Origin of the sequence: Chryseobacterium taiwanense (assembly GCF_000813825.1) — a bacterium.
Lineage (GTDB): Bacteria > Bacteroidota > Bacteroidia > Flavobacteriales > Weeksellaceae > Chryseobacterium > Chryseobacterium taiwanense.
This window is the reverse complement of the sequence record NZ_JWTA01000004.1, coordinates 346,030-403,700: the sequence shown is the minus strand read 5'-3', so window position 1 is coordinate 403,700 and position 57,671 is coordinate 346,030. Positions and strand designations below refer to the sequence as shown.

53 protein-coding genes (2 of these 53 only partly in view) are annotated in these 57,671 nt (G+C 34.0%); 32 read left to right on the top strand and 21 right to left on the bottom strand.

What is annotated here, in order from left to right; genetic code table 11:
• The 14 genes from RM51_RS05315 to guaA form a co-directional block, all read left to right on the top strand.
• Window positions 1-1,722, top strand: partial view of a glycoside hydrolase family 97 protein gene (locus tag RM51_RS05315; protein ID WP_039365877.1) — the 3' portion only. The gene continues 435 nt to the left of window position 1, outside the view; only the last 1,722 of its 2,157 coding nucleotides appear in the window; the start codon falls outside the window, past its left edge; it ends in the stop codon at window positions 1,720-1,722.
• Between the two features lie 72 nt (window positions 1,723-1,794).
• Window positions 1,795-2,790: a bile acid:sodium symporter family protein gene (locus tag RM51_RS05310; RefSeq protein ID WP_039365876.1), complete on the top strand. Its 996-nt coding sequence runs from the start codon at window positions 1,795-1,797 to the stop codon at window positions 2,788-2,790.
• A gap of 13 nt (window positions 2,791-2,803) precedes the next feature.
• On the top strand, window positions 2,804-3,853 hold the full coding sequence (locus tag RM51_RS05305) for a M14 family metallopeptidase (RefSeq protein WP_039365874.1): 1,050 nt from the start codon (window positions 2,804-2,806) through the stop codon (window positions 3,851-3,853).
• An 8-nt stretch (window positions 3,854-3,861) separates the two neighbouring features.
• Entirely contained in the window at window positions 3,862-5,718 is a 1,857-nt protein-coding gene (locus tag RM51_RS05300; protein WP_039365872.1) for a glycoside hydrolase family 13 protein, read from the top strand.
• Window positions 5,719-5,835: 117 nt separating this feature from the next.
• Window positions 5,836-6,348 (top strand): nuclear transport factor 2 family protein, encoded by a 513-nt coding sequence (locus RM51_RS05295; RefSeq protein WP_039365869.1) that lies wholly within the window; start codon window positions 5,836-5,838, stop codon window positions 6,346-6,348.
• On the top strand, window positions 6,348-7,766 hold the full coding sequence (locus tag RM51_RS05290; protein ID WP_052248408.1) for an MFS transporter: 1,419 nt from the start codon (window positions 6,348-6,350) through the stop codon (window positions 7,764-7,766). The genes RM51_RS05295 and RM51_RS05290 overlap by 1 nt, the downstream gene beginning before the upstream one ends.
• A 200-nt stretch (window positions 7,767-7,966) precedes the next feature.
• Entirely contained in the window at window positions 7,967-9,790 is a 1,824-nt protein-coding gene (locus tag RM51_RS05285; protein WP_131667047.1) for a beta strand repeat-containing protein, read from the top strand.
• Window positions 9,791-9,973: 183 nt separating this feature from the next.
• Window positions 9,974-10,702 carry a pirin family protein gene (locus RM51_RS05280; RefSeq protein ID WP_039365866.1) on the top strand — a complete coding sequence of 243 codons (729 nt, stop codon included), beginning with the start codon at window positions 9,974-9,976 and terminating at the stop codon, window positions 10,700-10,702.
• A gap of 179 nt (window positions 10,703-10,881) precedes the next feature.
• Window positions 10,882-11,433, top strand: a complete 552-nt coding sequence (locus RM51_RS05275; protein WP_039365864.1) for an NADPH-dependent FMN reductase — start codon at window positions 10,882-10,884, stop codon at window positions 11,431-11,433.
• A gap of 281 nt (window positions 11,434-11,714) precedes the next feature.
• Window positions 11,715-12,707 carry a phosphoribosylformylglycinamidine cyclo-ligase gene (purM, locus tag RM51_RS05265; protein ID WP_039365860.1) on the top strand — a complete coding sequence of 331 codons (993 nt, stop codon included), beginning with the start codon at window positions 11,715-11,717 and terminating at the stop codon, window positions 12,705-12,707.
• Window positions 12,708-12,786: 79 nt separating this feature from the next.
• Window positions 12,787-13,353, top strand: a complete 567-nt coding sequence (gene purN, locus RM51_RS05260) for a phosphoribosylglycinamide formyltransferase (protein ID WP_039365858.1) — start codon at window positions 12,787-12,789, stop codon at window positions 13,351-13,353.
• Window positions 13,354-13,588: 235 nt separating this feature from the next.
• Window positions 13,589-15,106, top strand: coding sequence for a bifunctional phosphoribosylaminoimidazolecarboxamide formyltransferase/IMP cyclohydrolase (gene purH, locus RM51_RS05255; RefSeq protein ID WP_039365856.1), 1,518 nt, complete (start codon window positions 13,589-13,591; stop codon window positions 15,104-15,106).
• A gap of 91 nt (window positions 15,107-15,197) precedes the next feature.
• The gene (gene purD / locus RM51_RS05250) at window positions 15,198-16,436 is read left to right on the top strand and encodes a phosphoribosylamine--glycine ligase (protein WP_039365854.1); all 1,239 of its coding nucleotides are present in this window, start codon (window positions 15,198-15,200) and stop codon (window positions 16,434-16,436) included.
• Between the two features lie 283 nt (window positions 16,437-16,719).
• Window positions 16,720-18,249 (top strand): glutamine-hydrolyzing GMP synthase, encoded by a 1,530-nt coding sequence (gene guaA / locus RM51_RS05245; protein ID WP_039365852.1) that lies wholly within the window; start codon window positions 16,720-16,722, stop codon window positions 18,247-18,249.
• A gap of 102 nt (window positions 18,250-18,351) precedes the next feature.
• Here the strand turns inward: guaA and RM51_RS05240 are convergent, their stop codons facing one another.
• Window positions 18,352-18,567 (bottom strand): hypothetical protein, encoded by a 216-nt coding sequence (locus RM51_RS05240; protein WP_039365850.1) that lies wholly within the window; start codon window positions 18,565-18,567, stop codon window positions 18,352-18,354.
• Window positions 18,568-18,687: 120 nt separating this feature from the next.
• Here RM51_RS05240 and pheA point away from each other — a divergent pair, with 120 nt between their 5' ends.
• Window positions 18,688-19,524 carry a prephenate dehydratase gene (gene pheA, locus RM51_RS05235; RefSeq protein WP_039365848.1) on the top strand — a complete coding sequence of 279 codons (837 nt, stop codon included), beginning with the start codon at window positions 18,688-18,690 and terminating at the stop codon, window positions 19,522-19,524.
• Window positions 19,525-19,536: 12 nt separating this feature from the next.
• Here pheA and RM51_RS05230 read toward each other — a convergent pair whose 3' ends face one another.
• Both RM51_RS05230 and RM51_RS05225 read right to left on the bottom strand, forming a co-directional pair.
• Window positions 19,537-20,184, bottom strand: a complete 648-nt coding sequence (locus RM51_RS05230; protein WP_039365847.1) for a hypothetical protein — start codon at window positions 20,182-20,184, stop codon at window positions 19,537-19,539.
• Between the two features lie 7 nt (window positions 20,185-20,191).
• Complete coding sequence (locus RM51_RS05225; RefSeq protein ID WP_039365845.1) at window positions 20,192-20,641, bottom strand: hypothetical protein; 450 nt, start codon at window positions 20,639-20,641, stop codon at window positions 20,192-20,194.
• A 96-nt stretch (window positions 20,642-20,737) separates the two neighbouring features.
• On the opposite strand from RM51_RS05225, the gene RM51_RS05220 reads away from it, so the two are divergent.
• Both RM51_RS05220 and RM51_RS05215 read left to right on the top strand, forming a co-directional pair.
• Window positions 20,738-22,378: an ABC1 kinase family protein gene (locus tag RM51_RS05220; RefSeq protein ID WP_039365843.1), complete on the top strand. Its 1,641-nt coding sequence runs from the start codon at window positions 20,738-20,740 to the stop codon at window positions 22,376-22,378.
• 160 nt (window positions 22,379-22,538) lie between these two features.
• Window positions 22,539-23,891, top strand: a complete 1,353-nt coding sequence (locus RM51_RS05215) for a DEAD/DEAH box helicase (protein ID WP_039365841.1) — start codon at window positions 22,539-22,541, stop codon at window positions 23,889-23,891.
• Window positions 23,892-23,942: 51 nt separating this feature from the next.
• On the opposite strand, the gene RM51_RS05210 is transcribed toward RM51_RS05215, so the two are convergent.
• The 10 genes from RM51_RS05210 to RM51_RS05165 all read right to left on the bottom strand — a co-directional run bounded on the left by RM51_RS05210 (window position 23,943) and on the right by RM51_RS05165 (window position 30,475).
• Window positions 23,943-24,419: a hypothetical protein gene (locus tag RM51_RS05210; protein ID WP_039365839.1), complete on the bottom strand. Its 477-nt coding sequence runs from the start codon at window positions 24,417-24,419 to the stop codon at window positions 23,943-23,945.
• Between the two features lie 4 nt (window positions 24,420-24,423).
• Window positions 24,424-25,077, bottom strand: a complete 654-nt coding sequence (locus RM51_RS05205; RefSeq protein WP_039365837.1) for a GDSL-type esterase/lipase family protein — start codon at window positions 25,075-25,077, stop codon at window positions 24,424-24,426.
• Between the two features lie 66 nt (window positions 25,078-25,143).
• On the bottom strand, window positions 25,144-25,605 hold the full coding sequence (locus tag RM51_RS05200) for a lipocalin-like domain-containing protein (RefSeq protein ID WP_039365835.1): 462 nt from the start codon (window positions 25,603-25,605) through the stop codon (window positions 25,144-25,146).
• Between the two features lie 178 nt (window positions 25,606-25,783).
• A complete protein-coding gene (locus RM51_RS05195; protein WP_039365831.1) occupies window positions 25,784-26,947 on the bottom strand; it encodes an iron-containing alcohol dehydrogenase in 1,164 nt (387 codons plus the stop codon).
• A 95-nt stretch (window positions 26,948-27,042) separates the two neighbouring features.
• A complete protein-coding gene (locus tag RM51_RS05190) occupies window positions 27,043-27,477 on the bottom strand; it encodes a WG repeat-containing protein (RefSeq protein WP_039365829.1) in 435 nt (144 codons plus the stop codon).
• A gap of 11 nt (window positions 27,478-27,488) precedes the next feature.
• Window positions 27,489-28,301 (bottom strand): DUF3667 domain-containing protein, encoded by an 813-nt coding sequence (locus RM51_RS05185; protein WP_039365827.1) that lies wholly within the window; start codon window positions 28,299-28,301, stop codon window positions 27,489-27,491.
• A gap of 26 nt (window positions 28,302-28,327) precedes the next feature.
• Window positions 28,328-28,576, bottom strand: coding sequence for a hypothetical protein (locus RM51_RS05180; protein ID WP_039365825.1), 249 nt, complete (start codon window positions 28,574-28,576; stop codon window positions 28,328-28,330).
• A 140-nt stretch (window positions 28,577-28,716) separates the two neighbouring features.
• A complete protein-coding gene (locus RM51_RS05175) occupies window positions 28,717-29,316 on the bottom strand; it encodes a hypothetical protein (protein ID WP_039365824.1) in 600 nt (199 codons plus the stop codon).
• 33 nt (window positions 29,317-29,349) lie between these two features.
• Entirely contained in the window at window positions 29,350-29,754 is a 405-nt protein-coding gene (locus RM51_RS05170) for a putative periplasmic lipoprotein (protein WP_039365822.1), read from the bottom strand.
• A 55-nt stretch (window positions 29,755-29,809) separates the two neighbouring features.
• Window positions 29,810-30,475: a hypothetical protein gene (locus RM51_RS05165; RefSeq protein WP_039365820.1), complete on the bottom strand. Its 666-nt coding sequence runs from the start codon at window positions 30,473-30,475 to the stop codon at window positions 29,810-29,812.
• A gap of 247 nt (window positions 30,476-30,722) precedes the next feature.
• On the opposite strand from RM51_RS05165, the gene RM51_RS05160 reads away from it, so the two are divergent.
• Window positions 30,723-33,257, top strand: coding sequence for a phosphoenolpyruvate carboxylase (locus RM51_RS05160; protein ID WP_039365819.1), 2,535 nt, complete (start codon window positions 30,723-30,725; stop codon window positions 33,255-33,257).
• Window positions 33,258-33,374: 117 nt separating this feature from the next.
• Here the strand turns inward: RM51_RS05160 and RM51_RS05155 are convergent, their stop codons facing one another.
• Window positions 33,375-34,979 (bottom strand): S8/S53 family peptidase, encoded by a 1,605-nt coding sequence (locus tag RM51_RS05155; RefSeq protein WP_039365817.1) that lies wholly within the window; start codon window positions 34,977-34,979, stop codon window positions 33,375-33,377.
• Window positions 34,980-35,148: 169 nt separating this feature from the next.
• Here RM51_RS05155 and RM51_RS05150 point away from each other — a divergent pair, with 169 nt between their 5' ends.
• From RM51_RS05150 to RM51_RS05135, 4 genes are all read left to right on the top strand, one after another.
• Window positions 35,149-36,273, top strand: coding sequence for a DegT/DnrJ/EryC1/StrS family aminotransferase (locus tag RM51_RS05150; protein ID WP_039365815.1), 1,125 nt, complete (start codon window positions 35,149-35,151; stop codon window positions 36,271-36,273).
• Between the two features lie 7 nt (window positions 36,274-36,280).
• The gene (locus tag RM51_RS05145; RefSeq protein WP_039365813.1) at window positions 36,281-36,691 is read left to right on the top strand and encodes a hypothetical protein; all 411 of its coding nucleotides are present in this window, start codon (window positions 36,281-36,283) and stop codon (window positions 36,689-36,691) included.
• A gap of 19 nt (window positions 36,692-36,710) precedes the next feature.
• On the top strand, window positions 36,711-37,730 hold the full coding sequence (galE, locus tag RM51_RS05140; protein WP_039365811.1) for a UDP-glucose 4-epimerase GalE: 1,020 nt from the start codon (window positions 36,711-36,713) through the stop codon (window positions 37,728-37,730).
• 118 nt (window positions 37,731-37,848) lie between these two features.
• A complete protein-coding gene (locus RM51_RS05135; RefSeq protein WP_039365809.1) occupies window positions 37,849-38,286 on the top strand; it encodes an adenylyltransferase/cytidyltransferase family protein in 438 nt (145 codons plus the stop codon).
• Window positions 38,287-38,343: 57 nt separating this feature from the next.
• Here the strand turns inward: RM51_RS05135 and RM51_RS05130 are convergent, their stop codons facing one another.
• The 5 genes from RM51_RS05130 to pnuC form a co-directional block, all read right to left on the bottom strand.
• Complete coding sequence (locus tag RM51_RS05130) at window positions 38,344-40,905, bottom strand: TonB-dependent receptor domain-containing protein (RefSeq protein ID WP_039365807.1); 2,562 nt, start codon at window positions 40,903-40,905, stop codon at window positions 38,344-38,346.
• A 168-nt stretch (window positions 40,906-41,073) separates the two neighbouring features.
• Complete coding sequence (gene mltG / locus RM51_RS05125) at window positions 41,074-42,099, bottom strand: endolytic transglycosylase MltG (protein ID WP_039365805.1); 1,026 nt, start codon at window positions 42,097-42,099, stop codon at window positions 41,074-41,076.
• A gap of 30 nt (window positions 42,100-42,129) precedes the next feature.
• The gene (gene dapF / locus RM51_RS05120) at window positions 42,130-42,897 is read right to left on the bottom strand and encodes a diaminopimelate epimerase (protein ID WP_039365803.1); all 768 of its coding nucleotides are present in this window, start codon (window positions 42,895-42,897) and stop codon (window positions 42,130-42,132) included.
• 104 nt (window positions 42,898-43,001) lie between these two features.
• Window positions 43,002-43,655, bottom strand: coding sequence for a hypothetical protein (locus RM51_RS05115; protein ID WP_039365801.1), 654 nt, complete (start codon window positions 43,653-43,655; stop codon window positions 43,002-43,004).
• 4 nt (window positions 43,656-43,659) lie between these two features.
• A complete protein-coding gene (pnuC, locus tag RM51_RS05110; protein WP_039365799.1) occupies window positions 43,660-44,331 on the bottom strand; it encodes a nicotinamide riboside transporter PnuC in 672 nt (223 codons plus the stop codon).
• A 165-nt stretch (window positions 44,332-44,496) separates the two neighbouring features.
• Between pnuC and RM51_RS05105 the strand changes: the two genes are divergently transcribed.
• The 3 genes from RM51_RS05105 (at window position 44,497) to hemN (ending at window position 48,626) form a co-directional block, all read left to right on the top strand.
• On the top strand, window positions 44,497-46,017 hold the full coding sequence (locus RM51_RS05105; RefSeq protein WP_052248407.1) for an APC family permease: 1,521 nt from the start codon (window positions 44,497-44,499) through the stop codon (window positions 46,015-46,017).
• 58 nt (window positions 46,018-46,075) lie between these two features.
• Window positions 46,076-47,086, top strand: a complete 1,011-nt coding sequence (locus tag RM51_RS05100; RefSeq protein WP_039365797.1) for a WD40/YVTN/BNR-like repeat-containing protein — start codon at window positions 46,076-46,078, stop codon at window positions 47,084-47,086.
• A 181-nt stretch (window positions 47,087-47,267) separates the two neighbouring features.
• Entirely contained in the window at window positions 47,268-48,626 is a 1,359-nt protein-coding gene (gene hemN, locus RM51_RS05095) for an oxygen-independent coproporphyrinogen III oxidase (protein ID WP_039365796.1), read from the top strand.
• A gap of 78 nt (window positions 48,627-48,704) precedes the next feature.
• On the opposite strand, the gene RM51_RS05090 is transcribed toward hemN, so the two are convergent.
• On the bottom strand, window positions 48,705-50,066 hold the full coding sequence (locus RM51_RS05090) for a PQQ-dependent sugar dehydrogenase (protein WP_039365787.1): 1,362 nt from the start codon (window positions 50,064-50,066) through the stop codon (window positions 48,705-48,707).
• A gap of 215 nt (window positions 50,067-50,281) precedes the next feature.
• On the opposite strand from RM51_RS05090, the gene RM51_RS05085 reads away from it, so the two are divergent.
• The 7 genes from RM51_RS05085 to RM51_RS05055 all read left to right on the top strand — a co-directional run bounded on the left by RM51_RS05085 (window position 50,282) and on the right by RM51_RS05055 (window position 57,487).
• A complete protein-coding gene (locus RM51_RS05085; RefSeq protein WP_039365785.1) occupies window positions 50,282-53,194 on the top strand; it encodes a protein translocase subunit SecDF in 2,913 nt (970 codons plus the stop codon).
• A 147-nt stretch (window positions 53,195-53,341) separates the two neighbouring features.
• Window positions 53,342-54,577 (top strand): TCR/Tet family MFS transporter, encoded by a 1,236-nt coding sequence (locus RM51_RS05080; protein WP_039365782.1) that lies wholly within the window; start codon window positions 53,342-53,344, stop codon window positions 54,575-54,577.
• Window positions 54,578-54,937: 360 nt separating this feature from the next.
• Window positions 54,938-55,276 carry a Sec-independent protein translocase subunit TatA/TatB gene (locus RM51_RS05075; RefSeq protein ID WP_039365780.1) on the top strand — a complete coding sequence of 113 codons (339 nt, stop codon included), beginning with the start codon at window positions 54,938-54,940 and terminating at the stop codon, window positions 55,274-55,276.
• Between the two features lie 6 nt (window positions 55,277-55,282).
• On the top strand, window positions 55,283-55,849 hold the full coding sequence (locus RM51_RS05070; protein WP_039365778.1) for a phosphatase PAP2 family protein: 567 nt from the start codon (window positions 55,283-55,285) through the stop codon (window positions 55,847-55,849).
• Window positions 55,846-56,664, top strand: coding sequence for a tetratricopeptide repeat protein (locus RM51_RS05065; RefSeq protein ID WP_039365777.1), 819 nt, complete (start codon window positions 55,846-55,848; stop codon window positions 56,662-56,664). The genes RM51_RS05070 and RM51_RS05065 overlap by 4 nt, the downstream gene beginning before the upstream one ends.
• A 12-nt stretch (window positions 56,665-56,676) precedes the next feature.
• The gene (locus tag RM51_RS05060; RefSeq protein ID WP_131667046.1) at window positions 56,677-56,988 is read left to right on the top strand and encodes a hypothetical protein; all 312 of its coding nucleotides are present in this window, start codon (window positions 56,677-56,679) and stop codon (window positions 56,986-56,988) included.
• Window positions 56,989-57,031: 43 nt separating this feature from the next.
• Window positions 57,032-57,487: a tRNA (cytidine(34)-2'-O)-methyltransferase gene (locus RM51_RS05055; protein WP_039365774.1), complete on the top strand. Its 456-nt coding sequence runs from the start codon at window positions 57,032-57,034 to the stop codon at window positions 57,485-57,487.
• A gap of 13 nt (window positions 57,488-57,500) precedes the next feature.
• On the opposite strand, the gene RM51_RS05050 is transcribed toward RM51_RS05055, so the two are convergent.
• Window positions 57,501-57,671: the 3' portion of a 23S rRNA (pseudouridine(1915)-N(3))-methyltransferase RlmH gene (locus tag RM51_RS05050; protein WP_039365772.1), read on the bottom strand. It continues 303 nt past the right edge of the window; only the last 171 of its 474 coding nucleotides appear in the window; the start codon falls outside the window, past its right edge; it ends in the stop codon at window positions 57,501-57,503.

Genomic DNA, 57,671 nt, shown 5'->3' with positions numbered 1-57,671 from the left:
AGATATGAATTTCCTCAACAGAAAAATCTGAACTATTTCACAATTCGTGAAGAAGATTCTGAATTCGATTTTCCTACAGATATGAAATCTTGGTGGATTGTTGCAGACTATGATTCTCAGGAATACAAATATCAGGAAACAAAAGTTTCTGAAATTCCTGCAAGATGGCCGGAAGCAGCAGATGCAAACGCTTCTCAGACTTTAATTAAAAATGCAGTTCAGTCTCCAGTAATGTTGAAAAAAGAAGGGAAAGAGCCTTTATATATCAACGTTGCAGAAGCTGCTGTTCTAAATTATCCGGCTTCTCATTTAGAAGTAGATGCTCAGAATTTCAAATTCAAAACTCACCTTACTGCAGACAGACAGGGAGCGAAAGGATATATTCAAACGCCTTCTGTTACCCCTTGGAGAACAATTATTGTAGCGCCAAAAGCAGAAGAAGTGATGGCATCTAAAATGATTTTCAATCTTAATGAGCCAACAAAATATAAAGATACCTCTTACATTCACCCGACAAAATATATGGGAGTTTGGTGGGAAATGATCATCGGAAAATCTCAATGGGCATATTCTACTGCTGAAAATGTACATATCGATAAAACAGATTTTTCAAAACTGACGCCAAATGGAAAGCACGCTGCCAATACAACCAAAGTAAAAGAGTATATTGATTTTGCAGCAGAAAATGGTTTCCAAGGTCTATTGATTGAAGGTTGGAATATCGGTTGGGAAGACTGGTTCGGGCATTCAAAAGAATTTGTTTTCGACTTTATTACCCCTTATCCAGATTTTAATATACAAGAGTTAAACGATTATGCACACTCGAAAGGTATTAAATTAATCATGCACCATGAAACTTCAGGTTCAGCGACAAACTACGAGAGATGGTCAGATAAAGCGTTCCAGTTGATGAACAAATATGGGTATGATGCAGTAAAAACAGGATATGTTGGAGACATCATTCCAAGAGGTGAACATCATTATTCTCAATGGACGATCAATCACTACTACAGAATTGCAGAAAAAGCAAATGAATATAAAATCATGGTAAATTCTCACGAATCTGTACGCCCTACAGGAGAAAGCCGTACTTATCCAAACTACATTTCTGCAGAAGCTGCTCGTGGAACGGAGTATGAAGCATTTGGAGGAAATAATCCGGATCACCAGACGATTCTTCCGTTTACAAGATGGATGGGAGGTTCCATGGATTATACACCGGGAATTTTCCAGACAAAATTAGATTACTATTTCCCTGGAGATACACGTTTCGTGAAAACTACACTGGTAAAGCAGTTAGCACTTTACGTGACAATGTATATGCCACTTCAGATGGCGGCAGATTTACCTGAAAACTACAAAAAGCACATGGATGCTTTCCAGTTTATCAAAGATGTGGCAGCTGATTGGGATGATACGAAAATCTTATCGGCAGAACCCGGAGATTACGTAGTAACAGCAAGAAAAGCGAAAGGTACAGAAAACTGGTTCGTTGGAGGTATTACAGATGAAAACAAACGTGATTACACAGTAGATTTCTCTTTCCTGAACAAAGGTCAGAAGTATGAAGCAACCATCTACGAAGATGGAAAAGATGCAGATTACATCAACAATCCTCAAAGCTATAACATCTACAAAAAGGAGATTACAAGCAAGTCGAAAATCAATTTTAAAATGGTAAGAAGTGGAGGTTTTGCAGTCTCCATTAAGCCTGTAAAATAAAAATATTTCTTAACTTTAGAATCCTTAAAGGTTTTGCCTTTAAGGATTTTTTCCTTTTATAAATGATATGTAATGAAGTTGATGCCTAAAATTTTTAACAAGCAGAATATATTTCTTCTTTTATTGATTGTAATGGTTATGATGGCCAAATTTCTTCCGTTTCAGGAATCTTACAACACCTATTTTAATCTCTCTGCTTTTATCGATTGGGGAATTGCCGGGATTTTTCTGTTGTATGGTTTAAAGCTGAACCTGAAAGAAGTGGTAAAAGACGTTTCCAATTGGAAATTACATTTGCTTATTCAGTCAGGAACATTTATTCTGTTTCCTCTATTGGTCTTGGTATTTTATCCTTTTATAAAAGATACACAATATTATAATATTTGGCTTTCCGTATTTTTTCTGGGGAGTTTACCATCAACCGTTTCTTCATCTGTGGTAATGGTTTCGATTGCAAAAGGGAATGTGACTTCAGCGATTTTTAATGCTTCAATTTCAGGTTTAATAGGAATTATTATGACACCGCTTCTCATGAGTTTTTTTCTGGTTTCCAATTCGTCATCGGGAAATCAGACTGAAATTATCGAACAGCTTTTAATTAAAGTGTTACTGCCTATTATTTTAGGTGTTTTGTTAAATCCCTTATTCAAAAAATGGTTGACAAAGTACTCAAATATTATCGCAGAGTTTGACCGATTGATTATTTTATTAATCGTTTATGAAAGTTTTTCAAGCGCATTTATCGAAAATATCTTTGTTTCGGTTCCTTCAATAGTATTTGTAGTATTGGCTTTCAGCGTTGTGTTTTTGTTCTTTACAGTCTATCATATCCTTAAATTTCTCGCTGAAAGATTAAATTTTAATACGAAAGATGTGATTACAACAACATTTTGCGGCTCTAAAAAATCTTTGGTTCACGGCAGCTTATTTCTGTTGGTACTGGGAATTCCAGATGAGCAAAAAGTATTGTTTCTTTTACCGGTAATGATTTACCATAGTTTCCAGTTGTTTTATGTGAGCTGGTTAGCAAATAAAATTGCAAAACGTATGGAAATTATTGAACCTTAATTATAGTTTAAAAATGATAAAATTACTCTCCAAAATAGTTATGTTGTCTGTTTTTGCCTCTTTTTCAATAGTGAAATCACAATCAGTAAAAGAAGTTTTAAAACAAAATGGCACTTTCAGAAAAGATATGACTTTCGCTATTAAAAGCGACTCAAAAGAAACCTATCTACCTGTTACGATTATCAAAGGAAAAGAAAAAGGACCTGTTTTCAGTATTGTAGCAGGAATTCACGGGTACGAATATCCACCGATTATTGCAGTTCAGGAATTGTTAAAAGAAATCAAGCCTGAAAATATAAAAGGAAGTTTAGTGATCATTCCGATTGCAAATGTTGAGTCTTTTCAAAAAAGAACCCCTTTTATCAATCCTTTGGATGGTAAAAATTTAAATAATATCTTTCCAGGATTACAAAACGGAAGTCCGACAGAACAAATCGCATATTTAATCACAAAAGAAATCATTTCTAATTCTGATATATTTCTCGATATTCATGGAGGAGATGCGAATGAAGATCTGCTTCCGTTCGTTTGCTTTTATAACAGAGAAGATAATTTAGAAAAAACAAAATTAGCATTAAAGCTGTCCGAAGCTTCCGGAATGAAAAATATAGTTTCATATCCTTATCATTTAAAACCCTCAGATGTTTCTAAATATGCGTTCAAAGAAGCAACTCAAAAAGGAATTACTGCATTGAGTATTGAAGCAGGAAAACTGGGAACAGTACAAAATGAAAGTGTACATTTAATTAAAAGTTCCGTTTACAGAATGTTGAAATTTTCAGGAAATTACACAGGGAAAATTCCTAAAACCAATGTTGCTGAAATACAGACTTTCTTCAATGATCAAAATTATGTCCGTGTTCCGGAAAACGGAATTTTTTACAGTACTTTAAAAAGTGGAGATAGTGTGAAAACCAATCAGATTTTAGGCTATATTACAGATGAATTTGGAAATAAAAAACAAGATATTGTCTCAGAAGTAAATGGAACGATATTATATAAAATAGGAACCCCACCGGTAAATAAAGGAGAAACATTATTCTGTATAGGATACACGAAATAAAAAATAATATGAAAAAAATATATACAATCATAGCACTTTCAGCAGCTGCATTTGTCTTTTCTCAAAAACCTTTAGACAAAGTAGAACCTGCGTTTTGGTGGAAGGGAATGAAAACCCCGGAACTGCAGATCTTAGTCTACGGAAAAGATATTGCTAAAAATGAAATTGAGCTTTCGGACGGAGTTCAGATTAAAGATATTCAAAAAGTTGAAAATCCGAACTATGTTTTTGTAACGGTAAATACCCACGAAATTAATGTCCCGAAATTTAAGATTACCATTAAGAACGGGAAAAAAAATATAGGCTCTTACACCTATGAATTAAAACAGAGGATCCCCAATTCTGCGAACAGAGAATCCTTTACCTCAAAAGATGTCATGTATCTGATCATGCCGGATCGTTTTGCGAATGGAGATGAAAAAAATGATTCAAGTCCGAATCTGACAGAGAAAGCAAACAGAAGCCTTCCTAATGGTCGTCATGGGGGAGATTTAAGAGGAGTGATCAACAATCTTGACTATATTCAAAACTTAGGAGCAACATCTGTTTGGCTAACTCCTGTAAATGAAGACAACGAAAAGGTATATTCCTATCACGGATATGCTCAGACAGATTTATACAAAATCGATGGGCGTTACGGAACCAATGAAGAGTACAAAGAACTTTCCCAAAAATTAAACCAGAGAAATATGAAGCTGGTGATGGATTATGTAACCAATCACTGGGGAATTTCCCATTGGATGATCAAAGATTTGCCGACAAAAGATTGGATTCATTGGTTTAAAGATGGAGAAAACGGGTTTAAACGTTCCAATTACAAAACAACGACCCAATTTGACACCAATGCCTCTGAAATAGATAAAAAGCTCGCTTTAGACGGCTGGTTTGATACCACAATGCCTGATATTAATCAGAAAAATCCGTTGGTGCTGAAATATCTCACACAAAATGCAATTTGGTGGATAGAATATGCCGAATTGGGAGGTTTCCGCGTAGATACATATCCTTACAACGATAAAGAAGCGATGGCGAAATGGGCAAAAGCGATCACCGATGAATATCCGAAGTTTAATATAGTAGGAGAGACGTGGTTGTATACAGCAGGTCAGATTTCTGCGTGGCAGAAAGATTCCAAAACAGGAGAAGCAGCCAATTACAATTCTTATTTACCTTCCGTAATGGATTTTATGCTGTATGGAGACTTACCCAAAGCATTAAAAGAAAAAGAAGGTTGGGATTCAGGATTGGTAAAGGTCTATAATGTTTTCACAAGCGATTTCCTGTATCCGGATATCAATAATGTAATGGTTTTCTTGGAAAATCATGATACAGAAAGATGGAATGAAATCTTTAATGCAGATCCGAAAGCGTATAAACTTGGTTTAACCTTAATTTCAACCGTTCGTGGAATTCCACAAATCTACTATGGCTCCGAAATAGGAATGCGCGGTGATAAAAACAAAGGTGGCGATGCAGATATCAGAAGAGATTTTCCTGGTGGATGGAAATCTGATTCGCAAAATGCTTTTAATCTGGCTTCTCAAACCTCTGAACAAAAGGAATTTTATCAGTTTACTCAAAAATTACTGAACTGGAGAAAAGGAAGCGAAGTCATTCATACAGGAAAAACTAAAAATTTCGTTCCTCAGAATAATGTTTTTGTGTATTTTCGATATAATGAAAAAGAAAGTGTGATGGTTGTTCTAAATAATGATGAAAAAGAACAAAAATTAAATCTGAAACATTTTGAAGAATCATTGAAAGGATTTTCAAAAGGAAAAGATATACTTTCTGATAAAGAATTTTCATTACAGAAAAACCTAATCATACCGGCAAAAACATCAATGGTTATTGAATTAAAATAAATGTAAACAAGATCTAAACTTTTTTACTTTGCTGAGTGAAACGCCTTTGCGAACTTTTAGAGTTTAGTATTCAAGAAAAACTTAGCGCTCTTTGCGTTAAAAACAAATAAATTAAAAATGAAAAAAACTAAAATATTCTTTGTCTTAATCCTGTTTGTACTGAACTTCACCACCATTTCGGCTCAAGCGAAATTTGAAAAAGAAAAAACGGATATTGGCACAATGCTCGATGGTTTTAATGTTGCAGCAGCAAAAGCAGATTTCAATACGTACTTTAATTATTTTGCTGATGAATCCACATTTATCGGAACAGATGCCACCGAAGTTTGGGATAAAAAAGCCTTTATGGTTTGGGCAAAACCTTACTTTGATAAAAAAAGAACCTGGAATTTCACCTCATTAAAAAGAAATATCTATTTCAGTAAAGACGGAAAACTGGCTTGGTTCGATGAATTATTAGATACCCAAATGAAAATTTGCCGTGGTTCAGGAGTCGTTGAAAAGATCAATGGACAATGGAAAGTAAAACAATATGTACTTTCCGTAACGGTACCTAATGAAGTGGTAGATAAAGTGGTGGTAGAAAAAACACCGATAGAAGATGTATTAATTCAAAAACTGAAGCAATAATGGCGGAAATGGTTGGCAAAAATGGTGGGGGTAAATTTGGTAGAGTTGTAAAACCAAATTTATCCATGCTTCAAATCATCAATATGAGCATGGGATTTTTAGGAATCCAGATGGCATTTGGCTTGCAAAACGGAAATGCAAGTAGAATTCTGGCTAATTTCGGAGCGGATGTTCATGAATTGTCATGGTTTTGGTTGGTAGCACCGATTACAGGATTGATTGTTCAGCCGATTATTGGCCATATGGGCGACAACACTTGGAGCCCGTTGGGAAGAAGAAAACCATACTTTTTAATTGGAGCAGTTTTATGTGCAATTGGTTTGGTTATGCTTCCGAATGCGGCTTCCGCAACACAAATGATGGCAGCAAATGTTTTATTATTAGCAGTTATTTTCCTTGCGATGATGGATGCTTCAATCAATGTGGCAATGGAGCCTTTCCGTGCATTGGTAGGAGATATGTTGCCAAAACATCAAGGAACAATTGGTTTTTCAGTACAGACTATTTTAATCGGAATTGGAGCGGTGATTGGTTCATATTTACCGGACTGGTTAACCAGATTAGGGGTTTCAAACGTAGCTAAAGCAGGCTTTGTAGGAGATAATGTCATTTATTCTTTCTATGTAGGGGCAGGTTTTCTTTTGCTAACCATACTTTACACCATTTTTACTACAAAAGAATATTCCCCACAAGAATTTGCAGCATTTGAAGGAGGAAAAGAGATTGAGGAGCAACCATCAAAGCTTACAGATATTTTCAAAGACTTCTCAAATATTCCTTCCCAGATGAAAAGATTGGGAGCCGTTCAGTTTTTCTCATGGTTTGCATTATTTACGATGTGGGTATTTACGACAAGTGCTTTGGCAACACATCATTTTGGGCTTTCCCCGGATGATACGCATTCAAAAGCTTTTAATGATGCAGGCGATTTGACGGGAAAATTATTCGGAATGTACAATCTTTGGGCAATTCCGTTCGCATTTCTATTGACTCCTATAGCTAAATGGATCGGAAAAAAACAAACCCATGCATTAGCGTTAGCGTTTGGAGGAATTGGATTGATTCTCATGTATTTCATTAAAGATGTAAATTATCTTTGGATTTCAATGGTAGGTTTAGGATTTGCATGGGCAAGTATTTTGGCTATGCCTTATGCAATGTTGATTGAAGTGATTCCACAAAAGAAAATGGGGGTTTATATGGGTATTTTCAACTTTTTTATTGTGATTCCTCAAATCATCAACGGGATTTTTGGAGGACCAATTGTAAGTGGAATTTTTGGAAAACAGGCAATCGATTATGTGGTTGTCGGAGGTGTTTGTATGCTATTGGGAGCAGTACTCACTCTGTTTTTCATTAAGTCAGAAGATGAAACTCCAACAGAAGTTGAAAAAGAAATTCAACAAGTACATTTTTAAAATAAAGTTGTAATAAAATATAGAATTTACTATTTGCTTTAATTTTAAAAGTAAATAAAGAAAGGTGATTGAAGAGATTTTCGATCACCTTTCTTATTGATCTTTATTTTAATATTTCCTTAATTTTTGAGTTATTTTTTTTAATAAAAACAATATCTTTGCGTGTACTTTTTACTAAAAACAAGAAACTAACGAAAAACATGAAAAAAAACTTACTTTTTGTAGCTATACTTGCCAGTATAGTTACTATGAAAGCTCAAACTGGTAATGTCGGAATCAACACACAACAACCCACCGAAACTTTAGATGTCAATGGAACCTTACGTGTTCGTGCATTAACTGACGGAAGTAGCTCTACTACTTATGATCAGGTTTTGGTGATGAAAACAGACGGAACAATAGGTAAGGCTTCAAGATCTTCTCTTGGAAGTTCTGCATCCAGCGCTTTAGTGAAAACAACGATTGAAATTGCAGGTATAAATTGTAGTACAGGAGGATTGAAGGTTGAAAGCGGGCTGGATATTAATGCCAATGGAATTCTGGATCTATCAGAAGTTACAAGCACAAATTACGTTTGTAACGGGATATTAGGTGTACAGGGAATACAAGGGGCTCAAGGTCCGGCCGGAGCAATAGGTCTTAATTACAGAGGTGCATATAGTGCGGTTAATAGTACATATACTAATAGAGATGGGGTAACGTATAATGGATCCTACTATATGTATATTAATTCAACTTCGGGATTAATTGGACAAACACCGGGAAGTTATCCTGCTACTTGGGCACTTATTGCTTCTGCTGGAGCTACAGGAGCCACAGGTGCTGCAGGAAGTGGTTTATCTAATGGTACTGGAGCAGGACAGATTTACTTAACAGGTTCTACGGCTCCATATGCTCCTCAGTCTCCACAAACTGCTACCGGAGATGTTCTTATCAGTAGTACGGCTGTAACTACAATTGCAACTAATGCAGTCACTACAGCTAAAGTTGCGGATAATGCAATTACTTTGGCTAAAATATCTGCAACAGGAACTAAAGATAATACGACATTCCTTAGAGGAGACGGAACTTGGGATACGCCAATAGCAACAGTTGCTGACGGCTCGATAACAGATGTTAAAGTTAACTCTTCTGCCGCTATTGCCTATAGTAAACTGGCACTTACTAATAGTATACAAAATGCAGATATTCAGGCTAATGCAGTAACGACAAGTAAAGTTGCAAATAACACAATTACCACTGCTAAAATTTTTGACGGTTCTGTTACTACAGCTAAAGTTGCAGATAATGCAATTACTTTAGCTAAAATATCAGCAACAGGAACTCAAGATAATACGACATTCCTTAGGGGGGACGGAACTTGGAATACGCCAATAGCTACGGTTGCTGACGGCTCCATAACTGATGTTAAAGTTAACGCTTCTGCTGCTATTGCCTATAGCAAATTGGCACTGAGTAATAGTATACAAAATGCGGATATTCAAGCTAATGCAATTACGACAAGTAAAGTTGCCAATAATACGATTACCACAGCTAAGATTTTTGATACTTCTGTTACTACAGCTAAAATTGCGGATAATGCGGTTACTTTAGCTAAAATATCAGCAACAGGAACTAAAGATAATACAACATATCTTAGAGGAGACGGAACTTGGGCGACCCCATCAGGAGGAGGGAGTGCTGCAGATAAAGTTCAACTTTTAAGTTCGAATACCGGAACTATTACAGACTTAGAGGTCAGAACAATTGTTATGAATCTTGGTGGAGCAGCTGTCTCGGTTGGTAATTTAACTATACCTTCGTCATCCAGTTATGCTGCCGGAACAATTTTATATTTCAGCATCTATAATTTTACAGGATCATCTACAACATGGACAATTACTTCACCCAATTCAATATTATATTCTGGAAATACTGCATTAAGTAATGGAGTGTCAATGTCAAGTGGGGTCGGATTAGGTGCAAGTATATCTGGTTTTAGATTAATGGCAGATGGAAATGGCAACTGGATCAGATTGTTGTAAATTTTCCAAGACTAGATTTTTATAAAAAAATATATTAAAAAAGCGAGTTCAATTTGAATTCGCTTTTTTAATTAAATTTAGGATATAGAATAATAAAGCAGATAAGACTAAAATCCTTTCTTACCCTACATCAACATTTTCTCAGTTCGCACACCGTACATTTGTAGCATAAATAATCACAATATGAAAACAGTATATCATAAAGCAGACACAAGAGGTCATGCAAATCACGGATGGCTAAATTCTTATCATACATTTAGCTTTGCAGGATACCAAAATCCTGAAAGAACAAATTTTGGAGTGTTGAGAGTATTGAACGACGACACTGTTACTCAGGGAATGGGATTCGGAACACACCCTCACAGAGATATGGAAATCATTTCAATTCCTTTGGAAGGAGATTTGGAACATAAAGATTCGATGGGAACCACTGCCGTTATCCAGAAAGGAGAAATTCAGGTGATGAGTGCGGGAACAGGAGTGATGCACAGCGAATACAATAAAAATAAAGATCAGGCTGTGAAATTTCTTCAAATCTGGGTTTTCCCAAGAGAAGTAGGAGTAGAACCTAGATATGACCAAAAAAGCATTAAGGAAGGAGAAAAAATCAACGGATTTCAACAGATTCTTTCACCCAATAAAAATGATGACGGAGTTTGGATTCATCAGGATGCTTGGTTTAATCTGGCTAATTTTACCAAAGGAAACGGTAAAAACTATATGCTCAATAAAAAAGGAAACGGAGTCTATGCTTTCGTATTAAAAGGAAGCGCAAAAGTAGGTGACAGAATTTTGAATGAAAGAGACGGTTTAGGAATTTGGGATACTCAAAGTTTCAATATCGAAGCCGTTGAAGATGCTGAAATTCTTTTAATGGAAGTTCCAATGGATTTACCAGCTTATTTAAAATAGTTGAAGACAAACAATTTCGCAAAATAAAAATTCCCCTCCATTGGAGGGGTGGCGAAAATTTAGAAAGAATTTTTGACGAGGTGGTTAAAAACATAAAATATTAGATTTTAACAAAAATCTTCCCGACATTTGCGTCAACAATTAAACAAGAACTTATTTTAAAAATAATATAGAAAACAATGAAAATTTTAGCAATAGCAGGAAGCAATTCCGAAACATCAATCAATAAATTATTAGTTTCTTACGCCACTTCGTTAATTGAAAATGCAGAAGTAGAAATCGTTGACATGAATGATTTTGAAATGCCTATTTATAAACATCAGAGAGAAGTAGAAAGCGGTGTTCCTCAACAGGCTGTAGATTTTGCAGCAAAAATAGATACAGCTGACTTACTTTTAGTTTCTTTATCTGAGCATAACGGAACATATTCAACAGCATTTAAAAATGTATTCGATTGGACTTCAAGAATTAAAAACAGAGCCGTTTGGAATGAAGTTCCGATGCTATTAATGGCTACAGCTCCTGGTGGAAGAGGAGGTCTGGGAGTTTTGGAAGCTGCAGAAAAGCGTTTTCCTTTGCACGGTGGGAATATCGTAGATACTTTTACGCTTCCTTTCTTCAATGATAATTTTGATAAATCGGCTCAGAAGATTTCTAATGAAGAGAAAGACAGCGAATTAAAAGATAAAATTAAGAAAATTTCTGCGATCGAATCTATCCTTGAAAAATAGATTTGAATATTAACTTAAAATTAATATCTTTGCAAAAAAGAAAAAAGATGAAAATTCAGACTTCCTTTAATCAATATTTTTCCAAGAAAGGGAATATTGTGGGCTCTGAAATTCTGAGATAAAACAACGGCCGATAATCTACTAAGATTGTCGGCTTTTTTGTTTTCTAAATTTGAATAAATGTAAAAAATAAAATGTACCAATTTATCAGTGTACCAATTTATAATTGAATACATTGTTACATGGCTAAACTGTTACATTGCTAGATTATTTAAAATATTATGAGCAACACTTACAAATCAGCAGGAGTAGACAAAGAAGAAGGATACAAAACAGTTGACAAGATTAAAAAAGCTGTCGGCGAAACACACAATTCAAATGTATTGAATCATTTGGGAAGTTTTGGTGCTTTCTACGAAATCGGAGGGTACAAAAATCCTGTTTTGGTTTCAGGAACAGACGGTGTGGGAACAAAGCTAAAAGTAGCTTTAGACTCAAAAAAATACGACTCTATCGGAGTAGACTGTTTCGCAATGTGTGCCAATGATATTCTTTGTCACGGTGCAAAACCATTATTCTTCCTAGATTATTTAGCTTGTGGAAAACTGGATTCAGAAATCGCTGCTGAAATCGTTTTAGGAATGGTAGAAGCTTGTAAAGACAACAACTGTGCATTAATCGGTGGAGAAACTGCAGAAATGCCGGGAATGTACCAACCTGGAGATTATGATGTTGCAGGATTCTGTGTAGGAATCGTTGAAAAAGACCAGATTATTGACGGTTCAAAAATCAAAGCTGGTGATAAAATCATCGCATTGCCAAGTTCAGGTTTCCACTCAAACGGATTCTCTTTGGTAAGAAAAGTTTTCCCTGATTTCAATGAAGAATTTGAAGGAAAACCTTTATACGAAACACTTTTGGTTCCAACAAGATTATATTATCAAGATATTCATAAAGTACTTCCTGAAGTAGAAGTTGCAGGTATCGCTCACATTACGGGTGGTGGATTGTACGAAAACATTCCGCGAATTATCGGTGATGGACTATGTGCTTCAATCGACGCTTCAAAAATTCAGATTCCAAGTATTATGCTGGAATTGGAAAAAAGAGGAGGAGTAGCTCGTGAAGAAATGTTTGGAACATTCAATATGGGAGTTGGAATGATCGTAGTAGTAGATGCTGAAAAAGCTGAAAAAGTACTAAGCCTTCTTGACGATGCTTACGAAATCGGAGAAATCACAGAAGGAAGCGAGAAGATTGATTTGAAATTTTAAATAAATAGAATGTAGTAGTAGAAAGTGGGCTTAAGATAAACAACCTAACTTCTAACTTCTAACTTCTAACTTCTAATTAATGAAAAACTTAGTTATACTCGTTTCAGGTTCAGGAACCAATCTTCAGAGAATCATTGATACCATTGATAATGGAGAAATCCAGAATGCAAAAATATCTTTAGTGGTTGCTGACAGAGAATGTTACGGACTGGAAAGAGCAGAAAATCATAACATAGATAACGTTTTAATTCCAAGAGGTAAAAACTTCAGCAGTGAATTGAGTAAAATTATCCCAGAAAATACAGATCTAATCGTATTGGCTGGATTTTTATCCATTCTAAAACCTGATTTTTGTGAACTTTGGAAAGGGAAAATTATCAATATTCATCCAGCTTTGCTGCCAAAATTCGGAGGAAAAGGAATGTGGGGACATCATGTTCACCATGCAGTAATTGAAGCTAAAGAAAAAGAAAGTGGAGCAACCGTACATTTCGTAACTTCAGGAATCGATGAAGGAGAAGCTATTCTTCAAAAATCATTTGAAGTCACAGAAAATGATACTCCGGAAACACTCGCTGAAAAAGTTCATATCATTGAATATGAGATTTTTCCAAAAGCAATTAATAAAGTATTGAATAATAATTAACTACAAATTATTAACGATACAAAAATTCCCATCCTTTGGAGGGGTGTCAAAATTCAGAAAGAATTTTGACGGGGTGGTTAAAAAATACACCATCTTTTTAGATTAAAAAACACATTTAGATTTTAATTATTTCGAAAAACAAGAAAAAATCTAAGTAAAATAAAAGTAAAATCGGAGGTGAAAGACCCGATTTACAGTTTGAAATAGCTGTAAAAAGTAAAAAATCGAAAGAAAAATGAGCAAAAAAAGAGTTTTAATCAGTGTTTCTGACAAGAGCGGATTAATCGAATTCGCGCAGTTTTTGGAAGCCCAAAACTATGAATTGATTTCTACGGGAGGGACGTTCAAACATTTGAAAGACGCTGGTTTAAATCCAATTCAGATTGATGAGGTTACCAATTTCCCTGAGATGTTGGACGGAAGAGTGAAGACGTTGCACCCGAAAGTTCACGGTGGATTGTTGGCGGTTCGTTCAAACGAAGAGCACATGAAAACAGTTCAGGAGCACGAAATTGGTCTGATTGACATGGTGATTGTGAATCTTTACCCTTTCTTCGAGAATGTAAACAAAAACATTTCTCTTCACGAAAAGGTAGAGTTTATCGACATCGGAGGTCCTTCAATGCTTCGTTCTGCGGCTAAAAACTTTGATTCTGTTACGGTAATTACTGATGTTGAAGATTATGCAGCAGTGAAAATCGAAATGGAGCAAAACGGTGACACGTACATCGAAACACGTAAAAAGTTAGCAGGAAAAGTATTCAACCTTACTTCTGCTTATGATGCAGCTATTTCAAGAATGCTTTTAGAGGAAGAATATCCAACGTATCTGAATGCATCTTACAAAAAAGTTTCTGACCTTAGATATGGTGAAAATCCACATCAGACAGCTGCTTATTACGTTTCTACTTTTGAAAACGGTGCGATGAAAGATTTCGAACAATTGGGAGGTAAAGAATTGTCTTTCAATAATCTTCGTGATATGGATCTTTGCTGGAAAGTGGTGACTGAATTCAAAGAAGAAATGGCTTGTTGTGCTGTGAAGCACTCTACACCTTGTGGAGTTGCCATCGGAACTTCAGCTTTGGAGACATATACAAAAACTTTCGAGTGTGATCCGGTTTCTATCTTTGGAGGAATTGTTGCAATGAACTACAAAATCGATGCGGCAACAGCTGAAGAATTAAACAAAACATTCCTTGAAATTGTAATGGCTCCTGAATTTGATGAAGAAGCTTTGGAAATTTTAAGAAAGAAGAAAAACTTAAGAATCATAAAAATCGTAAACCCTGTTTCTGACAAACAAACTTGGGTGAAAATCGATGGAGGAATCTTGGTTCAGGATAACGACAGCATCTTCTCGGATGATATTAAAGTAGTAACTGAAACTCAGCCTACAGAAGAGCAGAAAAAAGCATTATTATTCTCTCAGAGAGTAGTAAAATATGTAAAATCTAATGCGATCGTTGTTTCTAATGGAATTCAGGCTTTCGGAATCGGAGGTGGACAGGTAAACAGAATCTGGGCTACTCAACAAGCGATTGAAAGAGCAAAAGAAAAATTTACAGGAGACTTAGTTTTGGCTTCAGATGCATTTTTCCCTTTCCGTGATGTAGTAGATTTCTGTGCTCAGGAAGGAATTACTGCGATTATTCAGCCAGGAGGAAGTGTAAAAGATCAGGACAGTATTGAAGCTGCAAATGAGCACAAAATTCCGATGATGTTTACTGGTGTTAGACATTTTTTCCATTAATTAAAATAGAATTAAAAAATAGTTTTGAGATTGTATTTATAGCATTCAAAATTATATATTTGTACAATTAAGACTAGATAATAAATAAAGTATGAGAATATTAATCATAGGTGAAGGTGGAAGAGAATCTGCTTTGGCAGCAAAACTTCAGAAAGACTCTAGAGTTACTAAAATGTTTTTTGCCAACGGAAACGCTACTACCGATGCAATAGGGAAAAATGTTCATTTGTCAGAGATTAAAGAACTTAGAGACTTTGCAATCAAAGAAAAAGTAGATTTAACGATTGTAGGTCCTGAAGCGCCACTTGTTGCAGGTTTGAAAGATGAATTTAAGAAACATGATCTTAAAGTTTTCGGTCCGACTCAAAAAGTTGCAAGCTTAGAAGGAAGTAAGGCTTTCTCTAAGAAATTTATGCAGACCTATGATATCAAAACAGCAAAAGCGGTAGTATTTGATGCTTATAACGATGCTAAAGAATATATTCAGACACAGCAATATCCATTAGTAGTAAAAGCAAGTGGTCTTGCAGGAGGTAAAGGTGTGGTAATCTGCGAAACATTAGAGGAAGCTGAAGCTACGATTCACGATTTTATGATCAGAAGAGTATTCGGTGATGCAGGTATCCGTATCGTTATCGAAGAATACTTACAAGGTTTTGAAGCTTCTATCATTGCATTCTCAAACGGTGAGAAAATCTTCCCTTGTATTGCTGCTAAAGACTATAAAAAAGCAGGAAAAGGAGATACAGGTCCAAATACAGGAGGTATGGGAACGGTAGCACCAAGCCCTGAATTTACTCAGGAGCATTATGCTGATTTTGAAAAAAATATTCTTGAGCCTACTCTAAAAGGTCTTAAAGGAGAAGGTTTCAGTTTTAAAGGAATCATTTTCTTCGGATTGATGGTGACTAAAAACGGAGCTTACCTACTTGAATACAATATGAGATTCGGAGATCCTGAAACTCAGGTATTAATGGCTCTTATGGAAAACAACCTATTAGATGTTATCCAGGATTGTATGAACGGAAAAGATCTTGAACTTAAATTTAAAGACGAAAAAGCAGTTTGTCTGGTAATGTGTTCAGGAGGATATCCAAGAAACTTCGAAACAGGCTTTGAAATCGTAGGAGAAGACAAAGTGAAACACAGTCAGCTTTTATATGCAGGAGCAGTTAAAAAAGGTGATGCAGTTGTTTCTAACGGAGGTAGAGTGCTGAATATTGTAGCTACCGGAGCAACGTACGAAGATGCCCGCAAAAAAGTTTACGAAGATGCAAGTCATGTACATTTCGATTATGGCTTCTATAGAGAAGACATCGGAAAGTTCTAAATAAAAAATCAAAAAAAGATTTGGAGAAATCCAGGTCTTTTTTTGTAAAGATTTCATCAATAGAATTGGACTTTAGTCCAATTAATAAAAAAGAAATCAAATTGGCTTTAGCTAAAGCTTAAATAAAAATTGAGTTAAGGTTTATACATAATTTTTGTCATTCCGTAGGAATCCCTGCAACAATGATAAAAATGTAAAGAGTTTAGATTCCTGCGGAATGACAAATGCTCTTTTAAACATGAAAAACTCATCAATTATCAATCATCATTTATCAATTATAATAATGAACAACGGTATTATCATATTAGATTTCGGATCACAGTACAATCAGCTTATCGGAAGAAGAATTCGTGAGATGGGTGTATATTCTGAAATTTTACCTTTCAATACACCATTAGCAACTCTTTTAGAAAAACAGCCAAGAGGAATCATCCTTTCAGGAGGACCAAGTTCTGTAAACGCAGAAAATGCTCACTTAGTTGAAAAAGAATTGTATGAACAAGGAATTCCTGTGTTAGGAATTTGCTACGGAATGCAGCTTACTGCACACCTTTTAGGAGGAAAAGTTCATAAAGGAGTAAAAGGTGAATACGGAAAAGCTCACTTAGAAATTGTAAAAGAATCTTCTTTATTGAAAGGTGTTTCTAACAATTCCGTAGTTTGGATGAGTCACTTTGACGAGGTTGGACAATTACCTGCAGGTTTTGAATTGAACGCAACATCTGGAGTGATCGCTTCAATGTCAAACGAAGATAAAAAAATCTACTGCGTACAGTTTCACCCGGAAGTTTCTCATACAGAAGAAGGAGGGAAAATGTTAGAAAATTTCGTTTTCGGAATCTGTAATGCAGAGAAAAACTGGAAGTTGACTAACTATATAGAAAAAACAGTTGAAGAAATCCGTGAAAAAGTAGGAGATCAAAAAGTGATCCTAGGACTTTCAGGAGGAGTAGACTCTTCTGTAGCAGCAGTTTTAATTCATAAAGCAATCGGAGATCAGTTGACTTGTATCTTTGTTGATACTGGTTTATTAAGAAAAGACGAAGGCAAAAAAGTAATGGATAACTATGGAGAACACTTCCATATGAACATTAAAATGGTAGATGCATCTGAAAGATTCCTGTCAAAATTAGCCGGAGTTGATGATCCTGAAGCAAAAAGAAAGATCATCGGAAACGAATTTATTCACGTTTTTGATGAAGAGTCTCATAAAATTGAAGGCGCTAAATTCTTAGCTCAAGGAACAATTTATCCTGACGTAATCGAAAGTCAGTCTGTAAACGGACCTTCTGCAGTGATCAAATCTCACCATAATGTTGGTGGACTTCCTGAAGATATGGAATTTGAATTGTTAGAGCCTCTAAGAGAACTATTCAAAGATGAAGTAAGAAAAGTAGGAGAAGAACTAGGAATTCCTCATCATTTGGTTCACAGACACCCTTTCCCTGGTCCAGGATTAGGAATCAGAATATTAGGAGCGGTAGACGCTGAAAAAGTAAGAATTCTTCAGGAAGCTGATGATATTTTCATCGAAGAATTATACAAAAATGATTTGTATGAAAAAGTTTCTCAGGCTTTCGTAGTACTTCTTCCGGTAAAATCTGTAGGAGTAATGGGAGATGAAAGAACGTACGAATATACAGCAGTAGTTCGTTCTGCAAATACCATCGACTTTATGACGGCAACGTGGAGCAGACTTCCTTACGAGTTTTTAGATACCGTTTCAAGCAGAATCATCAACGAAGTAAGAGGAATCAACAGAGTAGCTTATGATATTTCAAGCAAACCACCTGCAACTATTGAGTGGGAATAATTTTGACTTGAATTTTAAATATAAATCCTGCCTTTGGGCGGGATTTTATATTTGAAGATAATTTTTCTACAGAATATTTTATACTAAGTTTATAAATATCCATCAATTGTTTTTTGAGAGATCGAGTTCTTTTAAATATTTTAATGCTTCTCTTCCTAATAAACTTTTTTCTAAACAGGCACGGTGAAATCCTGAATCGTTAAAAATATAAAATTTATTATCTTTAAACATTGCAGGAAATCCCACAATATCTTGTCCTTCATTTAAAGTTTGGTTGCAAATAGTACACTCACTTTGATTTAAAAAAATTATTGCCATTTCTAAATAGTTTTGATGAATAGTTTGAAGTAAGGATTATGATTTATAAAAATACTATTTACAAATTAATACAAATCTAGAATAGTATTAATTTGTAATTATATTTTCTACATTTGTTCTATGAAGATAGCATTTCTCGGTCCGCAGGCAAGTTTTACACAGTTGGCGGCTTCACAGATATTTCCGGAAGAAGAATTAATACCCCAATCCAGTATTTTGGATTGTTTTAATGCCGTAATGAATAATGAGGTAGATAAAGCCGTTGTACCCCTTGAAAATTCGATAGAAGGAACGGTTTCGATGACATTGGATTATCTCTATAATTTTGATGTTTTTATAGAAACGGAACTGGTGATGCCTATTGCCCATCATTTAATGGTGCATCCTGAAAATTCGGTGGTGGAGAAGATTATTTCTCACCCACAAGCATTAGCTCAAACCTATCATTTTAGACACGAATATTACCCGGAAATTCCATCACAGGATTTTAATTCTACTGCCGCATCTGCAAAATTGGTATCGGAAAAGCCAAATGAAAAATGGGCAGCTGTAGCCAATCGTTCCGCAGCTAAATTATATGGTTTAAAGATCATTCACGAAAATATTCAGGATTTTGAACAGAATCATACCAAGTTTGTGGTGATATCTAAAAACAAAGAAATCTTAGAGCTTCCCTTACAAAAGAGCTCGGAAAAAACGTCTCTTATCATTACCCTTCCTGAAGATCACGCAGGAGGGCTACATCAGGTACTTTCCGTATTTGCATGGCGAAAAATGAACCTTTCAAAAATCGAGAGCCGTACCTTGAAAACAGGATTAGGAAACTATTTTTTCTTTATCAATGTAGCCAGTGAATGGCATCCTGTATTATCTCAAAATGCGATTGATGAACTTATCGCTATTAAAGCCAATGTAAAGTTTTTGGGACATTATAATGAGTATCTGTTTGTGGAATAAACTCGAATAAATTTATTCTTTAAATTGAATATTGGTACATTTATTTTTTTCATACCAATCGAGCCATATTTTTCTGTCTTTTTCGTAAGCTATTCCGGGATATATTCTTGCATAATTAAGTGTGCTTTCAAATGAGACATGAGTATATTTTGAGATAAACTTTAAAGTTTCATGAAATTTTCTTCCTTGAATTGAATAGATAAGTGTATCAATAAATTTTACAGAGGCTAAGAATCTTTCTTTAAACTCAAGATTTTCTTTACAATTAACAGTTTGTCCACAAATATCAGGACTGTCTAAAAGAATTAATCTAAAATCCTCGTAATTAAATGTATCGCTATTTCTATCAAGAAAATAAGACATGTCCCTAGTTTTTGAATCATAATTATATTTGGCATCAGTTTTAATCGTCAAGTTGTAATTTCTTGTCGTATCAATCACTGTGTTAAAAACTTTGTCACATTGTTTAGGCTTGGTAAAATATGCTTGTAATGTATCATTTTTCAAAAAATATACGTAATCATTACCTGTTGAATCAATTCTTGTGATTCTTGTGTCAACATTCAATGTTTCAGATTTAAAATAAACATTTTTTATTCTGTAAGATTTACATGAAACGACAATGAAAAATACAAGAACAAGAATAATAAGTCTGCACATATTTAATTTAGTATTTTGGAGGATTAGGATCAATATATTTTAGAAGAGTAAATCGGGGATTAATCATGTCACCAGTAATATTTTCACAGTCGACAAAATACTCAGCTTTCATTCCTGGTTTCCAGACTATAATATTGTTATCAGTAATTTCTGTCTCCTGAATTTCAGTTCTTAAATTAGCGTAGATTTCTTTTTGCAGAAATAGAGTGTATTTTCTATTTAATCTAATTCTTCTGTAATTTTTATTTACAAAACTGGTGTCAACCATTTTAGTGAAAACACCCTCAATAGAATCATTTTTAAAATGAAAAATATGAATTCCGTTTTTGGTTTCTATTTTAAAGAATTTTGCTTTTGTTAAAACATAATTACCATGTAGAACATATTCTGTATTTTTTCTTGAAATACAACTTGTAAAAAAGCTTACAATCAGTATCAATATTATATTTTTCATCATAAATCAAAAATATAAATCTTTTTTAGATTTTAAATTAAAACTTTCATTAGGAACATTTTTTGAATACCTTAGAACAATCTATTTTTCACAATGATTATGTTTGATAAGCAACAACGAAAACTTAAAAGATCAGCCAAACTATTTTCGGTATTAAGCAAATACGGATTCAAAGATGTATTGGCAAGAATGCAGGGCGGAAAAAAAGTAGATGAGACTTCTGATGAAATCGTTTCCAAAGGAACTGTTTATGAAAGAATTCGATTGGTGTTAGAAGAACTGGGTCCTACTTTTGTGAAATTGGGACAAACTTTTAGCAACAGAGAGGATCTGCTTCCCAAAGAATTGATTCAGGAATTACAGAAATTACAGGATAAAGTGGATACGGTAGAAATGAATGTAGAGGAAATTCTGGAAAATGAGTTTAATATCTCTGTGAATGAACATTTTGCCGATATTCAGAAAGATCCATTAGCAACCGCTTCTATTGCTCAGGTCTATAAAGGAATTTTACTTGATGGAACTGAAGTGATCCTAAAAATTAAAAAACCGGATGTTCAGACCATTATTGAAGATGATTTGTTGCTGATAAAAGATTTGGAAAAACTGATTTCCTCTTATTCCGAAATAGGAGAGAAGCTTAATCTGAAACAGGCGATTTCTACTTTCGAAAGGTCTTTATTAGAAGAGGTTTCTTTGATTAACGAAAAAGAAAATATATTACAATTCAGAAGGAATTTTAAAAATAACAAAGAAACTTATGTTCCGAAAATCTATGAAGAATTTTGCAACAACAATATTCTTTGCATGGAATTTATTGATGGAATAAAAGTTACGGATACTCCAGTTCTTGTAGAAAATGATATTGATCCTGCGAATATTTCAGAAATAGGTTTAAGGCTATTTGTTTCTCAGATCATGGATTATGGTTTCTTTCATGCAGATCCTCATGCCGGAAATATCTTAGTAAAAAAAGATGGAAAAGTTGTTTTCATCGACTTTGGAGCGGTAGGAAAGATTCCGCCTAATGATAAAGAGATTTTGGAGAACCTTATTGTAAGTTTTGTGGCAAAAAATCCTCATAAAATTGTACGGTATCTGAAAAAAATGGCGATTAGCTACCAAATTCCGGATGAAAGAAGATTTGAAAGTGATGTAGAAGATATTCTGAATTTTGTTCACAGTTCGTCTTTGAAAGAAATCAATGCGCAGGTGATTATCAACAAAATGAAAGATGTATTGAAAGATAACCGCTTGTATATGCCGGATTATTTTTATCTTTTATTTAAAGGAATTACTTTGATAGAAGGAGTTGGAAGAAGTATCAACCCCGATCTTGATATTGTAAAAAGTCTGCATCCCCACACCAAAAAAATATTTACAAGAAAGATCAATCCAAAAAATCTGTTGAAAACCGGAATGGACAGAATGATGAATTTCACGGATAACGTGGATGAAATTCCGAAAGAACTGCGTTCCGTGCTGCAAAAATTGGATGAGAATAAATTCACGGTTTCAAGTGAGATAAAAAATCTAGAGAAAACGAATCAGTTAATAAAATCAAGTATTGTTAATTTGATTCTGACAATGGTTTTGGGAGCGAATATCATTGCAACTGCAATTGTATTTGTTTCAGAAGCAGGACCCAGAATAGGAGAGCTGTCATTGGTGGCTGTATTAGGTTTTATTTTTTCAGTATTTTTAGTAATTGTTATTCTGTTGAGAATTACAAGAAAATAATTAAAAATTATATCTGTCATTCTGAATGGAACAAAGTGGAGTGAAGAATCTGTTATTGTTTACTGAGATTCTTCCTTCGTCAGAATGACAAACTTACTCTTAAGTTTTATCTTCAAATTTCCTTTCAAAGTTTAAAAAATTAAATACCTATCTTTGCAAAATGGAAAAACTCACTTTTGCAGATTTTGACCTTCCGGTTAAAATTCTTGATGTTTTAGCAGATTTAGAATTATTTGAACCGACTCCTATTCAGGAAAAAAGCTTGAAACCTATCCTTTCAGGAAGAGATGTGATGGGAATTGCGCAAACCGGAACAGGAAAGACGTTAGCATATCTTTTACCTGTATTGAAAACTTGGAAATACAACAAATCCGGAAATCCAACGGTTTTGGTATTGGTTCCAACCAGAGAATTGGTAGTTCAGGTAACAGAAATCCTTGAAAAATTAACGGAAAACATCACTGCAAGAGTTATAGGAATCTACGGAGGTAAAAATATCAATACACAAAAGTTATTGTTTAATGACGGTTGTGATATTTTGGTAGGAACTCCGGGAAGAGTAATGGATTTGTCTATTGATAACGCCATTTCACTAAAAGAAGTTCAGAAATTAATCATTGATGAGTTTGACGAAATGCTGAATTTAGGGTTCAGACCTCAGTTGACGCATATTTTTGAGATGATGAAAGAGAAAAGACAAAATATTTTATTCTCTGCTACCATGACAGAAGCGGTTGATGAAATGTTGGATGAGTATTTTGCAAGTCCTGTTGAAATTTCATTGGCAAAATCGGGAACACCTCTTGAAAAAATAGAACAGACAGCTTATAAAGTTGAAAACTTCAATACGAAGATCAATTTGCTTGAAAATTTATTGAAAAACAAAGAGGATATGTCCAAAGTTTTGATTTTCAATAACAATAAGAAACACGCAGATTTATTATTTACTAAAATTGATGAACTTTTCCCTGGACAGTTTGATGTTATTCACTCTAATAAGTCTCAGAACTACAGACTGAAAGCAATGAAGCGTTTTGAGAATGAAGAAATACGAGGATTGATTACTACAGACGTAATGGCGAGAGGTTTGGATATCTCGGATATTACCCACGTTATCAACTTTGAAACTCCTGATATTCCTGAACAATATATTCACAGAATCGGTAGAACAGGTAGAGCAGATAAAGATGGTAAAGCAATCACTTTCGTAACGAAAAAAGAAGAAGCATTGGTTCTTGACATCGAGCTATTGATGGATAAAGATTTAAAATTTATCGATTTCCCTGAGGAAGTGAAGATTAATCCTAAGAAAATTGCTTCCGAAGAAGATCAGGTAATCATGAAAAATCCTGCTCAGGTGAAACTTAATGAAGGAGGAGGAGCTTTCCATGAAAAGAAAGCAAAAAATACCAAAGAAAACTGGGGCGGTCCTTCAAAAAGAAAGGCGCCGAAGAAGTTTGGAGCCAACAGAGCACAACAGAAAGCAATCTCTAAGTCTAAGAGAAAGAAATAAAATAAAAAACTCCCTCAATTTGAGGGAGTTTTTTATTTTTATATGGTAAAATTAATCTTCATTATCTTCATTTTCATCCAAGAAGTTTAATTCATCGTCTCTTTGAATGTAATCCTGAGGTATTCCGGGAGGATTGAATAATCCCCAATCATCTACAATAAAATGCTTTGGATTAAATCCGGCTACCCAATCCCTAAATAAAAGGCGAAATTCCTCTATTAGGTTTCTTATTAATTTATAATATTTTGCTTCAGCAAAATCAAACATTTCTAGAGTATTTCCGCTTACCATAATATCTCTTGCTGATTTTCTTATGATGGCAGCATTTTCCATTTTAATATCATAAAGCTTTACCGCTTCTGCACCACAAATTTTAGCCTGAATAACCATAATATCCTCAAGCAGATTGGATTTTAGAGTTTGTAAGTATTCATTCTCTTCAGGAAATAAATCAGTAATAATTCTCAATGTCTGATCTATTTCCTTTGCTTTTTTATAGAGTGGTAGATTCTTTGTGCGGTCGTTCATGAAGTTATTTCATATAAGGATTCATTACAGAAGTCCAAAGCTTATAGCCTTCCGGAGTCATGTGCAACATATCTTCTACAAAAAGCTCTTTTCTGATATTGCCATTTGCATCATTCATCACGCCTGTAATATCTATAAATTCTGAATTCTTTTGCTTTTTCATGAATTTAGCGATCTTTTTATTCGCTTCCTTCATTTGAGGCCATAGCTTTTCTCTGCTTGGCGAATACTTTATTGAAATATAATCTACTTCTATTTTGGGGAATTTCTGACGGACTTTCTGATAGAACGTTTTGAATCTTTCCACTACAACATCTGCTTTTAGTTTGTCATCATCTGCAAAATCGTTTTCTCCGCAATAAATAATGATTTGCTTAGGCTCATAGTTTAAAAGATCATTTGCGTAATAATTAAGATCTGTAAGCCTAGAACCACCAAAACCTCTGTTGATGATTGTTTTAGTAGGGAAATAATTGGCTACATCAGTCCATTTTGTGAAAGAGGAGCTTCCTATCAAAAGAATGGCGTCTTTAGGGGGAGCATTTTCCTGATCTAGCTTTTTGAAATTTTGAATGTCTTGCCAGTACATCGGCTTTTTTTCCTGAGAAAAGAAAAGGGCAAAAGTCAGCAATAAGAATGCTGATAACATCTTCTTCATTGTTTCTAAATTTTTGTAGGATAAAGGTATAAAAAAACTCCCGAAAATATCGGGAGCTATGTGTTATTATCTTTTAAATGAAGCGTAAACGAGATCGTTTACTCCATCTCCGTTATAGTCGATATCACTTGATAAATCTAAAATTTTAAGCTCAGAGCTTGATAAGATTTCTACTTTATAAGGTTGATTATTATCATTGTTATACTTAATGTTTAGAAGTTTAGTTTCTGTATCATAAGTATAAGTACCTTCACTTTTACCAGCGATTTTACAATCTGCACCGGTACCACTATAATATGTATATGAAGTAGAATAATCAATGCTGAAAGAAGTAATATCCTTTACGCTGCATCCGGTTACAGGAGTACTTAAAAGAACTGTTTTACCATCTTTTCCTGATACAATTTCCGTTTTACTTGTCTTCCAATCTCCTTTTAGAATATCTAATTCGTATGCTTGCATATTGTCATCTTCACAAGAAGTAAGCGCCAAAGCTGAAAAGGCAAATAAAAGTAGCTGTTTTTTCATTATCACAAATTTAAGAATGTGCTAAAATATAAATAAATTTGTAATATCTGTAATGAAATAAAGGTTTTTTAAATGAATGTTTGCAAAAAAAATAAATTTATCTGTTTAAGGTTTAAAGTTTAGGGTTTCAAGTTGAATATTTTAACTTTAAATGGAAAACCCTAAACCTTAAAATGTATTAATAGCTCATTTCTACAATTTTGTAAGCATCTTGTGGCGTAAGCTTTTTATATTCACCTAAACCTACCCAATTTCGGTCTGTGAAAGCTTTTTCTACCTTTTCTGCTGTTCCTTTATAGTCTTCCGTATATTCTGAAAGTTTCGTCTGGATATGCAAGCTATGGAAGAATTCCTCCAGTTTTTTAATTCCTAACTCTGCTTTTTCTTCTACGGAACCTTCTTTGATTCCCCAAACTCTTTCCGCATACTGAGCCAGTTTCCCTTTTTTTGTTTCAAAGTTGTAACGATAGTGTGATGGAGCGATGATAGCTAAAGTTCTTGCGTGATCGATTCCGAAATATGCCGTTAATTCGTGTCCCATTGCGTGAACAGCCCAATCGGTAATCACTCCTTTCTGGATTAATCCGTTAAGAGCCATTGTACAACACCACATAAAGTTTCCGGCTGCATCATAATTAAAATCATCTGCCAAAACTTTTGGAGCGGTTTCCTGTAAGCTGATCAGAATACTTTCAGCAATTCTTTCCTGTAGATCTGCAGGAGAAGGAGCTGTCATATACTGTTCCAATACGTGAGTATAAGCATCTGTCAATCCGTTTACAATTTGATTTTTTGGAATAGATCGTACCACTTCCGGATCTAAAACAGAAAACTGAGGGAAAAGTCCCGGTCCTCCCGAAGATAATTTTTCGTTGGTTTCTCTCCTTGAAATAACATATCCTGAATTCATTTCAGAACCTGTAGCCGGTAATGTCAGAATACTTCCGAAAGGCATTCCTTCACCTTCAAAAGTTCTTACTGGCTTTTTAAGGATTTCCCAAGGTTCTCCTTCATAATTGGCTGCTGCAGAAAGGAATTTTGTTCCGTCAATTACAGAGCCACCTCCAACAGCTAATAAGAAAGTGATATTTTTTTCTTTAATAAACAGCAAAGCGTTTACTAAAACCTCATATTCAGGATTGGCAGGAACACCTCCGAATTCATAGAGATCGTGATCTTTTAAAGCTTCTTTTACCTGATCGTAAACACCGTTGTTTTTGATGCTGCCTCCTCCATAGATCATTAAGATTTTAGCATCTTTAGGAATTTCGTTGGAAATTTTAGCAATTTCACCTTTTCCGAAAAGTATTTTTGTAGGGTTTTTAAACTCGAAATTAAGCATTGTTCTTACATTTTTTGTTACCCAAATGTACGGAATGCTTTTTCAAAAATAAGTTAAGATTATTTTAAAATTCCAATCATTATTTTCAATTATACCTATTGAAATTTAGCTTTTATTTCTTCCAGCGTGTAAGTTGCTGGTATCACTTCTTTTCCGGTTCTGTCTAGAAAGCCATAATGATCTGTTCTTGATTTTACTAAAGCCCAGTCTTTTTTTACAGCATCAAACTTTTCTATTTTGGAATAGATGGCAGGAACGACTTCTTTTCCGAATCTATCAATTAATCCATATCCATCAGAGATGGTTTTCACTAAAGCAAAATTCCCATCCAAAACTCCAAATTTTTCTATTTTGGAATAAATAGGCTGTACAATCACCTTTTTTTGTTTATCAATAAATCCAAATGTTCCTGAAGAAGTTTTTACTAACGCCCAACCTTGGTTATACTCATCGTATTTATAAACCTTTTGATATTGGGCAAAAAATAACTGACTGAAGAATACAAATGTTAATACAACTAAATTTTTCATAGATATTCAGATTAATGTTTTTTAGGAGCAAGATATTCAAGAGCTTCGGGGCCTTTTAACATAGCAACAATAAACCCTAAAACAATGATAGCTGTCAGAAGAATAAATACACCAACTATGATTACACCAACTAAAGCCAAAACTCGTAAAATAATAGATTTTAAAGGTTTATCATTATAAAATTCTTTGAAGAAAAAGACTAGTAATAAAGGGGTTAAAAGTAAAGAAATCATACTAACATTGTAAAATGTAGCAGGACTCCCTTTTAAAAAAAATAGGACGGGATAAAATAATACAATAAGTGATATTGTATAAAAAGAAAGAATATAGGAATTGATTACAATATGTTCATAATAATTATGACCCCACTTTTTGAACGATAAATAAGTGAAAAAAGAAAAAAACGGGATGGATAATAGCATGATAAAAGAATTATATGAGGTTACAAACGACATATAATCATGCATAAATTGTGAACCGGCAGCGGCAGCATATTTCTCGCTTTGAAAATGTTTCATAACGGTATCTGCCATTCCTAATATTTTATAAGAAATAAAAGCCGAAATACCACTTAATACAAACGCCAGTAAAATAGGTTTGTAATGATTAACTCGGTTCCCTTCTATAAATTCACGGGCGGTTTTTCCCGGATTTTTGATGATATTTTTTACAGAGTATAAAAAGCCTTTATTCGTATGAATGAAAGTATACTGCACTTCATCCATAATATACTTTCTGTCGATTCTTTTATACTTTTTTTGTCCACAATTCCCACAAAAATTTGCTGTAATAGGTTGACTACAGTTTAAACAAGTTGATTCCATGATGTAAAGTTTTTTAGAATGTGGTGTTATTGTGAATTTCTATATTTTATTTCCTCATTGATCTGAGTCAATATAATCAGCGTAGGTAATAAAGTCATAAAACTGCCAATAGCAGGAGCAATAAGAACAAACTTTTTTGTAGAAATGGCAAAATAGAAAAGAATACAAAAAGCAACCATTAGAAGTAGAGCTATAGCAATGGTAATACTTTGTATCTTTTTTTTCTGGGCATAGAGTTGCTCCAGTGTTAATTCCTTGAATTTTTGGTTTTTCATAGTTTTTGTAAAATAGTAAAAACGAAACTATTAAAAAACGAGTAGAAAAACAAAATTAAATTCACTTAATGTTAATAAAATAAAAAAAAATAGTCTAATGTTTGTAGTAAAGAATGAATATTTTTATTGAATAATTGTAATTATTGGCAATCGCTATTTTGAGAATATATTCCTTTACTTTTTGAATCTATTTTACCAGTTTTTCTGTTTATTTTAATCCAAAATGATTCTTTTGTAACAGGGCAGTTTTTGAATTTTGAAAGATACATGGTGATATAGTGGTCTTCAATTTTGTAGGCTCCACCAGAGATATCAGAAGAGTCAACTGTAAAGCCATAAGTATTGGCTACTAAAATTGCTTCTGGAAGATTATCAACAGAGCCGATGAAATTTCTTAATTGCTGTTCGTTTGAGAAATATTTCGACTGGCTATTTTCACAGGCAATAAGGAAAGTAAAACAGTTTTCACCTAAACATTTCTGAAAGAAACCTTTTTCAGGAGCGGGATCGTTAATCGTCATAAATTCTGGTGCCTGACTTTCATAGACAATCGCTTTGTCCGGATCCGGATTATTACGAAATACTGACCAATATTCATATTTTTTCTCGGGAACAATGAAAGGATACAGCAGCTCTGTATTATCCAGGATTTCAGGAATTTTTTTGAAATCGGAAGGAACTGTATTTTGGGAGAGTAATAAACCCGGTATCAGAAAAGAAAAAATTGAAATAATTCTCATAACTATTTTTCAGATAAAACAATGCCAATGAAGCTACTTGAATATAATTTTATAATATCCTTTGTCATCTGTTACATCTATATTGACTCCTGTAAATGTTAACTTATTGATTTGATAGCCATCACAACCACCTTTAAATTCAGATGATTGTATGGAGAAATCAAAAATCTTAAGATTTGAACTAAATGTATAGTTTTTAGTACCATTATAGGCTCCCACATTCTCTAAAATGATTTTATCATCAGAAGTTTTGGTCAGCTGTACTCCGGTTTGATTTTCTTCAACCACAGAGTAAGAGCTTAAAGTTCCATTGGTGATCAGGTTTTCATCATTAGCATTCACGAATTCAAAAACGATCGGTTGAGGAGCATTATAACAATCCTCACCGCACGCGGTGAAAAGAAAAGTCATTACAAGGAATATAAATATCTTTTTCATGGAATAGAGATTGGTGTGAAATGTAAAATTAATTATTAATGTCTTGCAATCAAAATTAGAATGAACCTGAATTATTGTAACGAGTTCTAAATATTTTTAAAACCTGCGAAAGCTGATAATCCGTAATATCAAAATCATCAATATTGATTTCTATTTTCTCATTATTATGAAAAAAGTATAAATAATTAATTTCAGGTTGGTAATCATGTTTTGATTCGCGTGTTACTACACGTTTTACAATAATTTTTTCAAGCTGGATATGATTCCATAAGTACGTAGGATTATTCTTTATTTGTATTCCTTTTTCATTGATAGAAATGATAATTTGTGATATTTTCTTTATCTCTATAATTATTTTGAAAATAAAATAACCTGTAAATGCACTAAGTATAATTAATATAAATATTGCTGTTCCATTGAGTTTAAATTTAAGGTACAAAAGAAAAAATGATCCCAAAATCATAAAAATACTGTAAGTGGCAATAGCAATAATTCTGCCCGACCTTGAATATTTTATAATTACTTCTTCCGGAAGAGTATTTTCATTGTATTCTATTTTTTCACTCTTATGAATAGAATATTCTCTATGAATGAAAACTCCATTAATAAAGGTTCCAATAAAGAAAATAAGTGAAATTAGAATAGAATACTGTAATAAATAAACACCTAATAAAAATGCTAAGATTCCTAAGATCGCGTAAAAAATAATTCCAAATTTCATTTATGGTTATAGTTTTTTACGAAGATACATATAAACTTAATTTACTTTAGATACCTAAAAAGTATTTTCGTTTCTTAATACTCATGACTTCAATAAAAAACAATATCACTGAATTGAATTTTTTAAGAAAACACTTTTGAATAGAATATAGAATAGTGTATATATCCTGCAAAAATATCCATAAAATTTATATAATTTTAAACTAAACGTCATTTGAAATCAAATGAAAATCTCCTACATTTGTTATATGATACACGACCAACGCGCAGAAAAATTCAGGCAGATTGTGGAAAATAAGTTCCAGATCTACAATTCATTATTTATGAGCCTGCCTTATGATAAAATGACGAATATCGGGATGTTGCTTCCTTTCCTTTGTGAAGAAAGTAAGATCGGCTACGAAGCCGGAAAAACACCCGAAGACATCGTTGAAGAATTCTTTAAAAATCATACCGATTTACAGACTGAAGAGCAAAAGACCGAATTGCTTTTTAAAATTATACAATATATTGAGAGACAGGTTGTTCTGTTTGATAGTATTGAAGATGCTGCATTTCCGAACCTTCACTCTGAAAGTGATAACGGAACGGTAACCAATATGTACGAACGTTCATTGCAGGATCATAAACTGGAGAAAATTCGTGAAAAACTGAAAGATTTTGCGGTGAAAGTTGTTTTTACGGCTCACCCAACACAGTTCTATCCGAATTCGGTACAGAGAATCCTTCATGACCTTAGAAATGCTATTACGACAGATTCTATCACGAATATCGATATGTTGTTACAGCAATTGGGGAAAACTCCGTTTGTGAACAAAGAAAAACCAACTCCGATTGATGAAGCTTTGAGTATTATTTATTACTTGAGATATGTTTATTACGATACAATTGGAGAGCTTTTCACAAAAATAAAATCGACTTTCGGAAGTGAGTATTTTCATTTGCACGAAGATTTGATCCAATTAGGTTTTTGGCCGGGAGGTGACCGTGACGGAAATCCTTTCGTAACCGCAGAAGTAACAAAAAGAGTAGCGGAAGAACTTCATTCTGCCATTTTGAAAGCTTACTACAATAATCTGAAAACGGTTCGAAGAAGATTAAGTTTTAGAGGGGTTTCAGATGTTTTGACAAAACTTAGTAACGAGTTATATTCTGCAATCTTCAGAAATGAAAAAATCACAGCGGATGACATTATTAAAAGATTGGAAGAAGCTGAGAAGATTTTAGTTGAACAGCACAATTCTTTGTTCTTGGATCTTTTGGTAAACTTCAAAGATCGTGTAAGAATTTTCGGAACTCACTTTGCGACATTGGATGTTCGTCAGGACAGCAGAATTCATCAGAAGGTGATAGATGAAGTATTTACTAAAGTTTACGGAACTCTTGGAGCAAGTCATGAAGATAAATTTAATCGATTAATTCAGATCTCAGAAAAAGTAAATCCTGATGATTTTGAAGATATTATTAAAGATACTTTGTTGACGGTTTCTCAGGTTTCAGAAATTCAACAATTGAATGGATTGAGAGGAATGAATCGATATATTATCTCCAACTCCGATGCCGTAAAAGATGTGATGAATGTGTATGCATTTTTCAAAATCTGTGGGTATCAGGATGAAGACATCAATATGGATATTGTTCCCCTTTTCGAAACAATGGAAGGTCTTGCCAATGCTGAAAATGTAATGCAAGAATTATATCAGAATCCTGTGTACAAAAAACATTTGGAAAAAAGAGGAAATCAGCAGACCATTATGCTTGGTTTCTCAGACGGAACAAAAGACGGAGGATATCTGAAAGCAAACTGGGAAATCTATAAGGCAAAAGAAGTATTAACGAAACTTTCCGAAGAAAACGGAATTAAAGTCGTATTCTTCGATGGTAGAGGGGGGCCACCAGCAAGAGGAGGAGGTAAAACGCACGATTTTTACGCTTCGCAAGGAAAAACAATCGCGAATAATAAAATTGAATTAACGATTCAGGGACAAACGATTACCAGTATTTTCGGAAATAAAGAACAGGCAAAATACAATTTTGAACAACTTCTGACAGCTGGAGTAGAGAATGATGTCTTTAAAAATGCTAAAAAGGACTTAACAGAAAAAGAAAGAGCGTTAATCATTGAATTGGCAGAAATCAGTTATCAGAAATATTCAGATCTGAAAGCCCATCCAATGTTTGTTCCATATCTTCAGGAAATGAGTACGCTTGAATATTATGGAAAAGCCAATATAGGAAGCCGTCCGTCAAAAAGAGGAGGGGGAAGTGAGCTTAAATTTGAAGATTTAAGAGCGATTCCGTTTGTAGGTTCATGGGCACAATTGAAACAAAACGTTCCCGGATTTTTCGGTTTCGGTTTTGCGATGCAGCAGTTGAAAGAGGAGGGAAGATTTGGTGAAGTGATAGAATTGTACAAAGGTTCAGACTTCTTTAAAACGTTAGTGCTAAACTCAATGATGAGTATGAATAAGACTTATTTCCCATTGACTTACTATATTAAAAACAACCCTAAATTCGGGGCATTCTGGAATGTGTTGTTTGATGAATATACACTTTCCAAAAATATTATGCTGGAACTGACAGGACTTAAAATGCTTCAGGAAGAAGACCCGTTATCCAGAAAATCGGTGAAGATCCGTGAAAGAATAGTTCTTCCGTTATTAAGCATTCAGCAGTATGCATTAATGAAAATTCAGAAAGGAGAAGGCGATGTAGAAGCATACGGAAAGTTGGTAACACGTTCGTTGTTTGGGAATATTAATGCGAGTAGAAATTCAGCGTAAAAATATCCTAATTGTCATTCTGAACGAAGTGAAGAATCTCCAAAACAAAACTATTGAATTATAAATTATAATGATTTATATAAAACAAAAACCTCTCAATCTGAGAGGTTTTTCAATTTATTCTTTTATAAATTTTTCATAGTAAATCTTATCCTTCGTCTGAATTTTCAGATAATAAACTCCTTTGGGAAAACTCTCAACTTTCACAGATTTTTGATTGTTGACTTTAGTAATTAATTGTCCTAAATTATCATAAACTTCCAAATAAAGAACATCACTTTCAGAAGCAATATTTAAAATATTTTTTACAGGATTTGGAAAAATAGCAACAGAATTTTTCTTAACGAGTTCAGAAGTATTTAAAACAGAATTATAAAAGCCTCCGAAGTTAAGGATTCCATATCCCATTTGATCGGTATAGCTTGGAGCAAGAGAGGCGGTTTGGCGTAATTTATTTCTCATAAGATCTCTGTTCATCGTAGAAAAAGCCTGAATAAGACAGGCAACTCCACCTGCAGCAATGGGTGTTGCAATAGAGGTTCCGGAAACAGTGATGAGAGATCCGTTGTCTACTGTTGTCGAATTTGTTCCTCTTGCAGCTGCATCAGGTTTGATTGCTCCTGCTGAATTGGGTCCATACGATGAAAATGCTGAAGACAGATTAGCAGAATCTACCGAGCCTATTGAGAACACTTTGGCGTTATCTGCCGGTGTTGTAATGTAATGCCAAGGCTGTTCTCCTGAATTTCCGGCTGCTATCAGTACAAATATCCCTTTATTAACGGCAATTTCAGCTCCTCTTGCAATGAATGAAGTAGTTCCGTTCATATTGGAGTAAGAATAGTTGTATTTAGAATCGTCAAAAACAGAATATCCTAAAGAAGAGGTAATAAGGTCTACGCCTTTTCTGTCTGCTTCTTCTGCAGCTTCAATCCAGTACATTTCTTCTTCCGGAATTTCTACAGTGGTATTTTCACTTCTGTAAAGATAAAAATCTGCATCGGGAGCCGATCCTACAAAACTATTTTGAAGGTAGCCTCCGATTGCTCCCAATACCACAGAACCATGATTGTTTAGTGAAGTATTGTAAATATCCGTGCTTTTTGTGGCGAAATCATAACCACCTTTTATTTGATTGTTGGTCCATAATCTTGAAAAAGCAGCACCTGTGTTTACGAAAGGAAATCCGGTGTCGATTACTGCAATAGTAACTCCTGTTCCGGTGTATCCTGCAAGATGCAATGGTTTTAAATTAATTTGATCAATCTGTTCTAAGCCAGAACCATAATTAAAGATGGTGGACACATTATTCGTTTTCTCAAAATCGTTCCATTTATTTTGATACTGAACTTTTACAGTTAATGAAGAGTTTTTGGCAAAACTTTGTACAGACGAAACAAACGGAAGTGTTTTGATAAGATTGACCTGAGCTTGATTAACAGTTACAGCAACTCCATTAAGCCATTTGGAATAATCGGTAACAGGAATGCCTAAATTCTGAATACTTTGTATGAAAGACTGCTCTATTGGAGCGTCCTGATCGTTTAAGGCAATACCAAGTGTCGCTCTTCTGTTTAAAGACTTCTGAGTTAATTCTGATAATGGATTTGCATAAAACACAGCTTTATTCGGTTTATCATTAAAATAAACAAAAACAAGTTCTGTCTGAGCAGAAAATGAAGAGCAAATTGCTAAAAAACAAAAAGATAGAAATCTATTCATGCATTTATTTTGTATAAAGATAAAACAAAATCAATAAAATTTTTAAAAGGATATTAAATTCCTTATTTTTACAGAAATAATTTATTACGAAATCGTCTCATGATTATTTTATGTAAGCCGATATTGAGAATTTGAGCGATTGCGTAGGATTAAACAATAAAATTTATATATGAAAAAAATTCAGATGGTTGACTTGCAAAGTCAGTATTACAAAATAAAGAACGAAGTAGATAATGCAGTTTTAAATGTAATGGATTCTGCGGCTTTTATCAATGGTCCTGAAGTAAAGTCTTTCCAGAATGAATTGGAGTCTTATTTAGATGTAAAGCATGTGATTCCTTGTGCAAACGGAACAGATGCATTGCAGATTGCTTTAATGGCATTAGATTTACAGGAAGGTGATGAGGTGATCACGGCTGATTTTACTTTTGCAGCAACTGTAGAGGTGATTCATTTGCTTAAACTTAAATCTGTTTTGGTAGATGTTGATTACGATACATTTACAATTTCAACAGAAGCTATAAAAAAAGCGATTACTCCAAGAACAAAAGCTATTATTCCGGTTCATATCTTCGGACAATGTGCGAATATGGAAGAAATTCAGAAAATCGCTGAAGAAAATAACCTATACGTTATTGAAGACAATGCACAGGCAATCGGTGCTGATTATACTTTTGCTGATGGAACCGTAAAAAAATCGGGAACAATGTCAACGGTGGGTACTACTTCATTCTTTCCATCTAAAAACTTAGGTTGCTATGGAGATGGAGGAGCTATTTTTACTAACAATGATGATTTAGCACACCGTTTGAGAGGGATTGTTAACCATGGAATGTACGAAAGATATTATCATGATGAGGTGGGAGTGAATTCTCGTTTAGACAGTATTCAGGCTGCGGTATTGAGAAAGAAACTTCCTCATTTGGATTCTTACAACGAGGCGAGAAGAAAAGCTGCTGATTTTTATGATGAAGCTTTTGCCAATCATTCAAATATTTTAACTCCTAAGAGAGCTGAAGATTCTACTCATGTTTTCCACCAGTATACATTAAGAATTTTGAACGGTAAGCGTAATGAATTACAAAAATTCTTAACGGAAAAAGAAATTCCTGCAATGATCTATTATCCGGTAGCATTGAGAAAACAAAAAGCATATTATCAGGAAAGTAATGACGCTGATTTTGTAAACACAGATAAGCTTTTGGGTGAAGTAATTTCTCTGCCAATGCACACAGAACTAGATGACGAACAGTTGAAGTATATTACTGATGCTGTGTTGGAATTTATGGGGTAATTAATTAATGAAAAGAAAGATATTTAAATATAAACCAGTTTATTACTTAGCTGTAATTGTTAGTTTATTACTTTTTATATTATCTGCATTTTCACTTCTTGGATTATTTAATAATTTCAGCATATTTAAAACATTAATTATAGGTATTTCGCTAGTTATCAATTCATTTGCATTTATTAATTTGATTGAAAAATATGATAAAGCAGTTGTATTTCTAAATCTTAGTTTATTTCTAGCGATTTTTATAATGGGCTATCCTTTATTAATAGGGTTTTTAAAAGGATATAATATTTTAGAAAATTATCGTTTTAAGTTTCTAGTTTCATTCATATTAATTTTAATCATTGTCAATGTATTTAAAATAAAGGAACATAAAGGAATTAATGAAATAGAAGATATAGGAACAGGCAATGATTAAAAAAAACAATTACTAAAAAATGGCAATACTCGTAACGGGAGGTCTTGGATATATTGGTTCACATACCGTTGTAGAACTTTTGAATAACGATTTTGATGTTGTTATTGTAGATGATTTATCAAATTCGGAAAAATTTATTTTAAAAAATATAGAAGAAATTACGGGTAAAAAGCCTGTTTTCTATCCTTTCGATTTAAAAAGAAAAGAACTTTTGAATCAGGTTTTTGAAGCGCATCAAATTGATGGTTGTATCAATTTTGCTGCCTATAAAGCAGTAGGAGAGAGCCAGGAAAAGCCGGTTGATTATTATGAAAATAATTTATTTTCTTTAATTAATATTCTTCAGGAGTTTAAAACAAGAGATATTTCAAACTTTATATTCAGTTCGTCTTGTACAGTGTACGGACAAGCTGATGTAATGCCAATCGATGAAAATACACCACTAAAATTACCCGAAAGTGTATATGGGAAAACCAAACAGATGGGTGAGGAAATTTTGATCGATTTTGCGAAAGCATATGGACGAAAAATTTCGTTATTACGATATTTTAATCCTATTGGTGCACATCCAACGGCAAAATTGGGGGAGCTTCCAATTGGTGTTCCTAATAATTTAGTACCTTATGTAATGCAGACTGCTGCGGGAATAAGAGAGAAATTAAGTGTGTGGGGAGATGATTATCCAACTATAGATGGAACAGCAGTTCGAGACTATATTTATGTCGTGGACTTGGCAAAAGCCCATGTTGCTGCTTTGAAAAGATTGATGGAAATTCAGTCAGAAGAGGCTGTAATTGATGTTTACAATTTGGGAACAGGAAAAGGTTCTTCAGTATTGGAAGTGGTCAAAGCTTTTGAAAAAGCAAATAATGTTGAGGTTCCTTACCAGATTTGTGCAAGAAGGGAAGGTGATATCACGATTGCTTATGCTAATGCAGATAAAGCGGAAAATGAACTTAACTGGAAATCAGAAACCTCTTTGGAGGATGCTTTGAAAACCACTTGGGAATGGCAAAAATATTTAAATTCAAGAAATTAATTTTTGAGTTTAAAATTTTCAAAATTTGTAGAAAAAGTTATAAAATTAAATAATACTTTAGCTAAATATTGGTTTATGTATTAAAGAACCTTTATAAGCGAAATTTTAAATGCACATTATGAAAACAGAAAGAATAGGCATTACATTTTCCTCGTTTGATTTGCTTCATGCCGGCCACATAAAAATGTTGGAAGAAGCGAAAACGGTATGTGATTATCTGATTGTAGGATTACAGATTGATCCTTCGCATGACAGGCCTAATAAAAACAAACCTACCCAGACCATTGTAGAAAGGTATATCCAGCTAAAAGCAGTCAATGCAGTAGATGAGATCATTCCTTATTACACAGAAGAAGATTTGGAAGATATTTTGAAATCATTCGTTATAGACGTTAGAATTATCGGAGACGATTATATGGATAAAGATTTTACTGGAAAAAAATACTGTGAAGAAAAAGGAATCCAGATTTTTTACAATAAGAGAGATCATAGATTTTCATCCAGCGATCTAAGGAAAAGAATTTTTGAAGCTGAGAAATCAAAATTGTCAAAATAAAGAAATAAAAAAATCCCGAAATTAGTTTCGGGATTTTTTGTACTATATAAAGAAGGATTACATTGGTCCTCCTTGTTGATCATCTCCTGTTGCATTGGAGTTGATGTCTTTTTTCTTTTTAGTCTGTTCTATTTTTTCTCCTTGCTTAAATCGGTAAGTTAAAGAAACTGAGAACTGTCTTGGCTGCCATTGCATATAAGAATCTCTAACACTATTTGCTGTATATGTTGTAGATCTCATCGATCTTGTATTGAAGATATCCTGAATGTTAAAAGCTAAAGTTCCATCTCCTTTCCAGATTGTTTTTGATGCTCCAAAGTTAATGGCATACATATCTTTTCTATCTTGGTAAGCTGTTTTCTGACCTCCTCTATAAAAACCTTGTAATTGGAAACTAAATGTTTTGTCAACTTTAATAGTTGAAGAAAGTCTGGCTCTTGTTGAGAAACCTTTACCTTCAAAATTAGCAACCGCCTGAATAGGATTTCCATCTTTATCAAAAGTATCGTATAGTGTACTTCCTTTTGTATTGTATCCAAATAGGTCAACATTTCCTAAGAATTTCAACCAATTTGTTGCGTCCCAGTTGAAATTAAAATCTAAACCGTAGCGGTCATCTGTACCTAAGTTGATTGGTTTTGTATGGGATTCTATACGTTTTGGATTAATAATATCTCCATTGTCATCTGTAGCTAAAATATTATATACCAGCATTTTTGTGTCATCGGTCTGATGTCTGAAGTATAGAGTAGGGTTTAATGTAAATTTCTTCTTAGAAATACTATATCCAAATTCAAAAGAGTCAACATAAGAAGGGTTTAGATCGATATTTCCGTCGAAGATATTTTGATTGTCACTATAATTCGGGTTAGGAATCATAAAGAATGATCTCGGGCGGTCTATTCTTCTCGTATAGTTTAATAGAAGCTGATTGTCTTTTGAGAAATCATAACTTAAGTAAACACTTGGAAATAAATTGTTATAATTTTTAGTGGTTATAACTGAATTTTTAGCAGGATTAGGGTTAAGGCTTAAATAATTAATATCTACATTCGATAGTTCATCTCTCACACCAATCTGATAACCTAATTTTCCTATTTTACTTTTGAATTGTAAATAAAAAGCATTGAAAGTTTCCTTATAGGTAGCATCATAAGTATATGGCTTAAGGAAATCTAAAGGCTTTGTTGCAGTGCTTTCACGCACATCATTACTGTAATCATTGGTATTGATATCAATTCTATAACCTGCTTCTAATTTTGACATTTCACCAATAGGCAACTCGTAATCAACTTTACCAATAACAGTTTTATTGATGGTATTTTGATTAATGATATCTTTCAAACTATTGATCGTATCATCAATATTAGTATCATTGTATGAGCGGCTTCTTTGTAAGCTTAATGATAATGATAAATTTTGTCCCTTATCATCAAATTTATGATCTAATCCAAAATCTCCCTGAAAAGCAAGGTTATTGTTTGTGCCAAACGTACTTCTGTTTGATGTATAAAAAGGATTTTTAAAAGGGGTGTAAGCGTAATCGATATTACCGAAATTCTCGCTGTCGAATGTTCTTACAGTACCGGATGCATTTACCGATGTTTTTTCGGTTATATCATATACTACACCTGCGGAAGCATTATAGTTGTTATTTTTACTTTTAGTTTCAGAATTAGTATCTCTTTTTACCAAATCATCATCTAATGCAGCATTGTTAAAATAATCATTATTTCTACTGGTATTTTTTGACTCCCGATATCCACCTCCACCATTTAGAAACCATGTGAAATTACCTTTTCTCCAGTTAAGGTTAGCATTCAGGTTTGTTTGAGGAAGATATCCTAATGTCCCAATAACACTACCATTGAAGCCTGTTTTTTTACTTTTCTTTAAAATAATATTTAAAATACCGGCAGTTCCGCTTGCTTCAAATTTTGAAGAAGGGTTCGTGATAACTTCGATTTTTTCAATCTGATCAGCCGGAATACTTTGTAATGCATTAGCGCCGTCATCAATTCCGAGTAATGCAGACGGTTTTCCATTGATTAAAAATTTTACATTTGAGCTCCCTCTCATAGAAACTGTACCATCAGTGTCTACTGAAACAGAAGGTACATTGGATAGAACATCCTGAAGATTTCCACCTTTACTTACAATATCCTGAGAAGGGTCATATGTTCTTTTATCTAGCTCTACTTTATAGGGTTTTGTAGATTGAGCAGTAATCACAACTGCTTGGATATCCCCAGTTTTGATATTTGTTGAACTTTTTTCCGGTTCGATAGATAAGGCTCCGATACTTCCTGCTGTTGCAATTTGCTTGTTGACAACACTTTTTTTGTAATCAATGGCTTCTACAGTAATATCATAGTTTCCGGGAGTAATATCAAGTTTATATTGACCTTTTTCATCAGTAAGAGCAGCGTCACTAAGAAGTTTGCTTGTTTTGTTGCTGAAAGTAACTGATGCATAGGGAACAGGCTGATTGTTTTTGTTAACAACAGTCCCTGAAATACCTACTTTTTCCTGTCCAAAAGCAAATGCTGCCGCAGAAAGTACAAAAGTAAGTCCCAAGGTTTTTTTTGTGAAAATGTTAATGATTTCCGTCTGATTCATAACGTTTTTGTTTGTGTAAAATCGTGAAATATTTGTCTTAATATTACGAAATCAACAATGCTTGAGAATTTTATAATATTAAGATAGTTTATTGTTTATAAAGTATATGTCGTGTTTTAAGGCTAAATGTTAATTGTTAATTTGTTAAAATAAAGTTAAATTTATTTTTTATTTTATATTGTTTGAATTTAGCCAATCCTGATACGCTTTTGCATTGATAGCGTGCTCCTCTGCACTGGCTGTAAATTTATGGTAGCCGGGTTTTGCCGGATCTGCACACATAAAAATGTAATTATTGTTTTCTGCATTTAAAACTGCATCGACTGAATTTTTATTTACCACACAGATGGGTCCCGGAGGAATGCCTTTATTAGCATACGTGTTGTATGGAGACGGAGTTGATAAATGCTTATAAAATACTCTTTTAATAGATTCTTTGAAATTAGTCTGCTTATTAATAGCGTAGATTACCGTTGGATCAGATTGAAGTTTCATTCCTTTTCTGTAACGGTTAATATACAATCCTGCAATCGTTTTCATTTCATCATCTTTACCACCGGATTCTTTATAAACAATAGAGGCTAAAGCATAGATTTGGTCTCTGGTTAAACCAGACTGTTGTTCCTTAGCTTTTCTTTCACTATTCCAAAATTCATTGTACTGATCATCAAACTTTTTGAAAAACTCTTTAGGAGTTACCGTCCAGAAGAAGTTGTACGTATCAATGAAAAAATATTTTTTGAGATCTTCTGCATTATTGTATCCTTTTTCTACAGCTATAGTATTAAGGTCATTTACAAACTGTAAAGAATCCAATTCCGTTTTTTTTGAAACTTTACCAATCATTTGATATATATCTCCAAAGTCACCAATTCTAAAGCTGTTTTCCGCTTGGTTTCCCGCTTTTATCATATTGACAAGGTTAGAGTTTCCCATTCCTTTTTGAAAGTGATAACGGCCGGGTTTAAAATATTTATCAAGATCTTTTTCTTTTGCTACAATTTCGAAAGCTTCTTTATTGTCAATATATTTTGCTGCAGAATCCAGAATTTGTTTAAAATTTGCCTTGTGAGGAATCAAAACATATCCGTCTTTTTCGATGTTGTTTGCGTAATATTTTTTATAAAATTTAAATCCAAAAAATCCGCCTACTACAAATACAAGTAGGATGATGATGAGAATTGCTTTTTTCATTTAAATGGTGATTAAAGTTTTTTTGTTTTTTTAAATAAGATCGACTTTTCCTCTAAAAACTTGTTTTGCGGGACCTTCTAACCAAATATTTTGGAAAGAATCCCCATTTTTTTCAGCATAAACCTTAAGATTTCCTCCCAAGGTTTTAACTTTTACAGAGATTAGATTGTTATTTTGTAAAAAAGTTAAAGCAGAAGCCGTAACTCCTGTTCCACAACTGTAAGTTTCGTCCTCAACGCCTCGTTCATAGGTTCTTACAAAAATCTCATCATCAGAAATTTTTTCCACAAAGTTGACATTGATTCCTTTTTCTTTATAATTTTCAGAGTTTCTGATTCCGTTTCCGTGGGCAAAAACTTCATAATTGATGATGTCTTCAACATATTTTACATAATGTGGAGATCCTGTATCCATTACCGTGTCTTCTCCATCATTTGAAATGGTTTCAACATCAGTCATTTTTAATTTTACAATACCATTGTGGATTTCAGCTTCGTGCTCTCCATCAATTGCCATAAAATTACATTTACCTTCAAACATATCAAGGAAAAAAGCGAAAGCAACCGAACAGCGTGCTCCATTACCACAAAAGCTTTTTGAACCATCAGAATTGTAGTAATCAACTTCAAAATCATAACCGTCCATAGCGTTGATTTTAATAAGTCCGTCTGCACCAATTCCGAAACGGCGGTCACAAAGTTTTTGAATATTCTCAATTGAAAGATCATTCCATTCTCCGGAACGATTGTCTATCATTACAAAATCGTTTCCCGTTCCCTGATATTTATAAAAATCCATAGGTATATGCTTTGTTATTTGTGTAAATTTGAACTTGCAAAATTACTATAATTAATACAAAAAACGAACAGTGTTAGCTGTTCGTTCTCTTATTTATAATCGTTTTATCTAAATCCTCCGTTTCTATTGGAATTACTGTTTTGCTGAGAGTTATTCTGTTGACTGTTGCTCTCGGAACTGTTTCTAAAGCCGCCGCTATTCGAATTTGTATTTCCTGAAGAATTGTTGTTACCTGACGAATTATTTCTGAATCCGCCGTTGGAGTTATTGTTATTATTAGTAGACGGATTGTTTCTAAACCCTCCCTGATTGCTGTTTTGGTTCTGGTTTTGATTCCCCTGGTTATTCGGGTTTTTAAAACCGTTATTCGGTCTTTGGCTTCCTTGGTTGTTTTGTCCAGTATTCGGTCTGAAACCACCATTTGAATTTCCATTATTGAATCCGTTACCGAAACCGTTGTTAGGTCTTTGAGAAGTCGTCGTCGTTCTTCTTTCTACGTATACTTTTCTTCTTGAATTATTATAATTGTAGTAATAATAAGGTATTCCGTTGTCATAATAATAAGTATAATCGTTTCTGTAATAATATCCGTCATTACCCCAATATCCACCAGTTCCGTAATATCCGCTTGGTGCATAGTAATATCCGTTATTATAATAAGGGTCTCCATATCCATATCCTGAATCAGTGTATACTGCACAAGAGGTAAGACTACCCATTACGAAAATGCTAAATGCTATTTTAAATAAATTTTTCATGACTTTATTGTACTTTTTTTTCTTTATAACTTTTTTTCCAATTGAGGTATCCTAAGATAGCCATTATAGTAAATACCAAATATTGAACCGAAGTGATTCCGAGACCTTTATAAATCATCATAGGCATACAAATAAAATCCCCGATGATCCAGAAAATCCAGTTTTCAATACGTCTTTTAGCCATAAACCACATGCCAACTAAAAATATGGATGTCGTTACAATATCTAACTTATTTCCCCAATCTAAATGATATAAACCAAGATCTGTGCCTTTCATGGAAAAATGATTGTCTATATAAGGTTTATAATAATAGATAGTCGTTACTAAAATGATACTTAATATAAAAAGAAGGCTTCCATATACCCATTCTTTTTTTGTCGCCCAGGTTACTTCCACATGAACATGATCTTTGGTATTTTTTGCCCATAATACCCATCCGTAAATACTCATTACTGTATAATAAACGTTAATCATACAGTCTCCTAATAATCCGAAATTGTAAAGAATATAAACATAGATTAATGTAGAGATAATTCCGGTAGGATAGACCCAGATGTTTTTTTTGATGGAAAAGTAAACACTTAAGACTCCGAATATAGAAGCAAACAATTCCAGGAAGATTTGGAAAGAAGTGTAGCTTTCATAGGGTTTTATGAAAAGATCGTATAAATTCATGTGATCAAAAATAAATAAAAAAATACAGAAAATGAAATGATTTAAATGTAGTGGTAATCAGTTTTTTAGCGTTGATTATTTAAAATTAATGATGAAAAATTGTCAATAAACGTTAAGGTTTCTAAATTTTTTATATTTTCGTAAATCTTTAATAAATAGTAAAATATGTCAAAAATCTGGACGAAAAAGCCAATGAGTGCTTTTGAGAATGATGTTAAAAGTAGTCAGCTTAAAAGAGTACTTGGTAAATGGAGTCTTACAGCAATCGGAATTGGAGCGATCATTGGAGGAGGAATTTTTGTGTTAACGGGTACAGGTGCTTATTATCATGCAGGACCTGCATTGGCACTTTCCTTCATTATTGCGGGAATTGCGTGTGTTTTCGCTGCTTTATGTTATTCTGAATTTGCTTCTATTCTACCTGTAGAAGGTTCGGCATATGCTTATGCTTATGGGACGGTAGGAGAAATTTTTGCATGGATTATCGGTTGGGGACTTATTCTCGAATATGCGATGGGATCTATGACGGTGGCAGTTTCCTGGTCCGGATATTTTAATAAATTGCTTAAAATGTTCGGTCTTCATTTGCCGGACTATCTTACTTCAGATCCTGCAAGTTATACAGGAGATGGTTTTTCAATGAATTTACCGGCTTTTGTAATTGTGTTAGTAGTAATTTCTTTGTTGATAAAAGGAACGAAAGAAGCCGCAAAAGCGAATAACCTTATCGTAATCATGAAAGTTTCTGCGGTTATATTTGTAATTATTGCAGGTGCTTTCTTTATTAATGCTGAAAACTGGAATCCTTTTATTCCTGCAGCTACCATGGTGAAAGAGGGAGAAACGATGAAAGAAGCGTACGGAATTCAGGGTGTTATTTCTGGAGCAGCAGCGATATTCTTTGCCTATGTAGGTTTTGATGCGGTTTCTACACAAGCTGGAGAAGCGATTAATCCTAAAAAAGATGTGCCATTTGCGATTATTGTTTCACTTTTGGTATGTACAGTATTATATATTTTGGTTTCATTGGTTCTTACGGGAATGATGCATTATACAGACTTTAATCCTCAAGGGAAGTTCCCGGATGCTATTAAAGCGCCTGTTGCGTATGCGTTTGAAATTGCCGGTCAAGGATGGGCTGGATATATTATCACAATTGCAGCAACAGTAGGTTTGATTTCCGTATTGATGGTAATGATTATGGGACAATCAAGAATTTTCTTGGGAATGTCTAAAGACGGTTTGATTCCTAAAATGTTCAGCGATGTACACCCGGTAAGAAAAACTCCTGCAAAAAGTTTAATGCTTTTAGGAATTGTAATTGCAACAGTAGCTTCGTTAACGCCAATCAGTAAATTAGCCGATATGACGAGTTTCGGAACTTTATTTGCCTTTACGATGGTATGTGTAGCAGTTTGGATCTTAAGAAAAAGAGAACCGAATTTGCCTAGAAACTTCAAAGTTCCTGCATTGCCTGTAATTGCTACACTAGGAATCTGTATCAATGTGTATTTGATCTGGAACTTAAGTCATGAAGCAAAATTATTATCAACTGCATGGCTGGCTTTAGGTGTAATTATCTATTTTGCATATAGTCTTAGACACTCTAAGCTTCACAAAGTAGGATATGGAGAAACCTTCAAAGCGGAGCAGGAGCCATTACAAAAACCTGACTTAGATTTATAAAAAATTTAAAACGATACAAATCCACAGATTTTTCTGTGGATTTTTTATTTTTGTTTCCATGAAAAAAATCTTTCCCCTCCTGTTTTCTTTTTTAGGAATCCTTTCGTTTTCTCAACAAGTAAGTTTGGAAACTATTTTTAATGATAAAATCAGCATCAGAGCGATCGAGTTGTATGATAACAAAGTCTGGTATAGCGGAACGGATGCTAAATTTGGTTTTGTAGACATCAATAATCCTCAAAATCAGAAACAGATCAAATTATCTGAAAAGAAATTACAATTCAGAACATTGGGGCAGGATAAAAATTCTTTTTATGCTATAAATATCGAAAGTCCGGCTGAGTTTTTTAAAATTAATAAAAAAGACTTGATATCTGAAGTTATTTATAGAGATACCGTGAAAACAGCTTTCTATGATGCTTTACATTTTATAAATAGTGATTTAGCCTTTACTTTTAGTGATTCGGATAAAGATAACCGTTTGAAATTAGCTGTTCTTAAAAACGGAAAATGGAGTGGCTTCAAAAATAGTATTATTCTGAATGAAGGAGAAGCGGCTTTTGCGGCAAGTAATACGAATATTGCATCAACTAAAAAGTATGTATGGATTGCAACCGGAGGAAAAGCATCCAGAATCTTAAAGTTGAATCTTAAAAACGAAGAAATTGAAGTTTTCAAAACTCCATTTATTCAAGGAGAATCTTCTCAGGGAATGTATTCGATCGATTTTTTAGATGATCAATTTGGAATTGCAGTCGGAGGGGATTATACAAAACAAACTGATAATATCAACAATATTGCAACTACCAATGATGGCGGTAAAAGCTGGCAGGTTCAAGCGTCCGGAAAAAATGCAGGGTATACGACCTGTGTGAAAATTAAACCTAATTCTAAAGGCAAAGAAATTATTTCCGTAGGAGATCAGCATATCAGTTATTCCTCGGACTTCGGAAAAACTTGGAAAAAGATTTCAGAAGAAAAGGGATTTTTCGTTTGTGAATGGGTAGATGAAAATACGGTGGTATTTGCCGGAAAAGACAGAATAGCTAAAATGAAATTAAAGTTTTAACCTAAGTTTTTAGACAAGAATCTTCAATTAATAAGAATAAATTTTTCAATAAGAGTATTTAGACTCATTATAAATTTCTATAAAAGAGACTAATATATTTCATGGTTCAAAATTCATAAGATATATTTAATTTTGCATTAAGAAATTTCAATTTGAAATTCAGTTTAAAATTAAACCTAAAATGAATTCTTTAATAGATAAATACAATATTCCCGGACCTCGTTATACTTCTTATCCTACTGTTCCTTACTGGGACGAAAGTACTTTTTCAGCTGAAAAATGGACGGAGAGCGTAATCAGGACCTTTAAGGAAACCAATGCAGAAGAGGGAATTTCTATTTATATTCACTTGCCTTTCTGCGAAGCGTTATGTACGTTCTGTGCATGTCATAAACGTATCACAAAACAACACAGCGTTGAAATTCCATATTTGGAAAGCGTGTTGAAAGAATGGCAGTTGTATCTTCAATTGTTTAATGAAAAACCTAAATTAAAGGAACTTCACTTAGGAGGAGGAACGCCGACTTTTTTCTCTCCGGAAAACTTAAAGACTTTATTAGAAGGTATTTTTGAAACGGTTGAGATTGCAGAACACCCTGAGTTTTCTTTTGAAGGTCATCCTAACAATACCTCCAGAAAACATTTACAAACGCTTTATGACTTAGGGTTCAGAAGAGTGAGTTTTGGCGTTCAGGATTATGATCCTAAAGTTCAGAAGGCAATCAATAGAATTCAGTCTTTTGAAAAAGTGAAAGAAGTGACGGAATGGGCAAAAGAGATTGGTTACAGAGGAATCAGTCATGATTTGGTTTTTGGGCTTCCGCACCAATCTTGGGAAGCAATGGAAAACACCATCCGTAAAACAATGGAGCTTAAGCCGGATCGTTTGGCGTTTTATTCTTATGCACACGTTCCATGGGTAAAAGGTGTTGGACAAAGAGGATTCGATGAAAATGATCTTCCGAGCGGTGAAGAAAAGCGTCGTTTGTATGAAGATGGTAAAAAATTACTGGAAGAATTAGGTTATATTGAAGTGGGAATGGATCATTTCTCTTTGGAGCATGATGATTTGTATCAATCTTTAATTCAGAAGAAATTGCACAGGAATTTCATGGGCTATACCTCAAGCAAAACCCAATTAATGGTTGGTTTAGGAATGTCTGCAATCTCAGATTCATGGTATGCTTTTGCTCAAAATGTGAAAACAGTGGAAGAGTATCAGAAAATAGTAGAAGAAGGTACAATTCCGGTTGTAAAAGGGCATATTCTAAACGAAGAAGATCTGATTGTAAGAAGACATATCCTGAATTTAATGTGTCAGCTTGAAACTACTTTTGATCATAATAATTCTTTCCCTGAATTAGAAAATGCATTTGAAATGTTGCAGGAAATGGAGAAAGATGAATTGGTGGAAATTCAGGATAATCAGATAAAAATAACAGAAAAGGGAAGAGCGTTTACAAGAAATGTGGCTATGGTTTTCGATTTGAGAATGATGAGAAATAAACCGGAAACGAGGATTTTCTCTATGACCATTTAAAAGTAAATACTATCAATATTTAAAAAAAATCCAATCAGCAAATGGTTGGATTTTTTTTTATGAATGTGTTAATATATTTTATTGAATAATTAATTTCTGGCTATAATACTTTAATTTTTCTGAATTCAGAGTAATGAAATAGACTCCTGCAGGAATTCTTGAAATATCAATACCTCCATCGTTTCCTATTTTTTGAGACTCCAATACAATTTTTCCATCTGAACTAAAAATTTCGACAGAAATATCTCTGTCTTTTATCCCATCAATAAATAATTTATTTGAAGCAGGATTTGGGTAAATTTTTATTGAAGGAGATAAATTATTTTCCTGAGTAGCAAGTGTTCCTGAAGTAATTTTAAATATTTTGCCATTATTTACGGCTGCTACAAATAATTCATTCTGATTGTTAATTCCGAACGTTGAGAAATTATTTCCGGAGAATGCCGTAGTCCATGTAATTGAATCATCTGGATTTAAAATTCCAAGTTGGGTAGAGCAGTAATCGGCAAAAATATATCTTCCCTGTAAAGCCGGATATTGTGTGCCTCTGTAAATATACCCACCGGTAATTGAACATTTTCCACCGGTATGATTGTATGCTGCTACAGGAAAAGTTATTGTAGAAGTACTTGGACAGCCTGTTGTATTGTAAGGGGTGTTTCCTTCATAGCATCTCCATCCGTAATTGAGACCTGCTTGAGAAATAGGCTGTCGATTAATTTCTTCAATCTGACCCTGACCGACATCTGCAATCATTACATTTCCGGAAGTCGTGTCAAAATTAAATTTCCATGCATTACGTAATCCATACGCCCAGACTTCATCAGCTCCATCTACGCCTACAAAAGGATTATTGGGTGGAATATTATAAGGGGTTGTAGAATTAATATCGAGTCTTAAAAGTTTTCCTAAGAGAGAATTTTTATTCTGAGCATTATTATTGGGGTCTCCACCGCTTCCGCCATCTCCTGTTACGATCCATAAATATCCATCGGGTGCAAAATGAATGCTTCCTCCATTATGATTGTCAAATGGTTTTGGGAGATTGAGAATGATTTTTTCTGTCGCCGGATCAGCAACATCAGGATTTGAGCTTCGGGTGTATCTGGCTACAGTAATATTTCCGTTGGTATCGTTATAATACACAAAAAAATAACCGTTTGTGGCATATTGAGGGTGAAAAGTAAGTCCTAAAAGACCTCTTTCTCCACCATAGGTTATTTTTGAACTGATATTCAGGAAATTGGTAGTATTAGTACTTCCATTTGACTGTAGAATTTTAATAATTCCATTTTGCTGAACAACAAACATTCTGCTGTCGTTCGCATGTACAATTTCGACGGGAGCCGTAAATCCCGTGGCAAATTCTTCTATATTAATACTTTGAGCATTAATAATAAGGGAAGAAAAAATACTTGCGGAAAAAAGTAATTTTTTCATAATATTTTGATATTTAGTGTATTAAATCTGAATGAAAATTTCATACCAATTAACCGTTGAAAAATTCATTAAAATATCATCAAAAAATTATTAAATCTTAAATGAAAATAAGAATGCCGATATATCTGAAAATAAACGATTTCTGTTGTTAAAAATTCATAAAATTCAATAAAATGATTATATTTGCCGACTTAATTTAACGTAGTTATAACAAAATGCAAGGAAAAGGACTTATTACAATTGTCGCTATTGTACTAGGGTTGATTTGCTTAAATGAGCTATTACCAACTTGGTACGCCAGCAAAATTGAAAAGCAGGCAACTGCTATTGCAGGAGACAATCCGGAAAAGTATCAGAAAGAAATTGCAAAACTTTCTAAGGATACTTTGAACCTGGGATTCACAAAACTTTATTACACTAAAGCAAAAGACAAGGAAATGAAACTTGGTCTTGACTTGAAGGGTGGGATCAATGTTCTTTTGGAAATTAACCAAAGAGATCTTGTGAATGATTTAACAAATTATTCTACAAATCCTGTTCTTATTGAGGCTTTAAACAAAACTGATGAAGCTCAAAAGAATTCTACAAAAGCTTACATCGACAATTTCTTCGAACAATTTGATGCTGTAAACAAAGCTAAAGGTACAAACCTGAAGCTAGCAGATCCTGAAATCTTCGGAAATACTACTCTTACTGAGGTGAAGTATAATACACCGGATGAGCAGGTAAAAAGCATCGTGAAAAGAAAGATCGATGCATCTGTAGGAACAGCTTTTGAAGTAATCAGAACGAGAATTGATAAGTTGGGTGCAATTCAGCCAAATGTTCAGAGAGTACCTGGAACTGCTAGAATTTCAGTTGAAATGCCGGGAATGAAAGACATCGACAAAGTAAAGAAGATGCTTCAGACTTCTGCTAAACTTCAATTCTGGGAAGTACAGCAAATCACTGAGATTGCTCCTTATTTCCAAACATTGAGCACAATGGTAGCTGCAAAAGGAGATTCTATGGGTGTTGCAAAAAACACAAATTTTGCAAATATCATCCAAGGAGGAAAATCTATGAGTCCAAGTGCGGTTGGAAGTGTAAAATTATCTGATACAGCTGTTGTAAACAAAATTTTGAACAGCAAAGTAGCTCAGTCTTTACGTCCGGCTAACATTAAATATACACAATTCATGTGGGGTTACAAACCTGAGGCTACAGATACTGAAAGCTTAGTATTGTACGCAATCAGAGGTAACATCAACCAAAAAGCTCCAGTAGACGGTGCTGTTGAAACTGCAAACATTAGTTATGATGAGCTAAGCAGAATAGTAGTAGACATGCAGATGGATTCTAAAGGGGCTAAAGAATGGAAAACATTAACAGAGAAAAACGTTGGTAAACCAGTTGCGGTAACATTGGACGGTAGAGTTTATACTGCTCCGAACGTTGTAGGTGCAATTCCTAACGGTAGAACTCAGATTTCTGGTAACTTCTCTCAGGAGGAAGCTAAAGAATTGGTAGACGTATTAGGAGCGGGTAAATTACCTGCAGGTGCAAAAGTAGTTCAGGCTACGGTTGTAGGTCCGTCTCTAGGTCAGGAATCTATTGATGCAGGTCTAATGTCATTCATGATTGCATTTGCTATTATTATCGTTTATATCATTTTCTATTACGGTGGAGCTGGTGTTTATGCGGTAATTGCAATGGTAATCAACTTATTCTATATTTTCGGTATCATGGATTCTGGAGACTTTACTCTTACACTTCCAGGTATCGCGGGTATCGTTTTAACGATGGCAGTTGCGGTCGATACGAACGTTATCATTTATGAAAGAACGAAAGAAGAATTATTCTTAGGGAAAAGTATCCTTGAAGCTTATAAAGATGGTTTCAAACATGCATTGAATGCGATTATCGATGGTCACACAACTACTTTCTTAACGGCGGTTGTATTGTTCTTCTTCGGAACAGGACCTATTAAAGGTTTTGCCTTGACGTTGATGATCGGGGTTGCAATGACATTATTCACGTCAGTATTGCTTTCAAGAGTAATGATCTTCTCAAGATTAAATAAAGGAAAAGGACTTTCTGTTTGGACTCCTGCAACGAAGAATCTATTCAGAAATACTTGGATCGATTTCATCGGAAAAAGAAAATATGCTTATATTTTCTCAGCGGTATTAACAGTTGCTTGTATTATTTCAATTGCTACTCACGGTTTCAAATACGGTATTGACTTTACCGGAGGTAGAAACTATGTAGTAAGATTTGATAAAGATGTTAAAGCTGAAGATGTTGAAGATAAGTTGGTAGCATTATTCAAAACTGAAGATGGTAAGAATTCTTCTGTTGAAGCTAAAACTTTTGGAAGCAACAATCAATTAAAGATCTCTACAGATTATCTAATTGAAGACGAATCTTTAAAAGCTGACCAGATCATTGAGCAGAAATTGTTCGAAGGATTAAAATCAAACTTACCTGCAGGAACTACATTGAAAGATTTCAAATCTGCAGATAAAGAACATGCTGGAATTATCTCTTCTGAAAAAGTAGGACCTTCTGTAGCGGATGATATTAAAATTCACGGTGTTTATGCAGTTTTAGGTGCATTAGGAATTATCTTTATCTATATCTTATTGAGATTTAGAAAATGGCAGTTCTCTTTAGGTGCAGTTGCTGCGTTATTCCACGATGCGGTAATCATTTTAGGAGCGTATTCATTGCTTCATAAATATATGCCGTTCAACATGGAGATCAACCAGGATTTCATTGCGGCGATCTTGACGGTATTAGGATACTCTATTAATGACACGGTAATTATCTTCGACAGAATTAGAGAATACCTGAGAGAGAAGAAATCTTTAACATTAGCTGGATTATTCGATGACTCTATTTCAAGTACATTGGGTAGAACATTCAACACCTCATTTACTACAATCTTAGTAATTTTAGCGATCTTCATTTTCGGTGGAGATAACTTAAGAGGATTTATGTTTGCCATGTTAATCGGTATCGGATTTGGTACTTATTCATCAATCTTCGTGGCATCGGCAATCGCTTATGACTTCCTTAAAAAAGGAAAAGAAGAAGAAGTGCATGGGAAATCAACTTCGAATAAAGAAGTACTTGCTTCAAAATAATTTAAACTACAATAAATAAGAAAAAGCCTTCCAAATTCGGAAGGCTTTTTTATTTTCAAAATTCCCTGTGAACTTTTAACTATTGCCTTTTTACTTAATAATAATTTATTCTCATTCTTTTTCCCGATTTGATTATTTTTGCAGGGTATGGAAAATTCAAGAAAAAAAGCCGCCATCGGCTTCATATTTATTACATTATTGATTGACATTACGGGATGGGGAATCATCATTCCGGTTGTTCCGAAATTAATTGAGGAACTGATCCACAGTGATATTAGTGAAGCCGCCAAATATGGAGGCTGGCTGGGTTTTGCGTATGCCTTTACACAATTCATCTTCTCTCCGGTAGTAGGGAATTTGAGTGATAAATATGGACGAAGACCTATTATTTTGATTTCACTTTTTGGTTTTGCAGTGGACTATATTTTTCTTGCTTTGGCACCCACAATCTGGTGGTTGTTCTTCGGACGAATTATTGCCGGAATTACCGGCGCGAGTGTTACCACGGCGAGTGCTTATATTGCAGACATTTCTACCGATGAAGACAGAGCCAAGAATTTTGGTTTAATTGGAGCTGCCTTTGGTCTTGGATTTATTATTGGACCGGTTCTAGGAGGAGTTTTAGGACATTACGGTTCAAGAGTTCCTTTCTATGCAGCAGCTGTGCTGTGTTTGTTAAATTTCCTTTACGGATACTTCATTCTTCCGGAAAGTTTAGATAAAGATAAAAGAAGAGAGTTCAACTGGAAAAGAGCAAATCCGATCGGTTCATTTAAATTTTTAGGTAAACACCCAGAAATTTCTGGATTAATTGTTTCACTGATATTGATTTATATTGCGGGACACGCGGTACAAAGTAACTGGAGTTTCTTTACCATGTATAAATTCAGTTGGAATGAAAGAATGGTGGGGATTTCCCTTGGAGTTGTTGGTTTATTGGTCGGTTTAGTGCAGGGAGGATTGATCCGTTGGACGACACCAAGATTGGGAGAACAAAAAAGCATCTATTACGGATTAGCTTTATATGCAATTGGAATGCTGTTATTTGCTTTTGCATCACAAGGTTGGATGATGTTTATATTTTTGATTCCTTATTGTTTAGGAGGAATTTGCGGGCCGGCTTTACAATCGGTAATTACGAAAAGTGTTCCGTCAAATGAACAGGGTGAATTGCAGGGAGCTCTAACAAGTTTAATGAGTGCAACCTCTATTATCGGACCTCCAATGATGACTAATTTATTTTACTTCTTTACCCACGACGAAGCACCATTTAAGTTTTCGGGAGCTCCATTCTTCCTGGCATTTATTTTAATGGCGGTAAGTGTGGTCATTACTTATATTAATTTCAAAAATAAAAACTCAAAAAAAGAGGTAATAGAATAAAAAACAAGGGGATCACATTTGATCCTCTTGTTGCTTTTGATAGTAAAATATGAAGTTTATGAAATGAATCTTTAAATAGATTGTTGTTTTAAAGATATAAAAACTCCATGTTAAATCAAAATAATGTGAATTAAATTTTCTTAATAATTAAATTCCTTTAGAAAGAAGAGAAGAGTAGTATAGTGTAGAACATAATAATGATAATAAACTCTACTTTCCTAAGAATGATCATCACATGATTAAAACTTCAAAAGCCCCGAATCACGAACCCCGAAACTCTAATCAGTTTAAATTCTTAAAATTTATTTAAAATTGATGGATAACATAATACAATTGCATAATCTTTCGTAATTTTGGCAAATGGAATTAAGCATTGGAGAAATGGCACTGATTGCCGTGGCAATCGTAGTATTATTCGGACCGGATAAATTGCCTCAGATTGCGCGTGACTTAGGAGCAGGCGTAAGAAAAATGCGTGGTGCAGTAGAGGACATCAAAACAGAAATTATGAAAGAAACAGATAATCCTGTTTCTGAGATTAAGCGTGAGATTGAGAAGGTAAAAGATGCTGCCAAAGATTTTAATCCGATGAAAGATATTGAAAAAGATATCTTAACTGAACCATCTTCTAATAAAACGGAGCAGGAAAAAATTAAACCTTCTGAAGACGAAACTTACGAAGGACCTGTAAGCAGATAAGAACGTATGGAAGAAATTATTCAGGAAGATAAAAGTGTATTTTTATATCTAAACAATTTAGGAAGTTCTTCTTTCGATCAGTTTTGGATGTTGATTTCAAGTACCTGGATATGGGTTCCGCTTTACATTATTTTCTGTTATTTACTGTTCAAAAATTATAAGCTAAGATCATTTGTTTTTATCTTAATATTTATCGCGATTGGAGTTACTATTTCCGATCAGCTTGCAAGCATTTTTAAATATGGAGTAGCGAGATTAAGACCTTGTCACGACCCAAGTTTACAAGATCATATGAGAATTGTGAAATGTGGGGGACAATTTGGTTTTTATTCTGCACATGCCTCTAATACTTTCTTTTTAGCATCTTATTTAAGTTTTTTATTAAAAAATAAGCTTAAATGGATTCCTTATTTTATATTTGTGTGGGCTACAGTAGTAGCGTACAGCAGAATTTATTTAGGCGTGCATTTTCCGATAGATATTTTGGTGGGGGCGTTTGTTGGATCTTTATTGGGAGGGCTTTTTGCTATGCTCGCCATAAAAGTGATCAACAAACAAACTAAAACTATATGAAAACTAAACTATTCCTTCTTACTCTTGCCACATTTTCGGCAGTTCAATCATTTTACGGACAAGATAAAAAAATAGCAGAAGAATGCTTTAATAAAGCAGATTATAAATGCGCAGAAGAGCAGTATACAAAGCTTGCAGATAAAGAAAATATTCAGAGGTTTCAGTCGGAATACTATGACAGACTGGGAACTTCTCAGAGAAGATTAGGGAAAACAACTCAGGCGTTCAAATCTTATGAATCTGCATTAAAGTCAAATCCGAAATCGGTTTCTGTTTACGAAAATTTGGCTTCTTTACACAATCAAAAAGGAAATAAAGTCAAAGCTTTAGAATACGTCAATACCGGAATTTCATTAGAACCAGAGAGTGCGAATCTCTATTTACTCCGTTCAAAAATTTATGAGAATTTAGGAAAGAAAGATTTGGCACAACAGGACTTGAAGCATATTTTAAGTTTTGCTCCGGATAATATTTTCGCAAGAACAGGGTTGGCGAATCTTAAGAAAAGAAATGGAGATCTGGAAAGTGCTTTAAAAGATTATAACCAATTGATTTCTGAAAAACCGGAATCATTATTATACAGCGGAAGAGGAGATATCTATCTTAAAATGAAGAAACCAAAAGAGGCTCTTGCGGATGTTAATAAATCAATTTCAGTTGATCCTAAATTTGCTCAGGCCTACGTTACTAAAGCACAGATTCTATTTGATACCGAAAAACCCAAAGAAGGCTGTACAAATTTAGATAAAGCAGTAAGTTTAGGCTATGAAAAAGCTCTTCTGGCAGAATATTATACCAAATGTGAGAAAAAATAATTAATATATTATATGAAATTACCAAATCTAAAATTATTCGTAACTACAATTTTCACTCTTGGAGTGATGGCTTTCGTAAATGCTCAACAAGCTGAAACAAAGCCTCAGGAAAATTCTCTTTTGGTGGCAGCGTTGAAAAAATCTGAAGAATCACCGGGTAAATCCATTTTTTACATCAATAAAACGGAAAGTAATGTTGAGGCTGTGAAAAAAGTCCCTTCTGAAAACATTAAATATGTAATGGTGCTTACCGATGATAAAATCAAGAAAAAATTAAAAGAAAAAGGAATTACCCAAGTGGTGACGGTAGTTACAAAAAATTAATCTTATTATATCTTTAAAAAGTTTTTAAATCAATATCAATTTCATGCTAAACATTGTTCTTGTAGAACCTGAAATACCTAATAACACAGGAAATATCGGAAGATTATGTGTAGGAACAGAAAGTCGTTTACACCTTATTCACCCTTTTGGATTTGTAATAAATGATAAAAATCTAAAGCGTTCGGGGTTGGATTATTGGGTTCATTTGGATGTGACAGAATATACCAACGTAGACGAATGGATACAAACTATTCCTGATCTTTCTCGCGTTTTTCTGATGAGTTCTCATGCCGAGAAATCTTATCTGGAAACAGAATTTAAAGATGGAGACTGGCTGGTTTTCGGGAAAGAGAGTGTTGGTTTAAGCAAAGAAGTTTTAGCTCGTTTTGAAAATCATTTGACCATTCCGATGTCTAAATTGATCAGAAGTTTTAATATTGCTAATTCTGTTGCTTTTGTGGTGGGTGAAGCTAAAAGACAGATTGGTTTAAAAATTTAGTTTAAAAGAAATATTAATCGTTATGGTAAGGTTTTCCCTGTAAAATCTGATCAGCACGATACAATTGTTCAACGATAAATAACCGAATCATTTGGTGCGTAAATGTCATTTTAGATAATGACATTTTTTCGTTGGTTCTACTATAGATTTCATCAGAAAAACCATACGCTCCACCGATCAAAAG

Excerpts from the sequence above, each read along its gene's own strand:
- RM51_RS05310 (WP_039365876.1), top strand. The coding sequence starts at position 1,795 with ATGAAGTTGATGCCTAAAATTTTTAACAAGCAGAATATATTTCTTCTT.
- RM51_RS05305 (WP_039365874.1), top strand. The coding sequence starts at position 2,804 with ATGATAAAATTACTCTCCAAAATAGTTATGTTGTCTGTTTTTGCCTCT.
- RM51_RS05300 (WP_039365872.1), top strand. The coding sequence starts at position 3,862 with ATGAAAAAAATATATACAATCATAGCACTTTCAGCAGCTGCATTTGTC.
- RM51_RS05295 (WP_039365869.1), top strand. The coding sequence starts at position 5,836 with ATGAAAAAAACTAAAATATTCTTTGTCTTAATCCTGTTTGTACTGAAC.
- RM51_RS05290 (WP_052248408.1), top strand. The coding sequence starts at position 6,348 with ATGGCGGAAATGGTTGGCAAAAATGGTGGGGGTAAATTTGGTAGAGTT.
- RM51_RS05285 (WP_131667047.1), top strand. The coding sequence starts at position 7,967 with ATGAAAAAAAACTTACTTTTTGTAGCTATACTTGCCAGTATAGTTACT.
- RM51_RS05280 (WP_039365866.1), top strand. The coding sequence starts at position 9,974 with ATGAAAACAGTATATCATAAAGCAGACACAAGAGGTCATGCAAATCAC.
- RM51_RS05275 (WP_039365864.1), top strand. The coding sequence starts at position 10,882 with ATGAAAATTTTAGCAATAGCAGGAAGCAATTCCGAAACATCAATCAAT.
- purM (WP_039365860.1), top strand. The coding sequence starts at position 11,715 with ATGAGCAACACTTACAAATCAGCAGGAGTAGACAAAGAAGAAGGATAC.
- purN (WP_039365858.1), top strand. The coding sequence starts at position 12,787 with ATGAAAAACTTAGTTATACTCGTTTCAGGTTCAGGAACCAATCTTCAG.
- purH (WP_039365856.1), top strand. The coding sequence starts at position 13,589 with ATGAGCAAAAAAAGAGTTTTAATCAGTGTTTCTGACAAGAGCGGATTA.
- purD (WP_039365854.1), top strand. The coding sequence starts at position 15,198 with ATGAGAATATTAATCATAGGTGAAGGTGGAAGAGAATCTGCTTTGGCA.
- guaA (WP_039365852.1), top strand. The coding sequence starts at position 16,720 with ATGAACAACGGTATTATCATATTAGATTTCGGATCACAGTACAATCAG.
- RM51_RS05240 (WP_039365850.1), bottom strand. The coding sequence starts at position 18,567 with ATGGCAATAATTTTTTTAAATCAAAGTGAGTGTACTATTTGCAACCAA.
- pheA (WP_039365848.1), top strand. The coding sequence starts at position 18,688 with ATGAAGATAGCATTTCTCGGTCCGCAGGCAAGTTTTACACAGTTGGCG.
- RM51_RS05230 (WP_039365847.1), bottom strand. The coding sequence starts at position 20,184 with ATGTGCAGACTTATTATTCTTGTTCTTGTATTTTTCATTGTCGTTTCA.
- RM51_RS05225 (WP_039365845.1), bottom strand. The coding sequence starts at position 20,641 with ATGATGAAAAATATAATATTGATACTGATTGTAAGCTTTTTTACAAGT.
- RM51_RS05220 (WP_039365843.1), top strand. The coding sequence starts at position 20,738 with ATGTTTGATAAGCAACAACGAAAACTTAAAAGATCAGCCAAACTATTT.
- RM51_RS05215 (WP_039365841.1), top strand. The coding sequence starts at position 22,539 with ATGGAAAAACTCACTTTTGCAGATTTTGACCTTCCGGTTAAAATTCTT.
- RM51_RS05210 (WP_039365839.1), bottom strand. The coding sequence starts at position 24,419 with ATGAACGACCGCACAAAGAATCTACCACTCTATAAAAAAGCAAAGGAA.
- RM51_RS05205 (WP_039365837.1), bottom strand. The coding sequence starts at position 25,077 with ATGAAGAAGATGTTATCAGCATTCTTATTGCTGACTTTTGCCCTTTTC.
- RM51_RS05200 (WP_039365835.1), bottom strand. The coding sequence starts at position 25,605 with ATGAAAAAACAGCTACTTTTATTTGCCTTTTCAGCTTTGGCGCTTACT.
- RM51_RS05195 (WP_039365831.1), bottom strand. The coding sequence starts at position 26,947 with ATGCTTAATTTCGAGTTTAAAAACCCTACAAAAATACTTTTCGGAAAA.
- RM51_RS05190 (WP_039365829.1), bottom strand. The coding sequence starts at position 27,477 with ATGAAAAATTTAGTTGTATTAACATTTGTATTCTTCAGTCAGTTATTT.
- RM51_RS05185 (WP_039365827.1), bottom strand. The coding sequence starts at position 28,301 with ATGGAATCAACTTGTTTAAACTGTAGTCAACCTATTACAGCAAATTTT.
- RM51_RS05180 (WP_039365825.1), bottom strand. The coding sequence starts at position 28,576 with ATGAAAAACCAAAAATTCAAGGAATTAACACTGGAGCAACTCTATGCC.
- RM51_RS05175 (WP_039365824.1), bottom strand. The coding sequence starts at position 29,316 with ATGAGAATTATTTCAATTTTTTCTTTTCTGATACCGGGTTTATTACTC.
- RM51_RS05170 (WP_039365822.1), bottom strand. The coding sequence starts at position 29,754 with ATGAAAAAGATATTTATATTCCTTGTAATGACTTTTCTTTTCACCGCG.
- RM51_RS05165 (WP_039365820.1), bottom strand. The coding sequence starts at position 30,475 with ATGAAATTTGGAATTATTTTTTACGCGATCTTAGGAATCTTAGCATTT.
- RM51_RS05160 (WP_039365819.1), top strand. The coding sequence starts at position 30,723 with ATGATACACGACCAACGCGCAGAAAAATTCAGGCAGATTGTGGAAAAT.
- RM51_RS05155 (WP_039365817.1), bottom strand. The coding sequence starts at position 34,979 with ATGAATAGATTTCTATCTTTTTGTTTTTTAGCAATTTGCTCTTCATTT.
- RM51_RS05150 (WP_039365815.1), top strand. The coding sequence starts at position 35,149 with ATGAAAAAAATTCAGATGGTTGACTTGCAAAGTCAGTATTACAAAATA.
- RM51_RS05145 (WP_039365813.1), top strand. The coding sequence starts at position 36,281 with ATGAAAAGAAAGATATTTAAATATAAACCAGTTTATTACTTAGCTGTA.
- galE (WP_039365811.1), top strand. The coding sequence starts at position 36,711 with ATGGCAATACTCGTAACGGGAGGTCTTGGATATATTGGTTCACATACC.
- RM51_RS05135 (WP_039365809.1), top strand. The coding sequence starts at position 37,849 with ATGAAAACAGAAAGAATAGGCATTACATTTTCCTCGTTTGATTTGCTT.
- RM51_RS05130 (WP_039365807.1), bottom strand. The coding sequence starts at position 40,905 with ATGAATCAGACGGAAATCATTAACATTTTCACAAAAAAAACCTTGGGA.
- mltG (WP_039365805.1), bottom strand. The coding sequence starts at position 42,099 with ATGAAAAAAGCAATTCTCATCATCATCCTACTTGTATTTGTAGTAGGC.
- dapF (WP_039365803.1), bottom strand. The coding sequence starts at position 42,897 with ATGGATTTTTATAAATATCAGGGAACGGGAAACGATTTTGTAATGATA.
- RM51_RS05115 (WP_039365801.1), bottom strand. The coding sequence starts at position 43,655 with ATGAAAAATTTATTTAAAATAGCATTTAGCATTTTCGTAATGGGTAGT.
- pnuC (WP_039365799.1), bottom strand. The coding sequence starts at position 44,331 with ATGAATTTATACGATCTTTTCATAAAACCCTATGAAAGCTACACTTCT.
- RM51_RS05105 (WP_052248407.1), top strand. The coding sequence starts at position 44,497 with ATGTCAAAAATCTGGACGAAAAAGCCAATGAGTGCTTTTGAGAATGAT.
- RM51_RS05100 (WP_039365797.1), top strand. The coding sequence starts at position 46,076 with ATGAAAAAAATCTTTCCCCTCCTGTTTTCTTTTTTAGGAATCCTTTCG.
- hemN (WP_039365796.1), top strand. The coding sequence starts at position 47,268 with ATGAATTCTTTAATAGATAAATACAATATTCCCGGACCTCGTTATACT.
- RM51_RS05090 (WP_039365787.1), bottom strand. The coding sequence starts at position 50,066 with ATGAAAAAATTACTTTTTTCCGCAAGTATTTTTTCTTCCCTTATTATT.
- RM51_RS05085 (WP_039365785.1), top strand. The coding sequence starts at position 50,282 with ATGCAAGGAAAAGGACTTATTACAATTGTCGCTATTGTACTAGGGTTG.
- RM51_RS05080 (WP_039365782.1), top strand. The coding sequence starts at position 53,342 with ATGGAAAATTCAAGAAAAAAAGCCGCCATCGGCTTCATATTTATTACA.
- RM51_RS05075 (WP_039365780.1), top strand. The coding sequence starts at position 54,938 with ATGGAATTAAGCATTGGAGAAATGGCACTGATTGCCGTGGCAATCGTA.
- RM51_RS05070 (WP_039365778.1), top strand. The coding sequence starts at position 55,283 with ATGGAAGAAATTATTCAGGAAGATAAAAGTGTATTTTTATATCTAAAC.
- RM51_RS05065 (WP_039365777.1), top strand. The coding sequence starts at position 55,846 with ATGAAAACTAAACTATTCCTTCTTACTCTTGCCACATTTTCGGCAGTT.
- RM51_RS05060 (WP_131667046.1), top strand. The coding sequence starts at position 56,677 with ATGAAATTACCAAATCTAAAATTATTCGTAACTACAATTTTCACTCTT.
- RM51_RS05055 (WP_039365774.1), top strand. The coding sequence starts at position 57,032 with ATGCTAAACATTGTTCTTGTAGAACCTGAAATACCTAATAACACAGGA.